Raw genomic sequence first — 51,697 nt, 5'->3', positions numbered from 1 at the left:
GAAGCATCAACCTTGATTGCGAGGGCAAACCACCATGACCACATTGACCGTTACCGCACGGGGACAAGTGACGTTTCGGAAGGACGTACTGCAACACCTCGGCATCAGGCCAGGCGACAAGATCGAGCTGGACTTGTTGCCAGACGGTCGGGGCGTGCTCAAGGCGGCACGGCCCGCAGGGACGATAGCCAGCTTTGTCGGCCTGCTCGCGGGCAAGACGCAGAAGGTTGCCACCATCGAAGAAATCAACGAGGCGGCGGCGCAAGGCTGGGCAGGTAAGCAATGAAGGTCGCAGTCGATACCAACGTCCTTGTGCGTGCGGTTGTGCGTGACGATCCCGCACAAGCGGACGTTGCCGCCGCAGTCTTGACCGACGCCGAGTTGATCGCGGTCGCGCTGCCGTGCCTATGCGAATTTGTTTGGGTGCTGCTGCGTGTCTACGGCTTCCAGCAAGCCGACGCGGCCAGCGCGATCCGGGCACTACTGGCCGCCGCGAATGTGGAAGTGAACCGGCCTGCCGTGGAGGCTGGCTTGCTGGTGCTCGACGCGGGCGGAGACTTTGCCGATGGCGTCATTGCCTACGAAGGCAACTGGCTTGGCGGGGAAACCTTCGTTTCCTTCGATAAGAAGGCGGTGGCACTTCTCACGGCGCAAGGGCAATCAACGCGCCTTTTGTGACGGACATGAGCATGAACGAATTCCGCCGACTGGCCGCGAAGATCGACCAACACATGCAGCAGCTTGCCGCCCAGGGTGTCAGCGAGGCCCATGCCATCATCAATCGCATGATGGGGTACGGGCCTGACCTGCACAGGATTTGGGTCGGCACATCCGATCAGCAGCTCATGGCGCTGTCCCGCGAGTTCCCAGGGTTCTACCGCTACGCCCGCATCATGGAAGAGGCATCCGAAGCCGAGCGCCGCAAGGCTTCGCGGCCCTATGACGGCATGGCCGAGTTCTCCGAACAGCACAAGCAAATGGGCGCGCAACTGCTGACCACGGCGGCCACGCTTGAGCGTGGCTACCAGGCGTTTCGTGCGAGCGGCAGTCTCCAAGACTTCCGGCCTCAGCTCGACGAGCTGGGCCGCCTGCATCGGCAATGGCTGTCCGACCTGGAAGCCTTCAAAGACTCGCTGCGCACGCAGGGCGCAGAACCCAAGGTGCTGGAATACGTGAACGAGGCTTTCGGCCGCCTGGCCGAGCGCATCAAGCAGCTTGCCGGTTGATCGCCGGAATTTTCGGCGGTTCCGGCTTTGTCGCGCCGTGCACAAGAGTTCTGAGCAATTCCGATCTCTCGCGGCGCTTCGTGCATAGAACTTCTGACCGTTCCCGGTCAGAAGTTCTATGCACACACGGCGGCCAGCCCAGTGAACTGGTGCAGTCGCCTTCTGAAAACGACAAAACCGGGGTTTCGTGATGGTGTTCACAAAACGACCGTTTTGCGGACGGTCTATACGCGGTTGAATGGGTCGAGGGTCGCCAGCTCGTCGGCGCTCGCGATCGGCGCGTCGGTCAACACGTCGATGGCCCATTGCAGATGACAGGCGGCCGTGCTCGCGCCGGCCTGGTCGAGGATCGTCAAGGCTTGCTGCATGAGGGTCAGCGCGGCGCGCGTGGCGGGCGATAGCTCGGGGCAGGGTAGGGGCATTCAATCGGTCTAGCGGCTCTGCTGGCCGGCCGCTTGGACAATCCGATCCATTCCGGTGCTTGTTCGTGCTGCGGCGGGCCGCAGAGGCGCTACAGAGGGCAGGGACGGCCAGAACGACCGAACGGCGTCAAGGACGCTTCGCGCCGCGTAGCGGTGCCCGTTGGGCCTCCCTGACCCCGCCCGGCCGTCCCGGCTGACCTGGGGGTGTCGGGACGAGGGGCGTCCCAACAAAAAAACGACCCCTCCGGGAGGGGTCGAACAAGGGGCTATGGTTGATTTGATCTACTTCTCGGCCGGTTCGTATCTGCCACCAACAGGCGGGGGAGCTACAAGCCTCGCGATGTTGTCGCCAGTCACGGCCGATTTGCTGTCCACTGCAATCAAACCGATAACTTCGCCGTCTTCGGTCAAGGCCCATGCCGCGACCGGATGCACGATCTTTTTCCCGCTTTCCGTGGGGTGGTCGTGGGTATAGTTCCAACCGCTGCAAGGGATGATCTGCTGGTAGCTCATGCGTGGCCTTCTAGTTCAAGATGATCGGTTCCGGCGCGAGACGCAGCAACAGCGTGTCGTAGAGCCAGGTCAACAGGAAAGCGCCGAAACCGACGCCGGCAATGGTCGCCATCATGGCGGCTTTATGGGGCGCGGTCAGGCCAAGCCACATGATAGGCAGGGCGATCAGCGCCGGGACCGCGACCAGCATCAGAACAAAGCGGATCGGCTTACGAATCCACAACATCAGCAGAAACGCGATGTAGCGGAGCATCCGCAGGAAGCCCACGCCCGTAGCGCGCAGCGCAGCGCGGGCGTGCTGCGTAGCGGCGGCCCTGCTCTCGCGGGCCTTTGCATCGTCGGGGCGGCTCGCGCCTCGGCGGAAGGGGATAACGGTTCCCATTTCCTTTGCCTCCTGCGGACTTTCGCTATGTCCGCAATTGTCTTAAGATTTCAAATCGTCAAGTTTGATACCTTTTTCAAGTGCCTGCCGCACCCACTCGGGTTTTCGGCCGCGCCCGCTCCACACGTTGAACTGGTTGTCGGGGTCACGGTATTTGACGCTGGTATCGGCAAGGCTGCCAAGGTCAATGCCGTGCTGCTCGGCCAGTTCGACTATCTGCTTCCTTGCCTCGCGCTTCTGGCGAGACTCACGTTTTCTTACCTCTGCTTCGACGTGGCCCCGCAGCTCTTGCAGCTCTTGGTCGCTCAACTTCGCGAAATCGTGAGTGGAGAGGGCGGTAGACGTGCTCTTGGTTGTGCTTGACATAGGTTATACCCTGCGAGATATTACGTCAAAATTGCATTTTTGACGTGTTTTGCAACTGACGAAGGAGGTGGTTTTATGAAGCTAGCTATAGCATCATTAAGCGCAATTGTCCTGGCCGCAACGCTCTCGGGTCAAGCACGCGCTGAGAACCAAGACGCTTGCGGGGCCGTGATGTGCCTGTACGGCGAAGCGACGGGCAGCGGCGGCGGCGGGGCCTGCAAGCCCTATCTTGCGAAGTATTTCTCGATCGTCGTTTTCCATCATGGCTTCTCTGGCTCGCGCACGGCGAGCGCGCGCCGCGACTTCCTCAATCAATGCTCATCCTCCGATCCAGCGGCCAAAAGCCTCGTTAGTTCGCGATATGGTTCCCAGCGGACAGGCCCTTGAGGGGTGTCCGCCATGCGTAATCTTCTATCCGTCATCGTGGCCGGCCTTTGCGTCGGCCCGATCTGCGCCCTTGCTGCTGGCTCGACCGGGACCAGCGCGCAAGCCTCTCCCACACCGATTGCCATAGCGCCGAACGCTGCGGCTGTCGTTAACCCTGATGCGCCCGTGCCCGCTGCGCCGACATTCGCCGCGCTCGCGGCGCAATGCGCGCCCTCGATCCACGTTCGCACGCTTTCGTCGTTGGTGCGCCAAGAATCGCGGCTCAACCCCTACGCCATCAACATAAATGGCGGGAAAAAGCTGGCCCGTCAGCCGGTCAACGCTGCGGAAGCCGTCGCGACAGCGCAAAGCCTTCTCGATCAGGGCTACAACATTGATGTTGGTCTAGGGCAGATTAACTCGAACAATTTCCGCGCTCTCGGCGTCTCGCTCTCCGACCTGTTCGAGCCGTGCCCGAACCTACAGGCGGCAGCTCGCGTGTTGCAGGACTGCTACGAGCGCGGAGTAACGGCCGTAGGTGAGGCCGGGCAGGGCGCGCTGCACGCGGCGCTGTCCTGCTACAACACCGGGTCGCTTAGCAACGGCATCCGAAATGGATACGTGCGTGCCGTCTTGGCACAAGCTAAGCTGCCGGTGCCGGAGCTTCTACCTGTCACCAGTGGGGGTGATTTGAATGCTCCGGTGCCGCTACGCGCTAACCGCGCCAATGGGGCATCACCAGTGCATGACGCGGCTACGTCAGAGACGGCCGAGAACGTACAAAGATCGGGGGAACCCGACGTGTTCTCGGCTTCCGCTGACGATGACGCCTTTTCGGCTAAACCCGAGAAGTGAGAGGGAGCAACATTAACATCAAAATTGATGATTTGATTGCTAACGCCCGGTCAAGTCGCTACCATGCAGGGGTTGGTGGTTCTGTTGGGGGGGTCTGCAAGTTAGGCCCGATTAACCAAGCTCGCAGAACGGGAACCGACTACATGAAGAAAGACCCTGCGCCAATTGCTGTCCCTCTTGCCGGAGTGGACGCGGCGTTTTCGGAAGGGAAGTTATCGAATCTAACGATTGTCAGGCTCTCGGATCGGGAATGGATTTTCAGCTTTCAAGCTGCCGATCCGACTACCGGGCAGATGATGCCTTACACACTCAAAACCCAACGTGGAAAGGTGCGCGTATGGTCTGATCCGAGAAAACTATTGCAGTGGCTACACGAACGCTACGGCGTGAAAAAAGGCTCTTTTATTCTTGTCTGCGAGGAATCTCCGAATGAAAAACCACGTAAGTAACAAGGCCGCCAATTTCATCATTGCGGCCATGCTGGCGATGATTGCGACCAGCCCCGCCCATGCGGCCGGCCTGTCCCAGGCGACGACGGTTCTCAACACGCTGAAAGAGAACCTGACGACGATCATCCCGGTTGCTGCGACCGTGGCGCTGATGCTCTGCGGCCTGCTGTACGCCATGCGGATGATGCACAAGGACACGTTCGTCCATTGGTTCATCGGCATCCTGATCGTGGGTTCGGCGGCTGAAATCACGTCGATGATCGTCAGCTAATCCGGGGCCGCTGGCATGGATGACGATGACATCAAGCCGTTCCCCCTGTTCAAGGGGGCCACCCGCGTTCCGACGTTCTTCGGCGTGCCGACTATGCCGCTTCTGGCGGCTGTCAGCGCGGTAGCCATCATCGCAATGTGGGTCAGCTTGTGGTGCTGGCTTCTCCTGATCCCGGTCGTCGTCATCATGCGTCTAATCACGCGGCACGACGATCGGGCTTTCTCGATCTGGTGGATTTGGTTCGAGACGAAGGCCAGGAACAAGAACAAGAAATTTTGGGGCGGTTCGACGTATTCGCCGACCGACTACCGGCGACGTAGGAGGCTCAAATAATGGGTAGCAGTGCAGCGTTGAAGGTGATGGAGGCGGAAGTCGGGATGGGCGAATTCGTCCCGTTTTCGCATCACGTCACGGAGCATATTATCTCCACGGAAAACGCGGACTACATGACGACTTGGAAGCTCTCGGGCCGGTCGCATGAGTGCGCCGACATTCAAGACGTTTTCCAGTGGACGCGCGACCTCAACAATTTTGTTCGCGGCGTCGGCTCCGCGAACATTTCCTTTTGGGCGCATATCCACCGTCGCCGCGTGGTCGAGTATCCCGAAAGCGAGTTCCAGAACGTGTTTTGCCGCGAGCTGGACGACAAATACCGCGAGTCCTTTTCCGACTATAACCTGATGGTCAATGACCTGTATTTCACGGTCGTTTTCCGCGAGGCGTCGGAGGACGTGCTGCGGTTTTTCGCCAAGCGCGAAAAGCTGTCTTACGACGAAAAGACGCTTCGCCAGCGCGACGCTATCAAGACGCTAGATGACATTAACCGGCAGCTCGCGACGGTCCTGAAAAAGCGGTACGGCGGCGAACTGCTCGGCATCTACGATCGCGAGGGCATGGCCTACTCGTCGGCGCTGGAATGGTATGGCTTCCTCGTCAACGGCGAGCATCAGTCGGTGCCTGTGTGCCGCGAGCGGATCAGCGAATATCTCCCGACGAACCGGCCGATCTTCGCCAATTGGGGCGAGGTTGGCGAGCAAAGGTTGATCGACAAGACCCGCAATTTCGGGATGCTCGAAATCAAGGATTTCGATGCCGATACCGAACCGGGCCAGCTTAATGTGCTGCTCGAAAGCGATTATGAGTTCGTCTTTACGCAATCGTTTTCGTGCCTGTCGCTGCACGCGGCCAAGGGCTTTCTACAGCGGCACAAGCAAAACCTGATCGACGCGGAGGACGTGGCGGTCACGCAGATTGCCGAGATTGACGACGCCCTGGACGCTCTTGTCTCGCGGCGTTTCATCATGGGTGAGCATCACGCTACGCTGCTGGTGTTCGCCGATTCGGCGGCCGAGCTGCGCGGCTATCTCGCCAAGGCCAAGGGTGCGCTGCTGGACTGCGGTGTAGTCCCGAACGCGCTGGACCTTGCCCTAGAGGCTGGCTATTGGGCGCAGCTCCCGGCGAACTGGCGTTGGCGGCCTCGGCCGATGGCGATTACCTCGCTCAACTTCCTGTCGTTCAGCCCCTTCCACAACTTCCTGAGCGGCAAGCCGAACGGCAACCCTTGGGGGCCTGCGGTGACGATCCTCAAGACGTTGAGCGGCACGCCGCTCTATCTGAATTTCCACGTCTCCGGTCTGGATGAGGACGCCTACGAAAAGCGCCTGCTCGGGCATACCTTCATCGGCGGCCAGTCGAGCGCCGGCAAGACAACGACGCTCGGTTTCCTGTTGGCGCAGGCGCAGAAATTCAGCCCGACGTGCGTTGTCTTTGACAAGGATCGCGGGATGCAAATCGCGATCGCGGCGATGGGCGGCAAGTATTTGCCGCTGCGGAACGGCGAACGCTCGGGGTTCAACCCGTTCCACCTAGAGCCGACCAAGGCCAATCTGCTGTTCCTCAAGGCGCTGGTGAAGCAGCTCGTCGGCAGCTCGGGCGACCCGATCACGCACAACGACGAACGGGAGATTGACCAGGCGCTCGATACGGTGATGACCCATATCGACCGCCCGTTGCGCCGCCTGGGGATGCTGCTGCAATCCCTGCCGAACCCGATCAGCGACGACTACGATGCGCGGCCTACGGTCCATGCCCGGCTGCAAAAGTGGTGTGAGGGCGGGGAATTCGGGTGGCTGTTCGATAACGCGACCGACGAACTCGATCTGACGACGCACCGGCTCTACGGCTTCGACGTGACGGATTTTCTCGATAATCCGGCCACGCGCACGCCGACGATTATGTACCTGCTCTATCGCACGGAAAGCATGATCGACGGCCGGCGCTTCATGTATATCTTCGAGGAATTTTGGAAGATCCTCGATGACCCGCAGTTCGAGGATTTCGTCAAGAACAAGCTCAAGACGATCCGAAAGCAAAACGGCATTTGCGTGTTCTCCACGCAGGAGCCGGGCGACGCTCTGGAAAGCGGCATCGCCAAAACCATCGTCCAGCAAATTGCAACGCTCATTCTGCTGGAAAACCCGCGTGCGGACGCTTCCGACTACATCGAAGGCTTCAAGCTCACGCGGCCCGAATTCGAGGCACTAAAGGCGATCCCCTCGGGCTCGCGGCGCTTCCTCGTCAAACAGGGCGAGCAAGCGGCCGTCGCGTCCCTGAACCTCGCCGGCTTCGATGACGCCCTGCTGGTTCTGTCGGGCACGCCCGACAACGCGGACATTGCCGAAGCGGTGATCGCGGATAGGGGCGATGACCCGGCCGTCTGGATTCCGGCCTTCCTGCAACAAGTCCGTTCTTCGATGGGAGTAAAGCAAGCATGAAAACCAAGCTCACTCGCGCCGCTTTCGCGGCTGTGGCGTTCGTCGGGGTCGCCGCCTCGTCGGGCGCTTTCGCGCAAATCCCGGTCACTGTCACGTCGGACGTTCCCGGCACGGCGTTCCACATCGAGGACATTGCCAAGTACGTCGAGCAAATCGAACAGATGAAGATGCAGGTTCAGCAGCTTCAACAGACGTATAGCTCGATGACGGGCACGCGCGGGATCGGCCAGCTTTTCCAGAACCCGCAGCTCGCCAACATGCTGCCGTCCGACTGGCAGAACGTCTACAACTCGGTGTCGAACGGCGGCTATTCCGGCATCTCCGGGAGCGTCCAGCAAATCATCCAGCAGGAGCAAAGCCGGATGGGCGGCACGGTCGCGAGCGGCCGGCAGGCTGTGACGGATCGGCAGGCCCAAGTGGCGGCCTATGACAAGGCGATGGGCCAGCAAGCCTACACGGCCTCTATCAAGCGTCTGGACAACATTCAGGGCCTCATGGGGCAGATCAACAGCTCCACGGACCCCAAGGCCATTGCGGACCTGCAAGCACGCATCCAGGGCGAGCAGGCGGCCATCCAGAACGAACAGACGAAGGTGCAGCTCATGGCGCAGCTACAGGCCAGCGAGGACCGTCTGACGGAGGCGCAGCGCGACACCATCGGACAGCGTGCGCTCAATTCAAGCAACACGGCGATTCCGTCGATCGGGAATTGATTATGAAAGGCCGTCTCGCGGTCCTTGCCCTGCTCGCCGTCGCCGCTCTCTCGGGCTGCGACGGCGAAAAGACGCATGACGTTGATTGGTACAAAACCCATGACGCGGAGCGCAAAGCGAAGATCGCTCAATGCGAAAACAATCCGGGCGAGTTGAAGCTGGCCCCTAACTGTGAAAACGCCAAGAAGGCTGCGGGTGAGCTGACGTTCAGCAATAAGAACACCAAGATTCCGCAGTTCTAACGGAGGCCCGTATGGACTTTAACCTGTTCCAACAGCTCTTTACCCGGATCGACACGGCAACCGCGACTTTTGCCAACGACGTATCCGGGCGCGCTATTACCGCAGCGACGCCCGTAGTCACGGCGGGCCTGACGCTGATGTTCATCTTCTATGGGTTGCTCGTGGCGCGGGGTGGAGTCGATGCCTCCATCAAGGACTTCGTGTTCAAGTGCTTCAAGATCGGCATCATCGTGTCGATCGCGACCTCGGGCGGCCTGTATCAGTCGAACATCGCCGATGCGATCCAGAAGACGCCCGACGAATTCGCCGTGGCGCTGCTCCCGACGCAGGCCGGCCAGACGCAGGGGAGCGCGGCGGCCGACCTCGTAGACAAGGCGGCCGGCGCGGGCTTCGCCAAGGCCAATGAGGCGTTCGAGAACTCCGGCGTGTTCACTAAGCAGGGCCTCGCCTATGTCGCCTTCGCGGTCCTGTGCGTGCTGGCTACGGCGCTCCTGACGGCAATCGGGGGAGCCTTCATTCTGCTGGCAAAGGTGGCCTTGGCGCTTCTCGCGGCGCTCGGGCCGATCTTCATCTTGGCGCTGCTGTTCAAGTCCACCACGCGGTTTTTCGAGGCGTGGTGCGCCCAGGTCGCAACCTACGGCCTGCTGGTCGTGATGGTGTCCAGCGTGTTCGGCCTGATGATGCAGATTTTCACCACCTACATGAGCAACGTCACCTTTGACGGCAATCTCAACTTCGCCGGCACGCTCGGCGGCTGCTTGATCCTTGCCGCTGCCTGCGTGCTGATCGTCATCCAGATTCCGACCATTGCCGGCGGCCTGGCTAACGGTGTCGGCGTCGGCCTGTGGCATGAGCTGCGCGTGGCCTCGGGCATTGGCTCGGGCACGGCCGGCGCGGTGCGCGGCGCTGCCAGCGGAGGCGTTGCGGCGGGCCGTGCCGGCGTTTCCGGCGCTCAAGCGGCCGGCCGTGCTGCGAGCCGCGCCTTGGGGCGGTTCCGTGGCTCCAACAGGGCCGCTGCTTAGCGGCTCCCTGCATCCTTCCCGCCTAAACCCTAGACCCTTTTTGCTTGGTGTTTTTTGAAGGCGGTATGCCCTTGCGGCTACCGCCTTTTTCAATCAAAATTGCAATATTGACGTGTAAGTAGTAGGATGCTTTTATCCGCCCGATTGGAGGATTAATCCCGTGAAAAAAGTAGCTGTGTTGCTCCTGTGTGCGCTGCTCGGCGCGTGCGCCGGAGTGCCGAAACCTCGGACCCCGGACGATTCGGCTAGGGTGCCCATCAACCGCACTGTCCCGCCAGAAGTGCAAAACGGAGTGGTCAACTGATGAACATCGCCGATAGATTTCGGCGCTCTAGTGGCGTCAAAACCGCAGAAATGACCGAGTATCTTACGGAGGTCAAAGGTCTAGAACGGAACTTCATTCGGGAGGTTCTTCGGTCGCGCAAGAATGCGTGGTTGGTCGCCGGGTTGGCGGCCTTTCTTGCGTTCGTGGCGCTCATGGTGCTGGCCGTCCACATGAAGGAATCGAGCCGGCCGGTTCCGCCATTCATCCTTCGCGTGGATAACGCGACGGGTGCCGTCGATGCCGTCTCGGTGATGAAAGAGCATCAGGATTCCTACGGCGAAGTGGTCGATCAGTATTGGCTCAACCAATACGTCCTGCACCGCGAAAGCTACGACTATCAGACCATCCAGACGGACTACGACGCGACGGGCCTCATGAGCACGTCGGACGTGGCGGCCGACTATCACAAGGTCTTTGAGGGCGATCAGGCCCGCGACAAGGTTCTTGCCGACAAGGCCCGCGTGCTCGTCAAGATGGAAAGCGCGCCGGTCATCAACACGACGAACAGCACGGCGGTTGCCCGCTTCACGACGGTCGTTCACTGGCGGAACAACCGCCCGGATGAAGTGCGCCATTGGATCGCGACGATTGCCTATGCCTACGTCGATGCGCCCATGAAGCCGCAAGATCGGCTCGTTAATCCGCTCGGGTTCCAAGTCACAAGCTATCGCGTGGACCCCGAACTTGGCGCAGCGCAGTAGGGGAGCGGACCATGAAAAAGCAAATCATCGGCGTTGCCCTGGCCGTGGCGCTGGCCGGTTCCGGCCTGAGTGCCCCGGCTCTCGCGGTCGAAAACCCGGTTGGGTCGCCGGCCGATTACCGGATCAAGCATGTCGCCTATAACGATCAAGACGTGGTGCGGCTTGACGCAGTAATCGGCATCGCGACCCACATCATTGTCGGGTCGGATGAGGAATACGTGACCCATGCTTTCGGTGATCCGCAGGGATGGGAATTCGCCCACAAGGAAAATCACTACTTCGTCAAGGCGAAGGCGCAGAACAGCGATACGAACCTCGTCATCGTCACCAACAAGCATAGCTATAACTTGGTGCTGCACTTCATCGGCAACTACGCCACGCGCGACAGCGCCGGCAAGGTGGTGAAGCACGAAATCGGCTCCCCTTGGACGCTCCGGGATGCCACCCTGCAGGTGGCCTTCTCCTACCCGCGTGAAGAAGCTGCGGCCGCTGCGGAGCAGCGCGCCAAGGATCGCGCGAACGCGCTTTTCAACGGGCGCGGCGGGGCGAACAACCTCAACTACACGATGAGCGCGACGGAGCGGGACAAGGAAATCGCGCCCATCAACGTGTGGGATGACGGCCGGTTCACCTATTTCAAGTTCCCGCCGAACGTGGACCTTCCCAACATCTACACCGTCAGCACTGACGGAAGCGAGGCGATCGTGAACCGCCACATGCTGGCCGAAAACGGCTCGCGCGTGATCGTCGCCGAAAAGGTCGCTCCGAAATTCCGCCTTCGCCTCGGTGACGATGTGGTCGGCGTCTACAACGAGAGTTTCGACCCTGCCGGCATCCAGAACGTCACCGGAACATCAACCCCTGCGGTTCACCGCGTCATCAAAGGAGGGGAATAACAATGGCGCGCAACGATGAAATCGACGTGGCCCAGGAACTGGAAAACAACCAGGTGGAGGGCGCACGCGGCGGGATCGGCGACGACGGCGGACGGCGGCGCACGCCGGGCGTTCGCATCTTCATGTACGTGATTATCGTCATCGCCTTGGTGATCGGCGGCTTGCTGACGTGGAAGGCATGGGAGCGGGCGGCGGCTGAAAAGGAAGCGGACAAGAAGCCGGCGAAGGTCGAAAACACCTTGCCGCCTCTGAAACCCTACGTCCCGACGCCCGACGTGGCCGCGACGCAGCCCGCGCCGGTCCCTGTCGTGCCTGCCGTGCAGCCGAACGCGACCGTGGCCGGCGCTGGCCCGAATCCGACCGTGAACAACGGCCCGCCGCAGCCAAGTCCGGAGGAAGTGCTACGCAACCGCCGTCTTGGCGGCGGCTTCACCGGGAACGGCGTGGATGCCGGCGACAACGGTTCGGCCGCAGCTCGCCAGCTCGCCGCGCTCGGCCAGGGCAACGGCGCGACCGGCGATAGCCCGCTCGAAAGCCAGCTTAAGCCGCTGGCCCTCAAGCCGTCGAAGGCCGGCATGTTGGGCGACCGCAATTTCCTCATCACGCGCGGCGCGATGATCGACTGCGGCCAGCAATCGAAGCTCGTCACCGATCAGGCCGGCATGGTGGTCTGCTACACCACGTCCGACACCTATTCGGCGAACGGCCATGTCGTGCTGATCGACGCCGGCTCCAAGATCGTCGGCAGCTATCAGACTGGCATCAAGCAAGGCCAAAACCGCGTGTTTGTCGCGTGGCAGCGGATCGAGACGCCGCAGGGCGTGATTGTCGATCTGGACAGCCCCGGCACGGATTCGCTCGGCGCGGCCGGCGAGCCGGGCTACGTCGATACGCATTTCTGGCAGCGGTTCGGCGGCGCGATCATGTTGAGCGTGCTCGGCGATGCCGGCGAGGCGGCGATTGCCTACGCCCAAAACTCGGGCGGCGGCGGGAACACCAATATCGGCCTCGGCAACACGCAGAACACGACGAATGAAATGGCAACGGAGGCGTTGCGGAACACCATCAATATTCCGCCGACTCTTTACAAAAACCAAGGCGACCGCGTGAGCATCTTCGTCGCCCGCGATCTGGATTTCAGCAGTGTCTACAGCATCCGCTAAACCGGCTCCGGCCAAGTCGGGCGACGACTACCGGGCGCAGACGATCCTACAGCTTATGCGCCCGCTGGCGCCGTATCTCGACAATCCAGCGGTCACGGAGCTGCGTGTGCGTCCCGGCCAGGTCGTCACCGACGCTTTCAAGGAAAAGGGCTACGAGGACGCTCCCGAACTCTCGTTGCCCTATCTCCGGTCGCTGGCAACGGCGATGATCGCCTATGCCGGCTTGTCCGTCCGCAGCGTCAATTACGTGACGCTGCCGGGCGGCGAGCGCGGCACGATCCTGATGCCGCCCGTCGTGCTGGAAGGCACGCTCACGATCGTCATTCGGAAACACTCGGCCGTCGTGAAGTCGGCTCACCAGCTCGATGAGGAAGGCGCGTTCGCGGAATGCCGCGACGTGTCGTTCAACCAGCCCACGGAAGCCGAAGCGAAGGCCGAAGCGGAGCGCACGGACTTTCGCCGGCTGGAACCCTTCGAGCTGGAATTGCTGGACCTGAAACGGCAGGGGCGCATCCGCGATTTCCTGCTGCGGTGCGTGGCGCTGAAACGCAACATCGTCGTGACGGGCAAGACCTCATCGGGCAAGACGACGCTAACGCGCTCACTTATCGAGGCGGTCCCGCGCGACGAACACATTGCCACGATCGAGGACGTTCACGAACTTTTCCTGCCGAACCACAAGGAGGTTACGCACCTGTTCTATGGCGACGGCGGCGGGCGCATTTCAGCGCTCGCCTGCCTTGCCGCGTGTATGCGTATCACGCCCGAACGCATCTTCCTCGCGGAGCTGCGCGGCGGCGAGGCGTGGGAATACACGAACGCCCTCAACACCGACCACGGCGGCGGCATCACGACGACGCACGCGAACGGCGCGGTTGAGGCTTTCGACCGTATCGCGACCCTCATCAAGAATTCGGACGTGGGCCGCACGCTCGAAATGGAGTCGATCAAGCATGTGCTCTACACCACGGTTGACGTGGTGCTCTACATGCGCGCGCGGAAAGTCTTGCAGGTCTTTTACGACCCGATTTTCAAGCGGAGCAAAATGTCATGAGCCGCACTACTCGAATCTTCGTCGGGCTGGCCGGGGCGATTGTCGTCCTGTTCTTCGTGGCGCGGATCGGCTTCGCGCTGCAACGAATCGACCCGGCTACGGTGGTCGCCGATGGTCCGATCTGCGCGGCGGCCGGCCTCGGCCCGGCCAGTCAACCCTGCACCTTCACGGCGGCGCTGGCTGGCCGCTTCAGCGGCGGCTGGACGATCACGCCGGCCGCGCCGGGCGCGCGCCAGGTCGAGGCCGCGCGCATCACCTACACCTATGAGCGGGCGGCGTGGCGCATGGCAGGCGGCGGCGTGCTCCTGCTGCCGGCGCTGGTCCTGCTCTTGGCGGCGTCCCCGATGCTGCTCCGGATCATCCCGCGTCGGTCGAGGGCAAACCGATGACGGCCGGCCCGGAGCGCGGGCCACCCGTATTGCAAGTTTCCGTGCCATAGCCCCCTCGAACGTAGGTCAAAGCCCTTAACCGCTGTTTGACACCCTCCCCCCTAGGGGGTAGGATGTTTGTCATGCAACATACATCCCATCCCGAAATCATCAAGCGGCTCAAGCAAGCCCAAGGGCAGCTAGGCTCGCTTCTTTCCATGTTTGCTGAGGGGCGCTCGTGCCTGGAACTGGCACAACAGCTCCAGGCAGTAGAGAGCGTTATTCACAACGCAAAACGGACGCTGATCCAAGACCATATGGAGCATTGCATAGGCGATGCGATGGAGGGCGACAGCACAAACACCAATCAAGCACTCCGCGAGTTCAAGTCGCTCGCCAAGTATCTTTGAGGCAGCATATGTTCGAGACAATTAAAGAGTGGCTGGGGTTCGGAGGCCAAGACCAAAGCTTCGGGCATGGACACGGCAAAGGCGGCCATTCGCACGGAAGCGCCGAGGGGCACGGTCATACGCATGGAGTAATTGACCCAAGCCTCTCTTCGTCCGAACGAGGCATTTGGGCCATCAAATGGTCGTTCGTTATCCTTGGCATTACGGCCGCGCTGCAATTGGTGGTGGTATTCACCTCCGGCAGCGTGGCCCTGCTCGCAGACACAATCCACAATATCGGTGATGCTACGACCGCGATCCCCCTCTGGATTGCGTTTGTGCTTGTCCGCCGCAAACCAACTGCCACCTTCAACTATGGCCTTGGCCGGGTCGAGGACCTGGCTGGAATGCTGGTAGTTCTTATCATTCTATTCAGCGCCATCGTCGCCGGTTACGAAGCAATTGACCGTCTAATCCATCCCCAGCCAATTACCCAGCTTGCGGCGGTCGCTGTTGCCGGCGTTATCGGGTTCATAGGCAACGAAGCAGTAGCGATCTTCCGCATCCGTGTGGGGCGCGCCATGAACAGCGCGGCGCTGATCGCGGATGGTTATCACGCTCGCACGGATGGACTGACAAGCCTTGCCGTGGTGCTCGGAGCGGCTGGCGTCTGGGCTGGTTTCCCGCTGGCTGATCCGATCATCGGCCTACTCATCACCATCGCAATTTTCGGCATCGTCTGGCAGTCGGCCAAAGCGGTTATCACGCGCAGCCTTGATGGTGTTGGCCCCGGCGTGGTGGAGGAAATCCGACATGCAGCGGAGCACGTCCCCGGCGTCGCCCGGTTGGTCGAGGTGAAAGCTCGGTGGCTCGGTCACAAGCTCAATACTGATGTGACGATCGCAGTAGACGAGGCGCTGACTGTTGCCCAAGCGAACCGGATTGCGGTCACCTTGAAGGATGAATTGCGCGAGCATCTACCGCCGCTTGGCCTCGCGACCGTCCAATTCGATTCAACTGGCGTCGTTGGCACGGCAGGAGCGGCGCATGGGCATCATCATGCGCCCGAGCCGTTCAAGGTCGATTCGGAATTGGCAAGGGGGTTGCTCGCAATCGTGGACACTGCGGACGGCGAGCGAATGAGGCTAACGTTGTCGAGGCCGGCAGACACACTTTCGGCGATCGTTAGTATCCATCGGGAAAATGGGAACATCGAGCGTCTAACACTGCGAGCCTCGCAGGATCGGACAGTTTTTCAAAGTGAGGACGCGCCGGCCGAGCCGCACGAGTTCGATGCTGAGCTTCAACTATCTGACGGGTCAAAGCAGCAGCGGTTGCCCTTCCGTATGGAAGAACCCGAGGGGCACCATCACTAGCCCCTTTGCAGGAGCAGAAACGGTCGTCCGGGTGTCTGTCGCCCGTTCCCTGTCCCAAGGCGCTGTCGCGCCCCTGCGGCGCTCCTGACGGCCCGCAGGGGGCCTTCCCTGCCCTTCCCTTCCCTGCCCTCTCCGGCGCTGTGAGGGGCGCTATCCGCGCCCTGCTTGCCGTTCCTGCCGCAACCGTTGCCGGCCAAGGCCGGGGTGTTGCAGGTCTGCCCCTCGATCGCGACCTTGACGCTCACGCTCGCGGGCAAGGTCCAGCGCCGCGTGCTTCTGGTTCTCGCGGGCGATGGCGGCCGGCAGCTTCTTCAAGTCGTTGGTATAAATCCGGGCTTCGTGCCGCGCCCGCGATATGGCGACGTAATACACGTCCTTGGCCGTGGTGCGGCTGTTCGTCTGCGCCTCGATCAACACGCGGTTGGACGTGAGGCCCTGTGCGCTGTGAACCGTCGTGGCATAGGCCAGGTCAAGGTGCATCGGCTTGTCGGCCGGAAGCTCGATGCGTCGGCCTGCGCCCTCGATCGTGAGTTTGCCCGGCGCAACCTCGGCCACCTTGAAGCGGTCGCCGTTAGCCAGGTCTAGGGCGGCGTCGTTGCGCGTGATGCGGATCGTGTCGCCCTTCGCCAGCTCGGATCGCTCCGGCTGGTAGACCGATAGCTTGGTGTGGGTGAGCGGCGAAAAGGTGATCCGCTGGCCGTCGTCGCCGGCAACCGTCAAGCGATTGCCGGGGCCGGTATCAAGCACGCGATAGAGCTGGCCGCGCTGCAAGCCGGTCTTGTAGTTCTTCTCCGGCTGGATCACGTCGCCGACGTGGTAGTTTTTCGAGAACCGCCGTTCGGCCTGCGTGTTGTCGCGGCGTATCAGCGTGTCGTATTCAAGCCCCTGCCCTGCGGTGCCGATCGCCTCGCGCACGCGGGTATTGATCTCGCGCCGCGCCTCGTTGGTGCCGCTGACGATCAGCGTTGCCTCGCGTTCTGCCGGCGCAAGCGCGATGAAGTCTTTCACCAGCTCGGCGCGGCGCTCGCCGTCATTCTTGATTTCAGCAACGCCCGCGATCTTGGCGAGCGAGCCGCGCGTGTCGCCGTGGGCGGCCAGCTCGACGGCCGCTTTCAACACTGGGTCTTTCTGACGCTGAATCTCGTCCATCTTCGCCGTGCTCATGCCGGCCGCCTGCAATTGGTCGAACGGCCGGCCCGCCTCGATCGCCTTGGTTTGCGCCGTGTCGCCCATCAGCACGACACGCGCGCCGGCCTGCTCGGCGAGGCGCAAGGTCTGCTCCATGAGGCGGGTCGGGACCACGCCGGCCTCGTCAATCACAAGCACGGTGCGGCCGTCGATGTTCTTGTCCTTCGCGCGCAGGAACGAGGCCAGCGTGTTCGCCTCGACGCCAAGCTCCCGCAGGGCTTTGACCTGCATCCCGTAGGGGGCCAGGGCGCGGACCTGATAGCCCTCGCCCTCGATCATGGCCTTGGCCGTGTCCAGCATGTGCGATTTGCCGGTGCCGGCGAAGCCCTGCACGGCAACAACCCGGTTCGCGGTGCTCGCCATCAACTCGGCCGCATGGCGCTGGCCGTCATTGAGGTTGGTTGCCGCCAGACGTTCGCGGGCGGCTTCCTGCGGTAGAACCGGCGCGACCTGGCCGCGCCCGCTGCGCTCGATCTGCAAGATACGTTTCTCGCGCTCGAGCGCGGTCTGTGTGGTGTAGCGCCCCTCGATCGCGACAAGCCCGCCCTCGCCGATTGCGCGATCAACGCGGGCGCGTGCGGCATCCTTGGTCATGCCCTTGTCGACCAGCACGCCTATCCAAGCCTGCCGCGTGAGGTCCGCGCCGGGCCCGGCCTCGCTGGCCGGCCGGTAGATCGGGGCCTCCTTGATGAGATAGCCGCGCTCGGTCTGCCGTTTTACCTCGGCCTGAACGTCGGGCATCCGAACGCTGCCGACGCCGTGGTTCATCGCAACGTCGATCAGCTCGCGCTCATCCATGACGGCTTGCCGCTCGGTCAGATGGTTGACTGCGTAGCGCACGGCGCGCGCGGCGGCTTCCTCGGCCGGCATGAAGGCCGGCGCAGAATTGCGGGAAACCTCGGGACCGCCCTTCTCCAAGCCGGCATAGTCGCGCCGGCCGAAGTCGATACCAAGCTCACTCGCCCGGTCCTGCCAATCGCGATAAACCGCATCGCGGTCGATGACATTCTTTCGGGCGCGCGTCTGCATCGTGGCGCTTTGCTTCTGCTCGGCGCTCGCGCTCTCGCGCGTCAAGCCCTGCTGCGCCAAACGTTCCTCGATCTGCTTTAGGCGCTGGCTGAAGGATTCGAGCTGATCGCGGCTGATGTGGGCCAGCTCGAAATTGCCATCACGCCCGAAGCGCAATTGATAGCCGATCTTTTGCAGCTCGGCGGCCAGCTCGTTGTTGTAGACGGACCCAAGGAAGCGGGTCGCCTTTACGATTTCGTCGTTCTTGAGTGCCCGCCATTCGCCATCGCTGCGGCGCGTGAGGTTCATCACGACAGCATGGGTATGGAGCTGCGGATCGCGCTCACGGCTCGTTTCATGGCGGAATTTCGCGACGATCAGATTTCCGCTGCGCTCGACCTGGGCCTTACCGTCCACCTTGCGGCGAGCCAGCGCCTTTTCCTCGGCGGCTTTAACTGCGGCCTCAACGGCGCGATCGTGGGCCTGCAACACGCGGGCATCGCCGGCGATGAGCGCCTGCATGGATACGCTCTTCGGTGCGGAAAAGGTGAGGTCCAGCCCGATCCGCTCTTTCGCATCGCCTCGCGTCGAACCGCGGCTAACGCGGATTCCGGGCGCGACCTGCCCGGCTAGCAGCTCCTTGAACCGCTCCGCGTCGATTTCGCCCGACAGGCCAAGCTCGGCCGCGCCCTCGCCCTGCCATTCCTTGGCGTTGCCCTCCTTGGCGTAATAGTCGTCCGCGCCGTCCCCGTAGTAGTTCGCGGCCTTGCCTATGTCCTGCCGGGTCAACACCTTCATGCTGAGCATGTCTTATCCTCCGAAGGCCACGGCGCTCCGCTCGACAAAGCCGGGATGCCGGTTCTTGAAGCCCTGATATTCGGTCTGGAACCTGGCTATAGGCCGATCGCCGACAAAGGCGATGTATCCGGCCAGGTCGGGCAACGAGGTCAGTTCGGCGGGCGCGACGACGCGCTCCCGTTCGTGGACGGTCTGCTTGCCGGTGCCGCTGCTGCGCGTGCCGCTGTTACGGCTCTCGCGCTCGCGCTCGACTTCATGTTCGCCAAGCGCCTTGCTGAAATCCTCGGCCGTGGCCGGGTCCGATTTCGAGATACGCAGAACGGCGAGCGAGCTAAAGCAGCTCCGCAGCGTTTGCGCCTTGTCGCGGCCGTAAATGTCATCGAGCTGCGAGGTCGATTGCAGGCCGGCGATAACCCGCAGGCCGTACTTGCGGCCCTTGGTCAACGCATCTTCCAGCGTGGCGAGTTTTTCGAGCGAAGCCAGCTCGTCAATGAAAGCCCAAATGCGGCGTCGTGGATCTTCGGGCATCGACAGGATGGAGACGAAAAGCGCGTCGATCCATGCCGAGATAAGCGGTCGCAGCGCCGGGGCCATGTCCTCGCGCCACGTAATCCAGAGATTGCCGGCCTTCGGGTTTTCGAGCCAGGTCCGCAGCGAGAAAGCGCCCTGCGGCATGGCGACGTGCTCGGGCAGCTTATCGGATAGGACAAACCGCGCGGACGATAGCGCCTTGGTTGCCTCGGACGATCCGACGAACAGAGATTCGGCCAGCGTCCCCGAAAGGAATTCCTGCAATTCCTCGGGCGGCGCGATCGTCGTCCAGCGGAATAGCTCGCGGATAGACGGCTGACCCATCACGGCGAGTTTGCGGGCTGTCTCGCGCAATAGCAGGCGGCCATAACCGGCCCATTCCTCGGCCTCGGCCGTGCGGCCAAGCGGCACGATCGACAGCGCGTAGCGGTGGAAATCGTAGTCCGCGCGTATCTCGTTGAAGAACGACCATCCCTCGGTTCGCTCGTCGTAGGGATTGAGAATAACGTCGCCCTCTTTCCAGAACTTCGCGAGCATATCGCCGTTCGGATCAAGGCAAATCATTCGATCCCGACGCTTGGCCGCGCCTAGAGCGACTTCGCGGAACAAGGTCGATTTACCCGCGCCCGTTCCGCCGCCAATGAGCATGTGCAAATTCTCGATGCTGGTAGGAATGGGAACCTTTGCCAGCGTCACTTGCTGACGCTTCTTTTCCGTCGTTTCCCGCGCGAGTTTTTCGGCCGACACAATGCGCGTTCCGCGAAGAAATTTGCGGAATGGTGCGCCGGCAAACTCGGTTTTTCCGACCGACGCCAGAAGCCAAACGCAGAGGATGCCAAGGACCAATCCGCCGACTAATGCCGCGATCAAATACGGCTTATGCGGCGTCTCAAGTGCGACCTGATAGAGCGCGCGGATTTTGTGCCCCGGCGTCAATGTCTCGGTCTTATTCGCAACCGCGATCCACGCCATAACTGGAAGCGCAATGATGATGCCGGCCGATAATTGCCGGCGCTCGATATCGTTCATTTCTTTCCTCCTTTTTCGCCAGTCCAGACGGGCAAGCCCTGCCGGCGCAATTCGCCATGTGCGACCTGTAATTTATCGGCGCTGACGACACTCCGCAGCAAGATAAGCATCTCGGTCATCATGGCCGCGTCGGCTGGATCACGGCCGGCGCTCGGCATGGCTGCACTGCCCGAATCGCCACGGTCGCGCAGCTCGCCGAACCCCTCGGCGACGATGCGGCGCAGCTCGGCCAGTTGCTCGGCCACCTGGTCGCCCTGCTCAAGACGCTGCCGTAGATAGGTGCCGAGGGGTATTCCTCGGGCGGCTGCATCTTCCTCGTATTGATGCTGCTGCTCGATGCTCAGACGTAGTTTGATCGGTTCGCCAAGAGCCATGTTTTTCCTGTGGTCCCCGTTGTGGTCCTAAAATCCTAGACTATAAAAGGTGTTTGCTCAATATCTGTGGTCCCTAGGGACCACGGCTTAGCCTGGGCGATCATATGAAAGTCATTGATAATCAACGACTTACAACACCCGACAGGGTGCGTAATGTGTATCGCCTAGGTTAAGGATAAAACACCCTCTCTTTTGATGCGAAAACGGTCCCGCAGGCACGATGCCCCCTTAAGGAGGGTATCGAACTGCACCGATTGGCGCAGCCAATCGGAGAACCGGACACCGATAGGACAAATTGCGGACCGATTTCGGACGGCATGGGTTGACAGTGGGACAGAGATAGGACAAACTTCGGACAGTCGCGGAAACGGGAAGGTGGCCAGTGTGGAAAAAGACAAGCTCAAGGAAGCCATAGCCGGCCTGACCGGCTCAACGGCTGCGGCAAAGCTCCGGCAGGTCATGCCGGAGATTGACCGCAAAGTGCAGGACGGCGTGCGCCATGAGGAAATCGTGGCGGCGCTGGCCGAGGCGGGGATTGAGGTCAAGCTCGAAACCCTCCGCAAGAATCTCTATCGCTATCGGGCCAAAAACCGCGCGGTAGGGGTAACGCCCTCGCCATCTAAACCGGCCAGTGTGACGAACGGCAATTCGTCGGCCGTCGAGGATAGCGAGGATCAAACGCCGGCCCCTGTCGCGGAAACCCAATTCGAGGATGCGCTTGATCCCAAAAAGCGCGATGCGATTGGCGAAAAGTACCTCGGCAAAAGTCGGCCTCTGTTCGGCAAAACTAGGAGTGAAAAGAAATGAAAGTAGCTGTCATCAATTTTTCGGGCAATGTCGGCAAGTCCACCGTGGCACGTCACCTGCTGTTCCCGCGCATCAAGGGCGCGGAATATGTGTCGGTCGAATCCATCAACGCGGATGAAGGCGATAGCGAAACCGTGCGCGGCAAGCAGTTCGGCCAGCTCCAAGAGCAACTGATGATGATCGACGCGGCGGTGATCGACGTAGGCGCGTCGAACGTCGAGGATTTCATCAAGCTCATGCGTCAGTATCGCGGCTCGCATGAGGACATGGATTACTTCGTCGTCCCGGCCGTCAAAGAGGACAAGCAAATCAAGGATACGATCGCGACCATTCAGGCGCTCGCGTCGATGGGCGTTTCGCCGAAAAAGGTCCGCGTCGTGTTCAACAAGCTGGAAGCCGACGAAACGGTCGAGGATGCCTTTTATCCGCTGTTCGCTTTCCATGAGGACAGCAAGGCATTCACGCTCAAGCCCAAGGCCGTGATCCAGTTCTCGGAGCTGTATCAGCGGATGCGGCAGAACAAAAAGACGATCCCGGAATTGATCGCGGATCAGACGGACTACAAGGCGCAGCTCCGGGCCGCGACCAAGCCCGAAGAAAAACAGGCGGCGGCATCCATGATTTCCATGAAGCGCCTCGCCGAGTCCGCGCAAGCGAACCTCGATGAGGTTTTCGCCGCGATCACGTCGAAGTAGGGGCGCGACGATGGCCGGCCCCAACACGCACCGGGAAGCCCTCATTGCCGAATTGCTCGGCGACGTGGGCGACCTGTTGGACAGGGCGGAAGCCCTGAAAGCCACCCTCCCCGCTGCCGTCGATACGGCAGTGGCGAAGGTCCGGGGGGCCGGCGAAACGGCGGCCGGTAGCGTCAACGCTGCCGGCGACCGTTTTCTGTCCGAGTTCTCCAAGCGCGCAGCGGGCGCGATGGACGGCATGACTGTAGCCGCCAAGGAAAGCCACAAGGCGGCCCAGGTGGTGGACAAGGCCGCAACCCGCTTCGCCGTCATGGCGGGCGTTGTGGGCCTCGCTGCGGGCCTTCTAGGCGGCATTCTGGCCGCACTGGCGATCAGTCATCACTTTTTCGGCGGGTGAGCCGGGGCGGTCCCTTGCCGGGGGCCGCCCTTTTCACGTCTCTTTCTTCTGGATTGCACAATCCATATAATGGATTGTGCAATCCACTCACTGACGGGGTGCCACGATGGAACGCGAAGCGACAGCCGACGAACGCGCCGGCATTGCATGGTGGAACGCGCTGGACGAACAGGCCCGGCGCTTCTGGATGAGCGAGGCCGGCCAGACGGGCCGCGCCGTCGATGCGTGGGAAGCCTTCAAGCGGGCGCGCGAAGCCGCCCAAGCGCCGGGAGACTGACGCCGATGCAGCCGACACCGGAAGCCTATGCGGAGCTGCAACAGGCGTTCGAGCACTTCAACGCGGCGCTGTTCGGCGGCCAGCTCGCGGACTGCCTGATTACCTTGCAGCGCGAGCGGCGGACCTATGGCTATTTTTCGTCGGCCCGGTTCGTCCATCACTCGGGCCAGCGCACCGATGAAATCGCCATGAACCCTAGCTATTTCGCGATCCGCTCGATCCGCGAAACGCTCTCCACGCTGGCCCATGAAATGGTCCACGCATGGCAGTTCCACCACGGCAAGCCCGGCCGGCGCGGCTACCACAACAAGGAATGGGCGGCGCGCATGGAAGAAATCGGCCTGATGCCAAGCGATACCGGCGAGCCGGGCGGGCACAAGGTCGGCGAGCGGATGACGCATTACATCGTCGCGGGCGGCGCGTTCGATGTGTCCTGCGCGGAGCTGCTGACGCGGGAATTCAAGCTCTCATGGTTTGACCGCTTCCCTCCCGAACGGCCACGGTCCCCCCTGCCCTCGGTTGGCGGCGGCGATGCCGGCGAAGACGGCGAGGACGACAACGAGGGCGTAGACCTGGCCGGGCTGGTCGAGCTGCCGCCAGAGGGCCAGGTCAACCGCTCGAACCGGATCAAATACCGCTGCCCGACGTGCGCGGCGCAGGTATGGGGCAAGCCGAATTTGCGGGTGCTGTGCGGCGGCGAGGAATGCGGCGCTGCCGCGTTCGAGCCGGTCGGCTAGGACAGGAATCGGACGCCGATCGCCGGCCAGTGGGACGAATGTAGGACGCAAACGAAAGGCGCGGCCGGGAAAGCCGCGCCTTTATGTGGATTGTGCAATCCAGTTTAGAAGCCAAAAGCCATCTGCCCGGCCCGGTCCTCGAACACCAGTTCGCCGGCTTCCGGCGCGGCCAGCTCGGCGAGCCACGCGGGCGCGGCCTCGTCCCCCCGGCGCTGGCGATACTCGGGCGCGAGCGGGATGCGCTTTTCGGCCAGCAAGGCGGTAAAGACGCTGATTGCTACCTCGTCCACGGTGCGCCCTCCCCGCGCGGTGTCGAAGTGCGAGCGATAGCCGGTTTCGCTGATAAATGGCTTGTCGGCGTCCACCACATGAAAGCCCATGCTGACGCGGAAGCGTCCGAAGCCGTCGCTCACGCGCACCACGGCGCGCACGCCCTGAACGGTGATGAGAAATTCGCCGGTTTGGTTCCACATGGGAACCGTGCCCGCCTCGGCGCGGCAATGGGCCTCGGCCAGGATGCCGCCTGCCTCGGGATTGCTGCGGTCCATGACGCCAAAGGAAGTCCCGCCGTTCAACTTCCAGACTGCCGCATCGTAGCGGTCGGCCGCGATCTGCGCGGCGTCGTCGTCGCAGGCCAGCACGGCGGCGTGAAACTCGCTCGTCGCCTCGGCCGTCACGGCCAGTAAGCCGGCCCGGTCCTCGGGCATGGAAGCGGCGAGCGCAGCGGCTTTCCGGTCGCGCTCCTTTCCCATGCTCTCCGGCGTGATCCGCTGCGCCTTTGCCATTGGTCAGCCCTCCACGCTATCGAGCGCGGCGCGGACCTGCTTGGCCGCGTAGATGCCGGCATTGGTGAGCTGGCGAACCCATGCGTTACGGGTCGGCGACCATTTGAAGGCGTGGCGCTTCAACAGGGCGCGCGTGTCGGCGTCAGGCTTGCCCGGAAACTCGAACATGACGCGGTTTTCGGTCGTGTCCTCGCGATAGGTGTAGCCGTCGCCGGCCTTCTCCACGTCGCCGCGATCCTTGAGGCGTTCAAGCTGCCTGATCCGCTGCTCGATGCGGCGCGCGTTGGCGCTGTTGTTGTTGAGCGCATAGGACGGAAAGCCGACACGGCGGCAGGCGTCGGGCGTGAAAAGCTCCTCGATCTGCTGGGCGGAAAACCCCAGCTCGGCCAGCTCGGCGCGGTTGTTGCGGCGAATGGCGCGATTGGCGGCCTTCATCTTCTCTTGCGCGGCCTCGATGTCGGCCAGCTCGGCGCGTAGCTTCTCGATCGCGTCGGGGTCGTCGCTGGAAATGCCGCCAGTGCCGACGGCTGCGGCCTTGCTCTCGTAGTGCTTGGCCTTGTCGTGCAGGGCAAACGCCTTGCCGAACGTGTTGTGAATCCGGGCGCGATAGTTCCGGTCGCGCGTCTCGCTGTGGTGGCCGATCAGGATAGGCTGACCGAACGGGATAGCCTCGGCCATCGTGCGGGCCTGCTGATAGGTGGCCTCGCTCGCGGCGGTGGCCTTCTCGGCGCGATCTTCATAGCGTGCGCGGCGTGCCGCCTGCTTCTGCTCGTATGCGTTCATGGTGGTTCACTCCTGCGGGTGATGGAAGCCCGGCGCGGTTGCCGCCGCGTGATCCGGGCTGGTGGGAATGGTCAGATGTGGGCGGCCGTTTTCTCGGCCATGTCGCGGAAGATCGTCGCGTAAAGCTCGTTCGGGAATTCGGCGATGACTTCGCGCCGGTCGATGAAACGGTACTTGGCGCACACGCACCACGCGGTGACTTCGGCGGGGATCTGATGCGGGCGGGCCTGCGGCATTGCCTCGACGGTGAACGCCTCGAACTCGCGCAGCTTTTCGGCCTTGTCGAAATAGAACAGGACCGGGACGGCGGTATCGGTATTTCGGAAGAAATTGACCACGATTTAGGCTCCTTTTCTTGTTGGTGGATCGGACAGAGATAGGACAATTATCGCCATTCGATGAGACAATTATAGGACACCAAAGCCGGCATGTCAATAGCAGTCAATAGAATAATGTGGAAATATAGACTTGCCTCCCCTCGCCTTTCCGGGCCTGCTTGGAGGTCGAGGGAGGGAGCGGGCCTTTCGTCGGCCTAAGGCCGGCGACCTGGTGAAATGCGACGGCCGTAGGCCGTCACGATCCATCGCCCCGGAGCATGGGAGGGCGCTGCGCTGGTGGTCTGCTCGTCGGTGTCGGTCGGTCGCGGTAGGCCCGTCCTGCCTGTAGGGCCGGCGCGGTCAAGGGGACCGTGGAATACCGGAGCCGGCGCAGCCGGTGAGGATATGCCGCGAAAGCCCCTTGACCGTAGAAGCCGGGCCGGAAGGCAGGTTCAAGGGCTGTAGCGGCCGATCGGCGCCGATGAGCTGCCGGCGCTCGATGCGGAGGGGCGGCAAGCCCTGGAAGGGCGCGCAGGGCCGCGTAGACGGCCCGGAGGGGCAAGCGGAGCGCGCAGGCCGGCCAAAGCCGGCCGGAGGCGTGAGAGGCCCGCTAGGGCCGTGGATTGAAGCCCGTAGGGGCGAGACGCGGAACGCGGCTCGATGCGAAGCACGAAAGCCCGACCCGCAGCGCAGCGGAGGGGCACGCCCGCCGCCCTTCCTTGCAACCGCCCTGCCCGATCTGCGATCCTCGGCACGTCCCGAACGTCAGGCGCAAGCCGACAAGTGGGACAGCGCCCGCCCGGCACCCCCGCGCGGGCGTTTTATTTCTCGCGGCCTCGGTCGTACTGCCGCGACTTTTCCGGGCCGTGCTGGCGATCCTGGCCGGCCTCGCGCACAAGCCCGATATTGCCCTGCGGGTAACGAATTTCGACGTTCTGGCCGCGCATCTTCTCGGCGTCGCCGTTCACGCTGCGGCGGTTGTGCAGGATCATCGCGCCGGGGACGCCGCTGCGCTCCTGAACGATGTAGCGTTCCGTCGCCCCGACGACGCGGCCGGCGTAGCTCTGGCCGGATTCGGCGCGCTCGATGCGCGCCAGGTCGCCGGCAACCGATCGGGCCAGCTCGGCGGCGCGGGCGCGGTCGCGATCGGTGAGGTTCGCGCGGATCAGGCCGGCCATGCGGTCGGCCGTGCCGGCGTAAGCCTCGATCGACGCGCGCGTCATTTCCTCGCGCGTGATGTTCGTCCATCCGACGTGATAGCCGGCCGCGTGCGCGATCTGGTTGACGAAAGCGCGCTGCGCGCGCCCGTTGCCTTCCCTGAACGGGTGCAACACGTTCACCTCGCCCAGGTAGTGGCCGGCGCGGGCGCTAAACGCCTCGGGGTCGAGGCCGCGTAGGTTGTTCTCGCGGGCGAGCTGGCGAAAGAGCTGCGCGCCCGCGCTCTCGATCATGCCGGCGTTTGCAAAGCGCGTGTCACCCTTGGATATGTCCACGGTTCGCAGTTCGCCGGCCCAAGGGTAGACGTCGCCGAATAGCGTGCGGTGGACGTGCCGGAGCTGGTCGAGGTCGAAGCGGGCAGGGGCCGGCGCTGTGTCCAGCTCGTAGGCGCGGATCGTGGCAAGCGTGGCCTCGGCGCGTTCCAGCTCGGCCCCTTCGGTGATCCCCAAGCGGTTACGTAGCAAGCCGCTTGCGGGGTCGGCGTAGGGGTCTTTTGCGTCGGCTGGATACTTCGCCATGCCGGCTTTACTTCGCCGGCACGGCGCGGAATTCGCCGGCCGCAATCCGCTCGCGAGCGCGGCGCAGGACTTCCGACACGTCCAGCTCGCCGGCCGCGACCTGCTCAAGCTCGGCGACGGTGCGCGGGTCCGGCTCCAAGCCCTCAAGGCGCTGCGTGGCGACAGCGTTGGCGACGGCTTCGCGGCGTTCGGTCAATTCGCGATCGGTCATTCTGAAACCTCCTGTAGGGCCTTGGCTTTCGCATCCTCGGCCATCTTGCGTACCTGTTGGGCCAGCTCGGGGGGCAGCCAGGTTTCCACCTTCTCCCATCCGGCCGGGATTTCGCGCGCGGCGGCTAGAACGCGGTTCACCATGCCGCTAACGCGCTGCTTGGTGAGGCCGTGGGCCTTGGCGATTTCGATCTGTGTTGCGCCGTCCACCAACACGCGGCGGGCAATATCGACAGTATCGACCGAAAGGCGGCCTAGCTCGGGCCTGAGTGCATCAAATTCGGCGGCGGTCATGCTGGCCTTGGCCATGTTCTCAATCTCACGGGGTAATGGGGCAGGGCCTTCCGGCCCCGCCCCTTGGGTTACTTCTGCCGGCGGCCTCGCGGCGTGCCGGCGCTGCTGTCATTGCCGCTCGGGGCCTCGCTGCGGTTCCGGGGGTTGCCCTGAAACACGTCGGCGATAATCTCGGTCACGGTATGGTCGCCTTTGTCGTCGGACCATTTGCGCGTCTGCAAGCGGCCTTCCACATAGACGTTATCGCCCTTGTGCAGGAAACCCCCTGCATATTGCGCGTTCTGATCGAACAACACGACGCGGTGCCATTCGGTGACTTCCTCGCGCTGCTCGCCTCGGCCGCGATACGACGTGGTTGCAATGCTGATGTTGCAAACGTCTTTGTCGCCGGCCTTTTTCAGTTCGGGGTCAAAGCCAAGGTTGCCGGCGATGATTACTTTGTTCACGTTAAACATTTGCGTCACTCCTGCATTTGGACAGTTGAACCGGGGCGGGTTGCCGCCCGATCCCCGGTAGGATGATTGTGCCATTGACACAACAAAAAGTCAATAGCGGTCAATAGTAATACGGAAAAATATTGACCTTGCGATTACTGCCGCTCGCTGGAAATCCCGTTGAGGATTCGGGCCGCCACGAAAGAGCCGATGAGATAGGCGGCGGACGCGAATAGCAGGGCAAGGGGGAGCGGTATTCCGTCGAGCTGCAAGCCGGCCACGGCCGCGACAATGGGCGAGCTGCCGAAACGCAAAGCCCACGCCATCGCGCCCAGGCCGACAGCGAACGCCAGTAGATGCACCTCGAAAATCATGCCGATCACGCCATCAAGCAAAAGCATGACGCCGATCGCGAGGAAGGCCGGGAATACTGCGACGGTCAAAACAAACTCGATCACTGAAACGAACATACGGACTCCTTTCTGATCCGCGTTGCTGTGGGATGGTCTGGGGGTTGCCCCGGCGCGAGGCCGGGGCAGGGTAGCGGTTAGGCGCGCAGCTTCCGCATTTCGTCGGCGAGAACCCACAAAGCCCGGTTGAGCTTCACGTTCTGGTCAATGCCGTTGACGGCGCGCGTGGTGGTGGTGCGGCCGGTGCGGTTGCGGCCACGGATACCGCCGCGCACCATGTTTTCCTGCACGCGGTTGAACGTCGTCCAGAGGTCGGAGCTGCGATCCTCCCAACGCTTGGGCGTCAAAAGCTGCTCGGGGACGATCGGGGCCGGGGCTTCTTCCTCGTCGTACTTCAAGGCGAGCGCAGCGCGGGCAAACGCGCCCTGCTCGCCATCCGACAAGGTGAGGGCCTTCATACCTTCGCGCTGGTCCTCGATCTTCTCGAAGCTGTCCAGCACGGTAAATGCGCCCTCGATGACGCTGCCGACTACATCGCCCTTGTGCGGCACGCGAATATCGCTCTGCACTTCGCCGCAAACCATGCCGTTCTGGCAAACGAAGCGGAACATGCCCGACAGCATTTGATAGCTGCTGGTCCCGTCGTGGCTGTTTAGGAGGATGATTTCGCTTGCCTCGCTGCCGTTGATCTGGTCGGCATGACGAAGGCGGATCATGTGCTTGGTGTGCTCGCGCTTGTCCTCATTCCGCACGCGGGTCTGAACGACCATGAACGGGGCGAAACCTTCATTGCGGAGGCCGCGCAGCACGTCGATGGTGGGAATGTAGGTGTAGCGGGCCGAACGGCTTTCGTGCGGCTCCACGGCGAAGATGGACGGCGCAACGCCCCTGATTTCGTCGTCGGTCAGCGGACGATTGGAACGCAGGGCGGGGGAGCGATAAGCGAAGCGGGAAGCGAGTTGCATAGTCGAGACTCCTAACGGGTGAAAAAGACACCGGGGGAGCGGTTGCCGCCGCTTTGATCCCCCGACGATCGGACAAATCTAGGACAGTAGTGGGACTGTCTTCGCCATCCGATGAGACAATTATAGGACATAGAGGGGCGTTTGTCTATAGTGGTCAATAGATTTATGCGAATTTATTGACCTTGCATGTTTTGCCCTTGCCGGGCCTGCTTGGAGGTCGAGGGAGGGAGCGGGCCTTTCGTCGGCCGAAGGCCGGCGTTCTGCATTGAATGCGACGGCCGCAGGCCGTCACGATCATTCGACCTGGAGCATGGAAAGGGCTGCGCTGGTGGGTCTGCTCGTCGGTGTCGGTCGGTCGCGGTAAGCCCGTCCTGACGCGCGGGCCGGCGCGATCAAGGGAGAAACCGGAGGCCGCACGCGGAGCGCAGCCGAAGGCGAGCACCGAACGGGTGAGGATTTCAGCGCAGCGGCCCTTGATCGAACAAGCCGGAACGTGTGGCAGGTTCGAGGGCTGTAGCGGCCGATCGGCGCCGATGAGCTGCCGGCGCTCGATGCGGAGGGGAGGGCAAGCCCGAAGGGCGCGCAGGGCCGTGTAGACGGCCCGGAGGGGCAAGCGGAGCGCGCAGGCCGGTCTAGCCGGCCGGAGGCGTGAGAGGCCCGCTAGGGCCGTGGATTGAAGCCCGTAGGGGCGAGACGCGCAGCGGCTCGATGCGGAGCACGAAAGCCCGACCCGCAGCGCAGCGGAGGGGCACGCCCAAGGTTGCTAGGCCACGCGCTGATACGGTGGATTTCGACGGCTGCGCTCTTTGCTCAAAACCTCGATTCTGGCGACGGCCGCGGCCTCGTCCTGAACCACGTCGATCATGCCGCCATGCCGGCGCGAACCCTTGCCGCCCCAGGCCCGCACGACGGTCCACGAACCGAACAAATCGCAGAAGATCTCGGCCTCGTACCAGCGCGTGTTTGTCTCCCATCGTGCGGTCATGGCGCTACCTTTCCCGACCGCCGTAATCCTTCTGCAGGGCCTTCTCCTGCTGGCCCATTTCCCGCGCCTGGCCGGCTTCCTTCACCAGCCCCACGCGACCATGCGGATAGTCGATCTTCACCTCTCGCCCGGCCAGCTCGCCCGACATACCTCTGCCGGTCAACGCCTGCCGGTCGTGCTCGATCACGCGATCGCCGACGTTCTGGAACACGCGATTTTCAGTCACGTCCACGACGCGACCCTCGTAGGAACGGCCCGGCTCGGCGCGTTCGATCTTCGGCTTGCCGTGAACATCCTCGCTATGCGCGAGCTGCTCGGCCACGTCGCGCGCTTGCGCTTGGCGACCTGCGGGAATCTTCATTCCCATCTGCATCACTGGATCGCCCGCGCCCGGATTTGCGAGCTGCCGGGCCTCGATCGACAGCTCGGCGTTCTGCACGGCCCGATTCCACTCCGGCGCACTGACGCCAAGGGGGTTGTCGCGCGCGTTAGCGCGCGCCTCCCCGCCGCGCTCTGCGCGGCCTTCGGCGTTCTCGCGCCCGTTGCGGTCGAGGGCTTCGGCTACCTCGGCCTGACGCTCCCGCAGGTTCGCCCACTCCTTGTTGCCGGCCTGATCCGGCTCGCCGCGCTGTAGCGCGTGCAAGTTCGTCTCACGTTCGGCCAGACCGTCGCGGTAGGCTTCGAGCAAGGCGCGTTCGTGGCGAATTTCAGCGGGCAGGGCGAGGCCATCAATGCCGGCCTGCACGGCATTGCCGTAGGCCGCCTCGCGCGTGGCCTCGTAGGACCGTTCGCTATTGAAGGCCCGGCGAAGCTGGTCATGCTCGAACGGATTGTCGCGGCTCCGATCGGCGACGGCCATCTGTCGCGCAAGGCCCATCGCCGCGAGCTGGTCATGGTCGAGCAAGCGATCGTTGCCGCGCGCTCGGAGCTGGCCGTCGAACGCGCCTTCCGCCGCTTGCGTGAAGCGGTGCCAATCTGCATCGGGAACACGGCCATGCACTTGGTGCGTGCGGGCCTCCACGGTCATATCCTCAATCTCTCGGGCTGTTGCCATGTTTGTTTCCTCCTGTCGTCGTCTGGATTAGCCCGCGCGGAAGCGCGGCTTTTGCAGGCCGGGATAGACAATCGGGCCATTGCACTGCTGCACGTCCATGCGCGAACCGACATGCACGCCAAGGCGCTCGAACGTGCCTTGCCCGACTTCGAGCGCGGCGATAGCCGGCGCGGCGGACCAATGAAAAACATTGGTGTCAGGCTCCATGTTTTGAATCTCTGTCACCGTGCCGTTGCGGTCGAGGAACGCGACCGACAGCGGGACGTGAACGCCATTCATCCATGAGGCGCGGCGCTGCGCTTGCAGCCAGGTGAACATCATTGCCGGCGTGCCCGGCGTCAGCTCGCCCGAAAGGCCGCGTGTCTGTTTCTCAACCGTGTCCGCGATCGGCACGCCGACAAGCTGCGCGTATCCGCCAATCACGCCCGCGTTGTCGAACACAAGATCGCAGCGCACCCAGTTCTGAACGGGGGTAGGGACCGCGATCGTATTGAGCGGGCCGGCTGCGGGCTGGTGGGCGCAACCGGCGACGGCAATCAATGACACTAACGCAAGCAATTTCCGCATGATCTGTTCACCTCGAATGACGATAATCCCAAGGCGGAACGGGGTTCGGGTCCGCCCATAATCCGCGCCGCTCTGCGCGGGCTTCCTGCTCCATTTGGAGCAACTTCGGATCGTGCGAGTAGTGGCGATAAACCCATGCCATTCCACGCCGAACCTGTTCCGCATTTACGTTGAAATTCCCCTCCCATATGGTGCCGATGGCCCGCCCGTATTGGTCGGTGCCTTCTTCATCAATTATCACATTTTGACGGAATACCATGCCAGCGAGCGACTGTCGCGAGGCTTGGCCGAAAGGCTGGCCGGGGTTCCGGGTGCCGTGCCGGATTTCCGGCGCGTCGATCGCGGCCAGGCGCACGCGGACGGTTTGCCGGTTAACCAGCACGTCTACCGTGTCGCCGTCCAGCACGGCGACGACTTCGCCGGCAAAGGTAGCGGCCGAACAAGCCGGCGCGGTCGCGGCCAGGATCGCGGCGGCGATGATGGCATGAAGGGCAGGGCGGATCATTGGCGGCCCCCTGCACGCGGCTTGAGGGTGGCTGTGAGGTCGGCGAGCTGGCCTTTCAGGGCGTCCACCTGTCCCTCAAGGTGGGCGGCGCGATCGAGCGCCGCGCGCTCGCTCTTGCGGGCTTCCATCGCCTCGCTGTCCTTGCGGTTCGCCTTCTCCATCGTCCGGTTGATTTCGTCCCCGCTCTTGCGCTTCACGTCGGCCAGCTCCGCAAGGGTGCGCTCATGTTCTTGGCGCAGCCGGGCCAGCTCGGCCACGTCCGATTTCATGCGGTCGTTTTCCTCGGTGAGGCTGTCGGCGACTTCAACGGCTTCGGCGGCCTGGGCGCGCAGCTCGGCGCGCTCGGCCTCCATCTGCTGGCGTTCGCCGGCAAGTGCCAGGTCGGCGGCGGCGCGGGCAAGGGTCCAGATTTCGGCGGCCATCGAGGCGGCGCGCTCGGCCAGCTCGGGCGGCGCTGGATCAGCGGCCGGCGCGGCGGCCTGCTGCCGGCGCGACTTCCATTCGGTCATCGCCTCCTGAATCGTCGTGTAGCTGCCGCCTCCGACTTTCTTCCGAACGGCGGCAAGGGTCGGCTTGATGCCCTCGGCGTCGAGGGCGTCGGCGACCTGCCAGATTGCATCGCGAGTGATAGCCATAGCTGCGCCTCAAATGTAGTAGGTAGTATGTTGTATGATACTACACGATACTACAAACGCAAGGGCTAGTAGGGCGGGGACTTGGATTCCGAGGGGTTGCGGTCTACAATGCTCGAACAGCTACTGCCCGTTCACTCCTGCATAGTCGGACGGAAAACAGAGGCCCGAAGTGTTGCCGCACTTCGGGCCTTTTTGTTTGCCGTGGAACAAGGGGAGGGATGGCTAGTCGTCGAGGTCGTCGAGGAACCGGGCTTCATAGTCCTGCCCGCCGTAGAACACGCCTACGATCGAGACGGTTTGAGCCGGCACGTCCACTAGGAACGCGATGACGGCGCGGCGGCGGTAGCTGGTGATCCGCAGGCCGGGCATGAGGTCGTCGCGGCGTGTACCGCGCTCGGGGAACGTCTGTAGGCTTTCGCAGTAAGTCACGATCGCATCGACGTAGCCGGCCGCCACGGCGGGCGAGGCGGCGTCGGCAATGAAGGCTTCCAGCTCGTCTAGCTGGTCCTGTGCCTCGGGGCTGAATTGAACCGTGTACGTCACGCTGCGCCGGAGCCTGCGCGCTTCCGCTTGTCGGCCAGGTGCTCGCGAACCTGCCCGATGCTGCGGGCGCGGCTCGGGTCCGCTTTCAGGGCTTGCGCGGCCGGCACGACCTTTTCGCGCAACCACTGCTCAACCGCCTTATCGCGCTCGGCCAGGGCGCGAAGGCCCTCCCGGATGACTTCGCTTTCCGTCGCATACTGGCCGGTGGCGACCTTCGTTTTCACCATGTCGGCCATGTCGTTCGGAAGCGTGATGCTGAACTGCTGTGTCGAGCGCATATGCTGCCCTCCTGTCGATCAATAGGATTCAATCCTACGCCTTGCAGGGGCGGGTATCAAGGCAATCGGGTTTTCGCTTTTGCCTTTCTTCTTTTCAAAAACAAATAAAAAATCTTGTTGGAAAAGCGAGCCTGTGGGCAAAGGCCCGATAGGGCCGGTGCGCGTAGCGCATTGTCCACATGATCGCGTCACGGCCAAAGAATTCGGTGGGTAAACCGCCTGCGGTTTATCCACAATTCTGCCGGCCAATTAGAAGAAGAATTTATATGGGATTCTTAAAAGCAGAACCTTACAGGTTTAGGGGGGGTCCGATCTAACGAGGTCCGGGGGTCCGATCTAACGACTAAACCGGGGGGCTTGGGGGGTCCGATTTAACGAGGTTGGGGGGTCCGATCTAACGTGGATAAGTCCTTGAATTAACAGGGTTATCCACAACCGCGGCAACTTAGCGACCATGCTTCAAGAGGCCGGTGTTCTCGGCCTTCGGCGGGATCGGCGGCGGGGATGACATGAGCATGATGCCGCCCGTCACCTGACGCACGCGGGCCTTTGGGTAGACGGCCAGCACCTTGCGGAGCGCGGGCAGGAATTTCTTTTTGAAATTCTTGTCGGCATCTTCGCCGTGATATTCCTGCCCGAATTGATCGCGCAGGTTTTTCCAATACAGAACAACCGGCCGCCCTTCGATTCGATAAAGTCGATGCGCGAGCCAGGCGTAAATATCGAGAGTCAACGATGATCCGCTTAATGCCAGCAAAGCGCGATTATCGAGCGGCACGCCGCTTTCGATCAGCTCTTTGAAATACCCCTCCGACAAAACCATGATGCCGGGCCAAAGGCTGCGCTGTTTCGAGTCCTGATTACTCATCCATGCGTCGAACTGTTCGACGGGCTGGCCGTTGAACGTGCGACCCTTGAAGCCGAGTTGCAGACGGCAGGCGGCCAGGGCGTGCATTTGGGTCCGCAGGGTCTTGTACCGCGCGCCCTGGGTATCCATGCCGACAAGCCGCAGGAATTGTGCGGCGCTGTCGCCGATCGGCACCTCGCGCGTGTTGTGGCGCTTCGCGTAGGTGGACACCCAAGCAAGCGCGAGCCGTGGCATCACGCCATAGGGAACGGGCTGCGGCACTGGCCCATGCCCTTCGTCCAGATAGCCCGCCTGCACGCTTAGCCACGCATCGCCGCTGCGGCGCATGAACTCGCGTTCGGCGAGCTGCGCGCGCGGCAATCCGACTTGGCAAAGGATCGCGTGCGAGAACGCCATGTCCTCGCCCGATGGCGGCTCGTTGGCGATCGTCACGGCGAAGTCGAGCAACTTCACCTCGGTTTTCTTCATCAGCACGCGCGGGCGCTTCGCCTCGGTGATCGGCTCGATCTTTCCGGCGACACGCGCCGTTTCCGCCTTCGGTTTCGCAGGCGGGTAGGTGACGGCCGTTGCGGGCGCGTGGATCGACTGTGCGCCCGGCGCTGGCTTCGGCTCGATCAGCGGCGGCAGGTCCGGGGGGCCGGGTTTCTTCACGCCCTTTGCGCCTACTAGGTCGAGCAACTTCTTGTCGAGAAGATCCCCGATCGCGACAGGGCCGTGACGGCGTGGCCCGCGATTAGGCGGCTGTGCCATGCTGCACCCCCGGAACGTGTTTGTAGATCGTTGTGCGGCTCACCTGATAGCGGGCGGCCACGTCGCTGACGGTCATCTTCGGATCGGCGAGCAGGATGCCGATTTCGCGGATTTCCTTCGCGCCGAGTTTGGGCTTGCGGCCCCCCTTGCGGCCTCGCGCGCGGGCGGCCTTCAATCCGCCTAGCGTGCGCTCGCGGATGAGCTGCCGCTCGAACTGCGCCAAGCTGGCGAAGATATGAAACACCAGCTCGCCGGCTGCGCTGTTCGTCTCGATCCGTTCGGCCAGACTCTCGAAGGCAACCCCTCGGGCCTTCAAGCCGGTCACGACTTTCACCAGGTCGGGCAGGGACCGGCCGAGACGGTCGAGCCGCTGCACGACAAGGGTGTCTCCCGGCCGCAGCGCCTTGAGCGCGTGTTCCAGCTCGGGCCGGCTCGATCTGCCGGCGCTGATCTTTTCCTCGTAGACCTGAGTGCAGCCGGCCGCGTGCAACACGTCGCGCTGCTGGTCGAGATTTTGATCGTCGGTGCTGACGCGGGCATAACCGATTTTGAGGCCGCCCGTCATGAGGTCCAACGTCTTGCTGTCGGTGTCGTCGCGCACTGCCCCTCCCGTCGAATCGCGAACACGTAATCTGAACACTGAAAAGTGTACGCATTTATGAACAGATTGGGAAGCCCTGCGGGGCACTAAACCTGTCATTTTCAGAAGACGACTGCACGGAATATCAGGAGTCGGCTGCACTGGTGGATTGCAGCGCGGTGTACAGGGCCGTCTTGCTCACCTTGAGCCGTGTAGCGGCCTCTCGGACATTAAGCCCGTTGGCGATGTGCTCCCGCGCTCGCTGCAACTTGTCGGCGGTGACAACCGGCTTTCGCCCGCCCTTCCTCCCACGAGCGGCGGCGGCAGTCAACCCGGCCTTGGTGCGCTCGCGGATCAAGTCGCGCTCGAACTGGCCCAGCGCGCCGAACACGTGGAAGATGAGCCGCCCGCCTGGCGTGGTGGTGTCGATGGCTTCCGTCAGAGAACGGAAGCCGACGCCTCGCGCTTCCAGCGCGCCTATCGTTTCGATTAGGTGCGGCATAGAGCGCCCGAGCCGATCCAGCCGCCAGACGGCCAGCACGTCGCCGTCGCGCAGGTAGGCCAGCGCATCAGCCAAGCCGGGGCGGTCGGCCTTGGCCCCGGAAGCCGTGTCCTCGAAAACGCGCTCGCAGCCTGCCTTGCGTAGCGCATCCGTCTGCAAGGCGGTGTCCTGTTCCGCCGTCGATACCCGCGCATAGCCGATCAGTGCCATTTGCCGCCTCTCTTGTCCGTCATTCCGTCCGCCTATCTTAATGTCCGACAACCCGTTGTGCAATAACTTTGCTGGACAGTGTCCGGCATGGCCGACTAATGATCGTTTGACGGACATTGACGGTAAGGCATTTTTGCATTACTATGTGAAGCATCAACCTTGATTGCGAGGGCAAACCACCATGACCACATTGACCGTTACCGCACGGGGACAAGTGACGTTTCGGAAGGACGTACTGCAACACCTCGGCATCAGGCCAGGCGACAAGATCGAGCTGGACTTGTTGCCAGACGGTCGGGGCGTGCTCAAGGCGGCACGGCCCGCAGGGACGATAGCCAGCTTTGTCGGCCTGCTCGCGGGCAAGACGCAGAAGGTTGCCACCATCGAAGAAATCAACGAGGCGGCGGCGCAAGGCTGGGCAGGTAAGCAATGAAGGTCGCAGTCGATACCAACGTCCTTGTGCGTGCGGTTGTGCGTGACGATCCCGCACAAGCGGACGTTGCCGCCGCAGTCTTGACCGACGCCGAGTTGATCGCGGTCGCGCTGCCGTGCCTATGCGAATTTGTTTGGGTGCTGCTGCGTGTCTACGGCTTCCAGCAAGCCGACGCGGCCAGCGCGATCCGGGCACTACTGGCCGCCGCGAATGTGGAAGTGAACCGGCCTGCCGTGGAGGCTGGCTTGCTGGTGCTCGACGCGGGCGGAGACTTTGCCGATGGCGTCATTGCCTACGAAGGCAACTGGCTTGGCGGGGAAACCTTCGTTTCCTTCGATAAGAAGGCGGTGGCACTTCTCACGGCGCAAGGGCAATCAACGCGCCTTTTGTGACGGACATGAGCATGAACGAATTCCGCCGACTGGCCGCGAAGATCGACCAACACATGCAGCAGCTTGCCGCCCAGGGTGTCAGCGAGGCCCATGCCATCATCAATCGCATGATGGGGTACGGGCCTGACCTGCACAGGATTTGGGTCGGCACATCCGATCAGCAGCTCATGGCGCTGTCCCGCGAGTTCCCAGGGTTCTACCGCTACGCCCGCATCATGGAAGAGGCATCCGAAGCCGAGCGCCGCAAGGCTTCGCGGCCCTATGACGGCATGGCCGAGTTCTCCGAACAGCACAAGCAAATGGGCGCGCAACTGCTGACCACGGCGGCCACGCTTGAGCGTGGCTACCAGGCGTTTCGTGCGAGCGGCAGTCTCCAAGACTTCCGGCCTCAGCTCGACGAGCTGGGCCGCCTGCATCGGCAATGGCTGTCCGACCTGGAAGCCTTCAAAGACTCGCTGCGCACGCAGGGCGCAGAACCCAAGGTGCTGGAATACGTGAACGAGGCTTTCGGCCGCCTGGCCGAGCGCATCAAGCAGCTTGCCGGTTGATCGCCGGAATTTTCGGCGGTTCCGGCTTTGTCGCGCCGTGCACAAGAGTTCTGAGCAATTCCGATCTCTCGCGGCGCTTCGTGCATAGAACTTCTGACCGTTCCCGGTCAGAAGTTCTATGCACACACGGCGGCCAGCCCAGTGAACTGGTGCAGTCGCCTTCTGAAAACGACAAAACCGGGGTTTCGTGATGGTGTTCACAAAACGACCGTTTTGCGGACGGTCTATACGCGGTTGAATGGGTCGAGGGTCGCCAGCTCGTCGGCGCTCGCGATCGGCGCGTCGGTCAACACGTCGATGGCCCATTGCAGATGACAGGCGGCCGTGCTCGCGCCGGCCTGGTCGAGGATCGTCAAGGCTTGCTGCATGAGGGTCAGCGCGGCGCGCGTGGCGGGCGATAGCTCGGGGCAGGGTAGGGGCATTCAATCGGTCTAGCGGCTCTGCTGGCCGGCCGCTTGGACAATCCGATCCATTCCGGTGCTTGTTCGTGCTGCGGCGGGCCGCAGAGGCGCTACAGAGGGCAGGGACGGCCAGAACGACCGAACGGCGTCAAGGACGCTTCGCGCCGCGTAGCGGTGCCCGTTGGGCCTCCCTGACCCCGCCCGGCCGTCCCGGCTGACCTGGGGGTGTCGGGACGAGGGGCGTCCCAACAAAAAAACGACCCCTCCGGGAGGGGTCGAACAAGGGGCTATGGTTGATTTGATCTACTTCTCGGCCGGTTCGTATCTGCCACCAACAGGCGGGGGAGCTACAAGCCTCGCGATGTTGTCGCCAGTCACGGCCGATTTGCTGTCCACTGCAATCAAACCGATAACTTCGCCGTCTTCGGTCAAGGCCCATGCCGCGACCGGATGCACGATCTTTTTCCCGCTTTCCGTGGGGTGGTCGTGGGTATAGTTCCAACCGCTGCAAGGGATGATCTGCTGGTAGCTCATGCGTGGCCTTCTAGTTCAAGATGATCGGTTCCGGCGCGAGACGCAGCAACAGCGTGTCGTAGAGCCAGGTCAACAGGAAAGCGCCGAAACCGACGCCGGCAATGGTCGCCATCATGGCGGCTTTATGGGGCGCGGTCAGGCCAAGCCACATGATAGGCAGGGCGATCAGCGCCGGGACCGCGACCAGCATCAGAACAAAGCGGATCGGCTTACGAATCCACAACATCAGCAGAAACGCGATGTAGCGGAGCATCCGCAGGAAGCCCACGCCCGTAGCGCGCAGCGCAGCGCGGGCGTGCTGCGTAGCGGCGGCCCTGCTCTCGCGGGCCTTTGCATCGTCGGGGCGGCTCGCGCCTCGGCGGAAGGGGATAACGGTTCCCATTTCCTTTGCCTCCTGCGGACTTTCGCTATGTCCGCAATTGTCTTAAGATTTCAAATCGTCAAGTTTGATACCTTTTTCAAGTGCCTGCCGCACCCACTCGGGTTTTCGGCCGCGCCCGCTCCACACGTTGAACTGGTTGTCGGGGTCACGGTATTTGACGCTGGTATCGGCAAGGCTGCCAAGGTCAATGCCGTGCTGCTCGGCCAGTTCGACTATCTGCTTCCTTGCCTCGCGCTTCTGGCGAGACTCACGTTTTCTTACCTCTGCTTCGACGTGGCCCCGCAGCTCTTGCAGCTCTTGGTCGCTCAACTTCGCGAAATCGTGAGTGGAGAGGGCGGTAGACGTGCTCTTGGTTGTGCTTGACATAGGTTATACCCTGCGAGATATTACGTCAAAATTGCATTTTTGACGTGTTTTGCAACTGACGAAGGAGGTGGTTTTATGAAGCTAGCTATAGCATCATTAAGCGCAATTGTCCTGGCCGCAACGCTCTCGGGTCAAGCACGCGCTGAGAACCAAGACGCTTGCGGGGCCGTGATGTGCCTGTACGGCGAAGCGACGGGCAGCGGCGGCGGCGGGGCCTGCAAGCCCTATCTTGCGAAGTATTTCTCGATCGTCGTTTTCCATCATGGCTTCTCTGGCTCGCGCACGGCGAGCGCGCGCCGCGACTTCCTCAATCAATGCTCATCCTCCGATCCAGCGGCCAAAAGCCTCGTTAGTTCGCGATATGGTTCCCAGCGGACAGGCCCTTGAGGGGTGTCCGCCATGCGTAATCTTCTATCCGTCATCGTGGCCGGCCTTTGCGTCGGCCCGATCTGCGCCCTTGCTGCTGGCTCGACCGGGACCAGCGCGCAAGCCTCTCCCACACCGATTGCCATAGCGCCGAACGCTGCGGCTGTCGTTAACCCTGATGCGCCCGTGCCCGCTGCGCCGACATTCGCCGCGCTCGCGGCGCAATGCGCGCCCTCGATCCACGTTCGCACGCTTTCGTCGTTGGTGCGCCAAGAATCGCGGCTCAACCCCTACGCCATCAACATAAATGGCGGGAAAAAGCTGGCCCGTCAGCCGGTCAACGCTGCGGAAGCCGTCGCGACAGCGCAAAGCCTTCTCGATCAGGGCTACAACATTGATGTTGGTCTAGGGCAGATTAACTCGAACAATTTCCGCGCTCTCGGCGTCTCGCTCTCCGACCTGTTCGAGCCGTGCCCGAACCTACAGGCGGCAGCTCGCGTGTTGCAGGACTGCTACGAGCGCGGAGTAACGGCCGTAGGTGAGGCCGGGCAGGGCGCGCTGCACGCGGCGCTGTCCTGCTACAACACCGGGTCGCTTAGCAACGGCATCCGAAATGGATACGTGCGTGCCGTCTTGGCACAAGCTAAGCTGCCGGTGCCGGAGCTTCTACCTGTCACCAGTGGGGGTGATTTGAATGCTCCGGTGCCGCTACGCGCTAACCGCGCCAATGGGGCATCACCAGTGCATGACGCGGCTACGTCAGAGACGGCCGAGAACGTACAAAGATCGGGGGAACCCGACGTGTTCTCGGCTTCCGCTGACGATGACGCCTTTTCGGCTAAACCCGAGAAGTGAGAGGGAGCAACATTAACATCAAAATTGATGATTTGATTGCTAACGCCCGGTCAAGTCGCTACCATGCAGGGGTTGGTGGTTCTGTTGGGGGGGTCTGCAAGTTAGGCCCGATTAACCAAGCTCGCAGAACGGGAACCGACTACATGAAGAAAGACCCTGCGCCAATTGCTGTCCCTCTTGCCGGAGTGGACGCGGCGTTTTCGGAAGGGAAGTTATCGAATCTAACGATTGTCAGGCTCTCGGATCGGGAATGGATTTTCAGCTTTCAAGCTGCCGATCCGACTACCGGGCAGATGATGCCTTACACACTCAAAACCCAACGTGGAAAGGTGCGCGTATGGTCTGATCCGAGAAAACTATTGCAGTGGCTACACGAACGCTACGGCGTGAAAAAAGGCTCTTTTATTCTTGTCTGCGAGGAATCTCCGAATGAAAAACCACGTAAGTAACAAGGCCGCCAATTTCATCATTGCGGCCATGCTGGCGATGATTGCGACCAGCCCCGCCCATGCGGCCGGCCTGTCCCAGGCGACGACGGTTCTCAACACGCTGAAAGAGAACCTGACGACGATCATCCCGGTTGCTGCGACCGTGGCGCTGATGCTCTGCGGCCTGCTGTACGCCATGCGGATGATGCACAAGGACACGTTCGTCCATTGGTTCATCGGCATCCTGATCGTGGGTTCGGCGGCTGAAATCACGTCGATGATCGTCAGCTAATCCGGGGCCGCTGGCATGGATGACGATGACATCAAGCCGTTCCCCCTGTTCAAGGGGGCCACCCGCGTTCCGACGTTCTTCGGCGTGCCGACTATGCCGCTTCTGGCGGCTGTCAGCGCGGTAGCCATCATCGCAATGTGGGTCAGCTTGTGGTGCTGGCTTCTCCTGATCCCGGTCGTCGTCATCATGCGTCTAATCACGCGGCACGACGATCGGGCTTTCTCGATCTGGTGGATTTGGTTCGAGACGAAGGCCAGGAACAAGAACAAGAAATTTTGGGGCGGTTCGACGTATTCGCCGACCGACTACCGGCGACGTAGGAGGCTCAAATAATGGGTAGCAGTGCAGCGTTGAAGGTGATGGAGGCGGAAGTCGGGATGGGCGAATTCGTCCCGTTTTCGCATCACGTCACGGAGCATATTATCTCCACGGAAAACGCGGACTACATGACGACTTGGAAGCTCTCGGGCCGGTCGCATGAGTGCGCCGACATTCAAGACGTTTTCCAGTGGACGCGCGACCTCAACAATTTTGTTCGCGGCGTCGGCTCCGCGAACATTTCCTTTTGGGCGCATATCCACCGTCGCCGCGTGGTCGAGTATCCCGAAAGCGAGTTCCAGAACGTGTTTTGCCGCGAGCTGGACGACAAATACCGCGAGTCCTTTTCCGACTATAACCTGATGGTCAATGACCTGTATTTCACGGTCGTTTTCCGCGAGGCGTCGGAGGACGTGCTGCGGTTTTTCGCCAAGCGCGAAAAGCTGTCTTACGACGAAAAGACGCTTCGCCAGCGCGACGCTATCAAGACGCTAGATGACATTAACCGGCAGCTCGCGACGGTCCTGAAAAAGCGGTACGGCGGCGAACTGCTCGGCATCTACGATCGCGAGGGCATGGCCTACTCGTCGGCGCTGGAATGGTATGGCTTCCTCGTCAACGGCGAGCATCAGTCGGTGCCTGTGTGCCGCGAGCGGATCAGCGAATATCTCCCGACGAACCGGCCGATCTTCGCCAATTGGGGCGAGGTTGGCGAGCAAAGGTTGATCGACAAGACCCGCAATTTCGGGATGCTCGAAATCAAGGATTTCGATGCCGATACCGAACCGGGCCAGCTTAATGTGCTGCTCGAAAGCGATTATGAGTTCGTCTTTACGCAATCGTTTTCGTGCCTGTCGCTGCACGCGGCCAAGGGCTTTCTACAGCGGCACAAGCAAAACCTGATCGACGCGGAGGACGTGGCGGTCACGCAGATTGCCGAGATTGACGACGCCCTGGACGCTCTTGTCTCGCGGCGTTTCATCATGGGTGAGCATCACGCTACGCTGCTGGTGTTCGCCGATTCGGCGGCCGAGCTGCGCGGCTATCTCGCCAAGGCCAAGGGTGCGCTGCTGGACTGCGGTGTAGTCCCGAACGCGCTGGACCTTGCCCTAGAGGCTGGCTATTGGGCGCAGCTCCCGGCGAACTGGCGTTGGCGGCCTCGGCCGATGGCGATTACCTCGCTCAACTTCCTGTCGTTCAGCCCCTTCCACAACTTCCTGAGCGGCAAGCCGAACGGCAACCCTTGGGGGCCTGCGGTGACGATCCTCAAGACGTTGAGCGGCACGCCGCTCTATCTGAATTTCCACGTCTCCGGTCTGGATGAGGACGCCTACGAAAAGCGCCTGCTCGGGCATACCTTCATCGGCGGCCAGTCGAGCGCCGGCAAGACAACGACGCTCGGTTTCCTGTTGGCGCAGGCGCAGAAATTCAGCCCGACGTGCGTTGTCTTTGACAAGGATCGCGGGATGCAAATCGCGATCGCGGCGATGGGCGGCAAGTATTTGCCGCTGCGGAACGGCGAACGCTCGGGGTTCAACCCGTTCCACCTAGAGCCGACCAAGGCCAATCTGCTGTTCCTCAAGGCGCTGGTGAAGCAGCTCGTCGGCAGCTCGGGCGACCCGATCACGCACAACGACGAACGGGAGATTGACCAGGCGCTCGATACGGTGATGACCCATATCGACCGCCCGTTGCGCCGCCTGGGGATGCTGCTGCAATCCCTGCCGAACCCGATCAGCGACGACTACGATGCGCGGCCTACGGTCCATGCCCGGCTGCAAAAGTGGTGTGAGGGCGGGGAATTCGGGTGGCTGTTCGATAACGCGACCGACGAACTCGATCTGACGACGCACCGGCTCTACGGCTTCGACGTGACGGATTTTCTCGATAATCCGGCCACGCGCACGCCGACGATTATGTACCTGCTCTATCGCACGGAAAGCATGATCGACGGCCGGCGCTTCATGTATATCTTCGAGGAATTTTGGAAGATCCTCGATGACCCGCAGTTCGAGGATTTCGTCAAGAACAAGCTCAAGACGATCCGAAAGCAAAACGGCATTTGCGTGTTCTCCACGCAGGAGCCGGGCGACGCTCTGGAAAGCGGCATCGCCAAAACCATCGTCCAGCAAATTGCAACGCTCATTCTGCTGGAAAACCCGCGTGCGGACGCTTCCGACTACATCGAAGGCTTCAAGCTCACGCGGCCCGAATTCGAGGCACTAAAGGCGATCCCCTCGGGCTCGCGGCGCTTCCTCGTCAAACAGGGCGAGCAAGCGGCCGTCGCGTCCCTGAACCTCGCCGGCTTCGATGACGCCCTGCTGGTTCTGTCGGGCACGCCCGACAACGCGGACATTGCCGAAGCGGTGATCGCGGATAGGGGCGATGACCCGGCCGTCTGGATTCCGGCCTTCCTGCAACAAGTCCGTTCTTCGATGGGAGTAAAGCAAGCATGAAAACCAAGCTCACTCGCGCCGCTTTCGCGGCTGTGGCGTTCGTCGGGGTCGCCGCCTCGTCGGGCGCTTTCGCGCAAATCCCGGTCACTGTCACGTCGGACGTTCCCGGCACGGCGTTCCACATCGAGGACATTGCCAAGTACGTCGAGCAAATCGAACAGATGAAGATGCAGGTTCAGCAGCTTCAACAGACGTATAGCTCGATGACGGGCACGCGCGGGATCGGCCAGCTTTTCCAGAACCCGCAGCTCGCCAACATGCTGCCGTCCGACTGGCAGAACGTCTACAACTCGGTGTCGAACGGCGGCTATTCCGGCATCTCCGGGAGCGTCCAGCAAATCATCCAGCAGGAGCAAAGCCGGATGGGCGGCACGGTCGCGAGCGGCCGGCAGGCTGTGACGGATCGGCAGGCCCAAGTGGCGGCCTATGACAAGGCGATGGGCCAGCAAGCCTACACGGCCTCTATCAAGCGTCTGGACAACATTCAGGGCCTCATGGGGCAGATCAACAGCTCCACGGACCCCAAGGCCATTGCGGACCTGCAAGCACGCATCCAGGGCGAGCAGGCGGCCATCCAGAACGAACAGACGAAGGTGCAGCTCATGGCGCAGCTACAGGCCAGCGAGGACCGTCTGACGGAGGCGCAGCGCGACACCATCGGACAGCGTGCGCTCAATTCAAGCAACACGGCGATTCCGTCGATCGGGAATTGATTATGAAAGGCCGTCTCGCGGTCCTTGCCCTGCTCGCCGTCGCCGCTCTCTCGGGCTGCGACGGCGAAAAGACGCATGACGTTGATTGGTACAAAACCCATGACGCGGAGCGCAAAGCGAAGATCGCTCAATGCGAAAACAATCCGGGCGAGTTGAAGCTGGCCCCTAACTGTGAAAACGCCAAGAAGGCTGCGGGTGAGCTGACGTTCAGCAATAAGAACACCAAGATTCCGCAGTTCTAACGGAGGCCCGTATGGACTTTAACCTGTTCCAACAGCTCTTTACCCGGATCGACACGGCAACCGCGACTTTTGCCAACGACGTATCCGGGCGCGCTATTACCGCAGCGACGCCCGTAGTCACGGCGGGCCTGACGCTGATGTTCATCTTCTATGGGTTGCTCGTGGCGCGGGGTGGAGTCGATGCCTCCATCAAGGACTTCGTGTTCAAGTGCTTCAAGATCGGCATCATCGTGTCGATCGCGACCTCGGGCGGCCTGTATCAGTCGAACATCGCCGATGCGATCCAGAAGACGCCCGACGAATTCGCCGTGGCGCTGCTCCCGACGCAGGCCGGCCAGACGCAGGGGAGCGCGGCGGCCGACCTCGTAGACAAGGCGGCCGGCGCGGGCTTCGCCAAGGCCAATGAGGCGTTCGAGAACTCCGGCGTGTTCACTAAGCAGGGCCTCGCCTATGTCGCCTTCGCGGTCCTGTGCGTGCTGGCTACGGCGCTCCTGACGGCAATCGGGGGAGCCTTCATTCTGCTGGCAAAGGTGGCCTTGGCGCTTCTCGCGGCGCTCGGGCCGATCTTCATCTTGGCGCTGCTGTTCAAGTCCACCACGCGGTTTTTCGAGGCGTGGTGCGCCCAGGTCGCAACCTACGGCCTGCTGGTCGTGATGGTGTCCAGCGTGTTCGGCCTGATGATGCAGATTTTCACCACCTACATGAGCAACGTCACCTTTGACGGCAATCTCAACTTCGCCGGCACGCTCGGCGGCTGCTTGATCCTTGCCGCTGCCTGCGTGCTGATCGTCATCCAGATTCCGACCATTGCCGGCGGCCTGGCTAACGGTGTCGGCGTCGGCCTGTGGCATGAGCTGCGCGTGGCCTCGGGCATTGGCTCGGGCACGGCCGGCGCGGTGCGCGGCGCTGCCAGCGGAGGCGTTGCGGCGGGCCGTGCCGGCGTTTCCGGCGCTCAAGCGGCCGGCCGTGCTGCGAGCCGCGCCTTGGGGCGGTTCCGTGGCTCCAACAGGGCCGCTGCTTAGCGGCTCCCTGCATCCTTCCCGCCTAAACCCTAGACCCTTTTTGCTTGGTGTTTTTTGAAGGCGGTATGCCCTTGCGGCTACCGCCTTTTTCAATCAAAATTGCAATATTGACGTGTAAGTAGTAGGATGCTTTTATCCGCCCGATTGGAGGATTAATCCCGTGAAAAAAGTAGCTGTGTTGCTCCTGTGTGCGCTGCTCGGCGCGTGCGCCGGAGTGCCGAAACCTCGGACCCCGGACGATTCGGCTAGGGTGCCCATCAACCGCACTGTCCCGCCAGAAGTGCAAAACGGAGTGGTCAACTGATGAACATCGCCGATAGATTTCGGCGCTCTAGTGGCGTCAAAACCGCAGAAATGACCGAGTATCTTACGGAGGTCAAAGGTCTAGAACGGAACTTCATTCGGGAGGTTCTTCGGTCGCGCAAGAATGCGTGGTTGGTCGCCGGGTTGGCGGCCTTTCTTGCGTTCGTGGCGCTCATGGTGCTGGCCGTCCACATGAAGGAATCGAGCCGGCCGGTTCCGCCATTCATCCTTCGCGTGGATAACGCGACGGGTGCCGTCGATGCCGTCTCGGTGATGAAAGAGCATCAGGATTCCTACGGCGAAGTGGTCGATCAGTATTGGCTCAACCAATACGTCCTGCACCGCGAAAGCTACGACTATCAGACCATCCAGACGGACTACGACGCGACGGGCCTCATGAGCACGTCGGACGTGGCGGCCGACTATCACAAGGTCTTTGAGGGCGATCAGGCCCGCGACAAGGTTCTTGCCGACAAGGCCCGCGTGCTCGTCAAGATGGAAAGCGCGCCGGTCATCAACACGACGAACAGCACGGCGGTTGCCCGCTTCACGACGGTCGTTCACTGGCGGAACAACCGCCCGGATGAAGTGCGCCATTGGATCGCGACGATTGCCTATGCCTACGTCGATGCGCCCATGAAGCCGCAAGATCGGCTCGTTAATCCGCTCGGGTTCCAAGTCACAAGCTATCGCGTGGACCCCGAACTTGGCGCAGCGCAGTAGGGGAGCGGACCATGAAAAAGCAAATCATCGGCGTTGCCCTGGCCGTGGCGCTGGCCGGTTCCGGCCTGAGTGCCCCGGCTCTCGCGGTCGAAAACCCGGTTGGGTCGCCGGCCGATTACCGGATCAAGCATGTCGCCTATAACGATCAAGACGTGGTGCGGCTTGACGCAGTAATCGGCATCGCGACCCACATCATTGTCGGGTCGGATGAGGAATACGTGACCCATGCTTTCGGTGATCCGCAGGGATGGGAATTCGCCCACAAGGAAAATCACTACTTCGTCAAGGCGAAGGCGCAGAACAGCGATACGAACCTCGTCATCGTCACCAACAAGCATAGCTATAACTTGGTGCTGCACTTCATCGGCAACTACGCCACGCGCGACAGCGCCGGCAAGGTGGTGAAGCACGAAATCGGCTCCCCTTGGACGCTCCGGGATGCCACCCTGCAGGTGGCCTTCTCCTACCCGCGTGAAGAAGCTGCGGCCGCTGCGGAGCAGCGCGCCAAGGATCGCGCGAACGCGCTTTTCAACGGGCGCGGCGGGGCGAACAACCTCAACTACACGATGAGCGCGACGGAGCGGGACAAGGAAATCGCGCCCATCAACGTGTGGGATGACGGCCGGTTCACCTATTTCAAGTTCCCGCCGAACGTGGACCTTCCCAACATCTACACCGTCAGCACTGACGGAAGCGAGGCGATCGTGAACCGCCACATGCTGGCCGAAAACGGCTCGCGCGTGATCGTCGCCGAAAAGGTCGCTCCGAAATTCCGCCTTCGCCTCGGTGACGATGTGGTCGGCGTCTACAACGAGAGTTTCGACCCTGCCGGCATCCAGAACGTCACCGGAACATCAACCCCTGCGGTTCACCGCGTCATCAAAGGAGGGGAATAACAATGGCGCGCAACGATGAAATCGACGTGGCCCAGGAACTGGAAAACAACCAGGTGGAGGGCGCACGCGGCGGGATCGGCGACGACGGCGGACGGCGGCGCACGCCGGGCGTTCGCATCTTCATGTACGTGATTATCGTCATCGCCTTGGTGATCGGCGGCTTGCTGACGTGGAAGGCATGGGAGCGGGCGGCGGCTGAAAAGGAAGCGGACAAGAAGCCGGCGAAGGTCGAAAACACCTTGCCGCCTCTGAAACCCTACGTCCCGACGCCCGACGTGGCCGCGACGCAGCCCGCGCCGGTCCCTGTCGTGCCTGCCGTGCAGCCGAACGCGACCGTGGCCGGCGCTGGCCCGAATCCGACCGTGAACAACGGCCCGCCGCAGCCAAGTCCGGAGGAAGTGCTACGCAACCGCCGTCTTGGCGGCGGCTTCACCGGGAACGGCGTGGATGCCGGCGACAACGGTTCGGCCGCAGCTCGCCAGCTCGCCGCGCTCGGCCAGGGCAACGGCGCGACCGGCGATAGCCCGCTCGAAAGCCAGCTTAAGCCGCTGGCCCTCAAGCCGTCGAAGGCCGGCATGTTGGGCGACCGCAATTTCCTCATCACGCGCGGCGCGATGATCGACTGCGGCCAGCAATCGAAGCTCGTCACCGATCAGGCCGGCATGGTGGTCTGCTACACCACGTCCGACACCTATTCGGCGAACGGCCATGTCGTGCTGATCGACGCCGGCTCCAAGATCGTCGGCAGCTATCAGACTGGCATCAAGCAAGGCCAAAACCGCGTGTTTGTCGCGTGGCAGCGGATCGAGACGCCGCAGGGCGTGATTGTCGATCTGGACAGCCCCGGCACGGATTCGCTCGGCGCGGCCGGCGAGCCGGGCTACGTCGATACGCATTTCTGGCAGCGGTTCGGCGGCGCGATCATGTTGAGCGTGCTCGGCGATGCCGGCGAGGCGGCGATTGCCTACGCCCAAAACTCGGGCGGCGGCGGGAACACCAATATCGGCCTCGGCAACACGCAGAACACGACGAATGAAATGGCAACGGAGGCGTTGCGGAACACCATCAATATTCCGCCGACTCTTTACAAAAACCAAGGCGACCGCGTGAGCATCTTCGTCGCCCGCGATCTGGATTTCAGCAGTGTCTACAGCATCCGCTAAACCGGCTCCGGCCAAGTCGGGCGACGACTACCGGGCGCAGACGATCCTACAGCTTATGCGCCCGCTGGCGCCGTATCTCGACAATCCAGCGGTCACGGAGCTGCGTGTGCGTCCCGGCCAGGTCGTCACCGACGCTTTCAAGGAAAAGGGCTACGAGGACGCTCCCGAACTCTCGTTGCCCTATCTCCGGTCGCTGGCAACGGCGATGATCGCCTATGCCGGCTTGTCCGTCCGCAGCGTCAATTACGTGACGCTGCCGGGCGGCGAGCGCGGCACGATCCTGATGCCGCCCGTCGTGCTGGAAGGCACGCTCACGATCGTCATTCGGAAACACTCGGCCGTCGTGAAGTCGGCTCACCAGCTCGATGAGGAAGGCGCGTTCGCGGAATGCCGCGACGTGTCGTTCAACCAGCCCACGGAAGCCGAAGCGAAGGCCGAAGCGGAGCGCACGGACTTTCGCCGGCTGGAACCCTTCGAGCTGGAATTGCTGGACCTGAAACGGCAGGGGCGCATCCGCGATTTCCTGCTGCGGTGCGTGGCGCTGAAACGCAACATCGTCGTGACGGGCAAGACCTCATCGGGCAAGACGACGCTAACGCGCTCACTTATCGAGGCGGTCCCGCGCGACGAACACATTGCCACGATCGAGGACGTTCACGAACTTTTCCTGCCGAACCACAAGGAGGTTACGCACCTGTTCTATGGCGACGGCGGCGGGCGCATTTCAGCGCTCGCCTGCCTTGCCGCGTGTATGCGTATCACGCCCGAACGCATCTTCCTCGCGGAGCTGCGCGGCGGCGAGGCGTGGGAATACACGAACGCCCTCAACACCGACCACGGCGGCGGCATCACGACGACGCACGCGAACGGCGCGGTTGAGGCTTTCGACCGTATCGCGACCCTCATCAAGAATTCGGACGTGGGCCGCACGCTCGAAATGGAGTCGATCAAGCATGTGCTCTACACCACGGTTGACGTGGTGCTCTACATGCGCGCGCGGAAAGTCTTGCAGGTCTTTTACGACCCGATTTTCAAGCGGAGCAAAATGTCATGAGCCGCACTACTCGAATCTTCGTCGGGCTGGCCGGGGCGATTGTCGTCCTGTTCTTCGTGGCGCGGATCGGCTTCGCGCTGCAACGAATCGACCCGGCTACGGTGGTCGCCGATGGTCCGATCTGCGCGGCGGCCGGCCTCGGCCCGGCCAGTCAACCCTGCACCTTCACGGCGGCGCTGGCTGGCCGCTTCAGCGGCGGCTGGACGATCACGCCGGCCGCGCCGGGCGCGCGCCAGGTCGAGGCCGCGCGCATCACCTACACCTATGAGCGGGCGGCGTGGCGCATGGCAGGCGGCGGCGTGCTCCTGCTGCCGGCGCTGGTCCTGCTCTTGGCGGCGTCCCCGATGCTGCTCCGGATCATCCCGCGTCGGTCGAGGGCAAACCGATGACGGCCGGCCCGGAGCGCGGGCCACCGTATTGCAAGTTTCCGTGCCATAGCCCCCTCGAACGTAGGTCAAAGCCTTAACCGCTGTTTGACACCCTCCCCCCTAGGGGGTAGGATGTTTGTCATGCAACATACATCCCATCCCGAAATCATCAAGCGGCTCAAGCAAGCCCAAGGGCAGCTAGGCTCGCTTCTTTCCATGTTTGCTGAGGGGCGCTCGTGCCTGGAACTGGCACAACAGCTCCAGGCAGTAGAGAGCGTTATTCACAACGCAAAACGGACGCTGATCCAAGAGCATAT

Annotated in this window: 73 protein-coding genes; 43 read left to right on the top strand and 30 right to left on the bottom strand. The window is 62.3% G+C overall.

Annotated elements, in window-relative coordinates:
• Positions 1-34 precede the first annotated feature (34 nt).
• The 3 genes from AC1ZQA_RS16375 to AC1ZQA_RS16365 are packed head-to-tail and all read left to right on the top strand — an operon-like array spanning position 35 to position 1,226.
• The gene (locus AC1ZQA_RS16375; protein ID WP_003108276.1) at positions 35-286 is read left to right on the top strand and encodes an AbrB/MazE/SpoVT family DNA-binding domain-containing protein; all 252 of its coding nucleotides are present in this window, start codon (positions 35-37) and stop codon (positions 284-286) included.
• A complete protein-coding gene (locus AC1ZQA_RS16370) occupies positions 283-678 on the top strand; it encodes a type II toxin-antitoxin system VapC family toxin (protein ID WP_003159186.1) in 396 nt (131 codons plus the stop codon). The genes AC1ZQA_RS16375 and AC1ZQA_RS16370 overlap by 4 nt, the downstream gene beginning before the upstream one ends.
• Before the next feature lie 11 nt (positions 679-689).
• Complete coding sequence (locus tag AC1ZQA_RS16365) at positions 690-1,226, top strand: hypothetical protein (RefSeq protein WP_003159187.1); 537 nt, start codon at positions 690-692, stop codon at positions 1,224-1,226.
• A 224-nt stretch (positions 1,227-1,450) separates the two neighbouring features.
• Here AC1ZQA_RS16365 and AC1ZQA_RS16360 read toward each other — a convergent pair whose 3' ends face one another.
• The 4 genes from AC1ZQA_RS16360 to AC1ZQA_RS16345 all read right to left on the bottom strand — a co-directional run bounded on the left by AC1ZQA_RS16360 (position 1,451) and on the right by AC1ZQA_RS16345 (position 2,909).
• Entirely contained in the window at positions 1,451-1,648 is a 198-nt protein-coding gene (locus AC1ZQA_RS16360; protein ID WP_482679390.1) for a hypothetical protein, read from the bottom strand.
• Between the two features lie 282 nt (positions 1,649-1,930).
• The gene (locus AC1ZQA_RS16355; RefSeq protein ID WP_482679389.1) at positions 1,931-2,161 is read right to left on the bottom strand and encodes a hypothetical protein; all 231 of its coding nucleotides are present in this window, start codon (positions 2,159-2,161) and stop codon (positions 1,931-1,933) included.
• A 10-nt stretch (positions 2,162-2,171) separates the two neighbouring features.
• On the bottom strand, positions 2,172-2,543 hold the full coding sequence (locus AC1ZQA_RS16350; protein WP_482679388.1) for a hypothetical protein: 372 nt from the start codon (positions 2,541-2,543) through the stop codon (positions 2,172-2,174).
• 42 nt (positions 2,544-2,585) lie between these two features.
• Positions 2,586-2,909 (bottom strand): H-NS histone family protein, encoded by a 324-nt coding sequence (locus AC1ZQA_RS16345; RefSeq protein ID WP_482679387.1) that lies wholly within the window; start codon positions 2,907-2,909, stop codon positions 2,586-2,588.
• Between the two features lie 75 nt (positions 2,910-2,984).
• Between AC1ZQA_RS16345 and AC1ZQA_RS16340 the strand changes: the two genes are divergently transcribed.
• From AC1ZQA_RS16340 to AC1ZQA_RS16260, 17 genes are all read left to right on the top strand, one after another.
• Entirely contained in the window at positions 2,985-3,296 is a 312-nt protein-coding gene (locus AC1ZQA_RS16340; RefSeq protein ID WP_482679386.1) for a TrbM/KikA/MpfK family conjugal transfer protein, read from the top strand.
• A gap of 12 nt (positions 3,297-3,308) precedes the next feature.
• Entirely contained in the window at positions 3,309-4,130 is an 822-nt protein-coding gene (locus AC1ZQA_RS16335; RefSeq protein ID WP_482679385.1) for a lytic transglycosylase domain-containing protein, read from the top strand.
• A gap of 143 nt (positions 4,131-4,273) precedes the next feature.
• Positions 4,274-4,579 (top strand): KorA family transcriptional regulator, encoded by a 306-nt coding sequence (locus tag AC1ZQA_RS16330; RefSeq protein WP_482679384.1) that lies wholly within the window; start codon positions 4,274-4,276, stop codon positions 4,577-4,579.
• Positions 4,560-4,850, top strand: coding sequence for a TrbC/VirB2 family protein (locus tag AC1ZQA_RS16325; RefSeq protein WP_482679383.1), 291 nt, complete (start codon positions 4,560-4,562; stop codon positions 4,848-4,850). The genes AC1ZQA_RS16330 and AC1ZQA_RS16325 overlap by 20 nt, the downstream gene beginning before the upstream one ends.
• 15 nt (positions 4,851-4,865) lie before the next feature.
• Complete coding sequence (locus AC1ZQA_RS16320; protein ID WP_482679382.1) at positions 4,866-5,183, top strand: VirB3 family type IV secretion system protein; 318 nt, start codon at positions 4,866-4,868, stop codon at positions 5,181-5,183.
• Complete coding sequence (locus AC1ZQA_RS16315; protein WP_482679381.1) at positions 5,183-7,624, top strand: VirB4 family type IV secretion/conjugal transfer ATPase; 2,442 nt, start codon at positions 5,183-5,185, stop codon at positions 7,622-7,624. Before AC1ZQA_RS16320 ends, AC1ZQA_RS16315 begins: the two co-directional genes overlap by 1 nt.
• Positions 7,621-8,337: a P-type DNA transfer protein VirB5 gene (gene virB5 / locus AC1ZQA_RS16310; protein WP_482679380.1), complete on the top strand. Its 717-nt coding sequence runs from the start codon at positions 7,621-7,623 to the stop codon at positions 8,335-8,337. The genes AC1ZQA_RS16315 and virB5 (AC1ZQA_RS16310) overlap by 4 nt, the downstream gene beginning before the upstream one ends.
• 2 nt (positions 8,338-8,339) lie before the next feature.
• Positions 8,340-8,579: an EexN family lipoprotein gene (locus tag AC1ZQA_RS16305; RefSeq protein ID WP_482679379.1), complete on the top strand. Its 240-nt coding sequence runs from the start codon at positions 8,340-8,342 to the stop codon at positions 8,577-8,579.
• Between the two features lie 11 nt (positions 8,580-8,590).
• The gene (locus tag AC1ZQA_RS16300) at positions 8,591-9,601 is read left to right on the top strand and encodes a TrbL/VirB6 family protein (protein ID WP_482679378.1); all 1,011 of its coding nucleotides are present in this window, start codon (positions 8,591-8,593) and stop codon (positions 9,599-9,601) included.
• A gap of 160 nt (positions 9,602-9,761) precedes the next feature.
• Positions 9,762-9,905, top strand: coding sequence for a TrwH protein (locus tag AC1ZQA_RS16295; protein ID WP_482679377.1), 144 nt, complete (start codon positions 9,762-9,764; stop codon positions 9,903-9,905).
• Positions 9,905-10,627: a VirB8 family type IV secretion system protein gene (locus tag AC1ZQA_RS16290; protein WP_482679376.1), complete on the top strand. Its 723-nt coding sequence runs from the start codon at positions 9,905-9,907 to the stop codon at positions 10,625-10,627. Before AC1ZQA_RS16295 ends, AC1ZQA_RS16290 begins: the two co-directional genes overlap by 1 nt.
• An 11-nt stretch (positions 10,628-10,638) precedes the next feature.
• On the top strand, positions 10,639-11,523 hold the full coding sequence (gene virB9 / locus AC1ZQA_RS16285; RefSeq protein ID WP_482679375.1) for a P-type conjugative transfer protein VirB9: 885 nt from the start codon (positions 10,639-10,641) through the stop codon (positions 11,521-11,523).
• 2 nt (positions 11,524-11,525) lie between these two features.
• On the top strand, positions 11,526-12,686 hold the full coding sequence (gene virB10, locus AC1ZQA_RS16280) for a type IV secretion system protein VirB10 (RefSeq protein WP_482679374.1): 1,161 nt from the start codon (positions 11,526-11,528) through the stop codon (positions 12,684-12,686).
• Positions 12,667-13,740 carry an ATPase, T2SS/T4P/T4SS family gene (locus AC1ZQA_RS16275; RefSeq protein ID WP_482679373.1) on the top strand — a complete coding sequence of 358 codons (1,074 nt, stop codon included), beginning with the start codon at positions 12,667-12,669 and terminating at the stop codon, positions 13,738-13,740. The genes virB10 (AC1ZQA_RS16280) and AC1ZQA_RS16275 overlap by 20 nt, the downstream gene beginning before the upstream one ends.
• Entirely contained in the window at positions 13,737-14,129 is a 393-nt protein-coding gene (locus AC1ZQA_RS16270) for a hypothetical protein (RefSeq protein ID WP_482679372.1), read from the top strand. The genes AC1ZQA_RS16275 and AC1ZQA_RS16270 overlap by 4 nt, the downstream gene beginning before the upstream one ends.
• 122 nt (positions 14,130-14,251) lie before the next feature.
• Positions 14,252-14,518, top strand: a complete 267-nt coding sequence (locus AC1ZQA_RS16265) for a metal-sensing transcriptional repressor (RefSeq protein ID WP_482679371.1) — start codon at positions 14,252-14,254, stop codon at positions 14,516-14,518.
• A gap of 8 nt (positions 14,519-14,526) precedes the next feature.
• A complete protein-coding gene (locus AC1ZQA_RS16260) occupies positions 14,527-15,873 on the top strand; it encodes a cation diffusion facilitator family transporter (RefSeq protein WP_482679370.1) in 1,347 nt (448 codons plus the stop codon).
• A 150-nt stretch (positions 15,874-16,023) separates the two neighbouring features.
• Here the strand turns inward: AC1ZQA_RS16260 and mobF are convergent, their stop codons facing one another.
• Genes mobF through AC1ZQA_RS16245 form a run of 3 tightly spaced genes read right to left on the bottom strand, consistent with a single transcriptional unit; the run spans position 16,024 to position 20,801 of the window.
• A complete protein-coding gene (gene mobF / locus AC1ZQA_RS16255) occupies positions 16,024-18,876 on the bottom strand; it encodes a MobF family relaxase (RefSeq protein WP_482679369.1) in 2,853 nt (950 codons plus the stop codon).
• Positions 18,877-18,879: 3 nt separating this feature from the next.
• Positions 18,880-20,427, bottom strand: coding sequence for a type IV secretion system DNA-binding domain-containing protein (locus AC1ZQA_RS16250; protein ID WP_482679368.1), 1,548 nt, complete (start codon positions 20,425-20,427; stop codon positions 18,880-18,882).
• Complete coding sequence (locus AC1ZQA_RS16245) at positions 20,424-20,801, bottom strand: mobilization protein (RefSeq protein WP_482679367.1); 378 nt, start codon at positions 20,799-20,801, stop codon at positions 20,424-20,426. The genes AC1ZQA_RS16250 and AC1ZQA_RS16245 overlap by 4 nt, the downstream gene beginning before the upstream one ends.
• A 384-nt stretch (positions 20,802-21,185) precedes the next feature.
• On the opposite strand from AC1ZQA_RS16245, the gene AC1ZQA_RS16240 reads away from it, so the two are divergent.
• The 5 genes from AC1ZQA_RS16240 (at position 21,186) to AC1ZQA_RS16220 (ending at position 23,714) form a co-directional block, all read left to right on the top strand.
• Positions 21,186-21,608: a hypothetical protein gene (locus AC1ZQA_RS16240; RefSeq protein WP_482679366.1), complete on the top strand. Its 423-nt coding sequence runs from the start codon at positions 21,186-21,188 to the stop codon at positions 21,606-21,608.
• Positions 21,605-22,303, top strand: a complete 699-nt coding sequence (stbB, locus tag AC1ZQA_RS16235; RefSeq protein ID WP_050453522.1) for a StbB family protein — start codon at positions 21,605-21,607, stop codon at positions 22,301-22,303. Before AC1ZQA_RS16240 ends, stbB begins: the two co-directional genes overlap by 4 nt.
• A 10-nt stretch (positions 22,304-22,313) precedes the next feature.
• Positions 22,314-22,700, top strand: a complete 387-nt coding sequence (locus AC1ZQA_RS16230; protein WP_482679365.1) for a hypothetical protein — start codon at positions 22,314-22,316, stop codon at positions 22,698-22,700.
• A gap of 106 nt (positions 22,701-22,806) precedes the next feature.
• A complete protein-coding gene (locus AC1ZQA_RS16225) occupies positions 22,807-22,977 on the top strand; it encodes a hypothetical protein (protein WP_157056033.1) in 171 nt (56 codons plus the stop codon).
• A gap of 5 nt (positions 22,978-22,982) precedes the next feature.
• Positions 22,983-23,714, top strand: coding sequence for a SprT-like domain-containing protein (locus tag AC1ZQA_RS16220; RefSeq protein ID WP_482679364.1), 732 nt, complete (start codon positions 22,983-22,985; stop codon positions 23,712-23,714).
• Positions 23,715-23,818: 104 nt separating this feature from the next.
• On the opposite strand, the gene AC1ZQA_RS16215 is transcribed toward AC1ZQA_RS16220, so the two are convergent.
• The 19 genes from AC1ZQA_RS16215 to AC1ZQA_RS16125 form a co-directional block, all read right to left on the bottom strand.
• Positions 23,819-24,499: a hypothetical protein gene (locus tag AC1ZQA_RS16215; protein ID WP_482679363.1), complete on the bottom strand. Its 681-nt coding sequence runs from the start codon at positions 24,497-24,499 to the stop codon at positions 23,819-23,821.
• 3 nt (positions 24,500-24,502) lie between these two features.
• Complete coding sequence (locus AC1ZQA_RS16210; protein WP_482679405.1) at positions 24,503-25,282, bottom strand: DUF3560 domain-containing protein; 780 nt, start codon at positions 25,280-25,282, stop codon at positions 24,503-24,505.
• Between the two features lie 71 nt (positions 25,283-25,353).
• The gene (locus AC1ZQA_RS16205) at positions 25,354-25,620 is read right to left on the bottom strand and encodes a hypothetical protein (RefSeq protein WP_482679404.1); all 267 of its coding nucleotides are present in this window, start codon (positions 25,618-25,620) and stop codon (positions 25,354-25,356) included.
• A gap of 800 nt (positions 25,621-26,420) precedes the next feature.
• Complete coding sequence (locus AC1ZQA_RS16200; protein WP_482679403.1) at positions 26,421-27,335, bottom strand: Fic/DOC family protein; 915 nt, start codon at positions 27,333-27,335, stop codon at positions 26,421-26,423.
• Positions 27,336-27,342: 7 nt separating this feature from the next.
• A complete protein-coding gene (locus tag AC1ZQA_RS16195; RefSeq protein ID WP_482679402.1) occupies positions 27,343-27,546 on the bottom strand; it encodes an antitoxin VbhA family protein in 204 nt (67 codons plus the stop codon).
• Complete coding sequence (locus AC1ZQA_RS16190; protein ID WP_482679401.1) at positions 27,543-27,854, bottom strand: TrfB-related DNA-binding protein; 312 nt, start codon at positions 27,852-27,854, stop codon at positions 27,543-27,545. The genes AC1ZQA_RS16195 and AC1ZQA_RS16190 overlap by 4 nt, the downstream gene beginning before the upstream one ends.
• 53 nt (positions 27,855-27,907) lie before the next feature.
• Positions 27,908-28,294 carry a single-stranded DNA-binding protein gene (ssb, locus tag AC1ZQA_RS16185; RefSeq protein WP_482679400.1) on the bottom strand — a complete coding sequence of 129 codons (387 nt, stop codon included), beginning with the start codon at positions 28,292-28,294 and terminating at the stop codon, positions 27,908-27,910.
• 134 nt (positions 28,295-28,428) lie between these two features.
• Positions 28,429-28,743 (bottom strand): hypothetical protein, encoded by a 315-nt coding sequence (locus AC1ZQA_RS16180; RefSeq protein ID WP_482679399.1) that lies wholly within the window; start codon positions 28,741-28,743, stop codon positions 28,429-28,431.
• A gap of 77 nt (positions 28,744-28,820) precedes the next feature.
• Positions 28,821-29,648: a DUF932 domain-containing protein gene (locus AC1ZQA_RS16175; protein ID WP_482679398.1), complete on the bottom strand. Its 828-nt coding sequence runs from the start codon at positions 29,646-29,648 to the stop codon at positions 28,821-28,823.
• Positions 29,649-30,411: 763 nt separating this feature from the next.
• Entirely contained in the window at positions 30,412-30,633 is a 222-nt protein-coding gene (locus AC1ZQA_RS16170) for a hypothetical protein (RefSeq protein ID WP_482679397.1), read from the bottom strand.
• Between the two features lie 4 nt (positions 30,634-30,637).
• Positions 30,638-31,687 (bottom strand): KfrB domain-containing protein, encoded by a 1,050-nt coding sequence (locus AC1ZQA_RS16165; RefSeq protein ID WP_482679396.1) that lies wholly within the window; start codon positions 31,685-31,687, stop codon positions 30,638-30,640.
• 27 nt (positions 31,688-31,714) lie between these two features.
• Positions 31,715-32,254 (bottom strand): DUF192 domain-containing protein, encoded by a 540-nt coding sequence (locus tag AC1ZQA_RS16160; protein WP_482679395.1) that lies wholly within the window; start codon positions 32,252-32,254, stop codon positions 31,715-31,717.
• 7 nt (positions 32,255-32,261) lie between these two features.
• Entirely contained in the window at positions 32,262-32,759 is a 498-nt protein-coding gene (locus AC1ZQA_RS16155) for a thermonuclease family protein (protein ID WP_482679394.1), read from the bottom strand.
• Entirely contained in the window at positions 32,756-33,394 is a 639-nt protein-coding gene (locus AC1ZQA_RS16150) for a DNA-binding protein (protein WP_482679393.1), read from the bottom strand. Before AC1ZQA_RS16150 ends, AC1ZQA_RS16155 begins: the two co-directional genes overlap by 4 nt.
• 222 nt (positions 33,395-33,616) lie before the next feature.
• On the bottom strand, positions 33,617-33,937 hold the full coding sequence (locus tag AC1ZQA_RS16145; protein ID WP_482679392.1) for a type II toxin-antitoxin system RelE/ParE family toxin: 321 nt from the start codon (positions 33,935-33,937) through the stop codon (positions 33,617-33,619).
• Positions 33,934-34,215, bottom strand: coding sequence for a type II toxin-antitoxin system ParD family antitoxin (locus AC1ZQA_RS16140; protein ID WP_482679391.1), 282 nt, complete (start codon positions 34,213-34,215; stop codon positions 33,934-33,936). Before AC1ZQA_RS16140 ends, AC1ZQA_RS16145 begins: the two co-directional genes overlap by 4 nt.
• A gap of 445 nt (positions 34,216-34,660) precedes the next feature.
• A complete protein-coding gene (locus tag AC1ZQA_RS16135; protein WP_482679407.1) occupies positions 34,661-35,551 on the bottom strand; it encodes a replication protein RepA in 891 nt (296 codons plus the stop codon).
• 265 nt (positions 35,552-35,816) lie between these two features.
• Positions 35,817-36,398 (bottom strand): recombinase family protein, encoded by a 582-nt coding sequence (locus AC1ZQA_RS16130; RefSeq protein WP_482679406.1) that lies wholly within the window; start codon positions 36,396-36,398, stop codon positions 35,817-35,819.
• Between the two features lie 160 nt (positions 36,399-36,558).
• Entirely contained in the window at positions 36,559-37,125 is a 567-nt protein-coding gene (locus AC1ZQA_RS16125) for a recombinase family protein (RefSeq protein WP_003159185.1), read from the bottom strand.
• A gap of 181 nt (positions 37,126-37,306) precedes the next feature.
• Between AC1ZQA_RS16125 and AC1ZQA_RS16120 the strand changes: the two genes are divergently transcribed.
• Genes AC1ZQA_RS16120 through AC1ZQA_RS16110 form a run of 3 tightly spaced genes read left to right on the top strand, consistent with a single transcriptional unit; the run spans position 37,307 to position 38,498 of the window.
• The gene (locus AC1ZQA_RS16120; protein ID WP_003108276.1) at positions 37,307-37,558 is read left to right on the top strand and encodes an AbrB/MazE/SpoVT family DNA-binding domain-containing protein; all 252 of its coding nucleotides are present in this window, start codon (positions 37,307-37,309) and stop codon (positions 37,556-37,558) included.
• On the top strand, positions 37,555-37,950 hold the full coding sequence (locus AC1ZQA_RS16115; protein ID WP_003159186.1) for a type II toxin-antitoxin system VapC family toxin: 396 nt from the start codon (positions 37,555-37,557) through the stop codon (positions 37,948-37,950). The genes AC1ZQA_RS16120 and AC1ZQA_RS16115 overlap by 4 nt, the downstream gene beginning before the upstream one ends.
• Before the next feature lie 11 nt (positions 37,951-37,961).
• A complete protein-coding gene (locus AC1ZQA_RS16110; protein ID WP_003159187.1) occupies positions 37,962-38,498 on the top strand; it encodes a hypothetical protein in 537 nt (178 codons plus the stop codon).
• A gap of 224 nt (positions 38,499-38,722) precedes the next feature.
• On the opposite strand, the gene AC1ZQA_RS16105 is transcribed toward AC1ZQA_RS16110, so the two are convergent.
• From AC1ZQA_RS16105 to AC1ZQA_RS16090, 4 genes are all read right to left on the bottom strand, one after another.
• On the bottom strand, positions 38,723-38,920 hold the full coding sequence (locus AC1ZQA_RS16105) for a hypothetical protein (protein WP_482679390.1): 198 nt from the start codon (positions 38,918-38,920) through the stop codon (positions 38,723-38,725).
• A 282-nt stretch (positions 38,921-39,202) separates the two neighbouring features.
• Positions 39,203-39,433 (bottom strand): hypothetical protein, encoded by a 231-nt coding sequence (locus tag AC1ZQA_RS16100; protein ID WP_482679389.1) that lies wholly within the window; start codon positions 39,431-39,433, stop codon positions 39,203-39,205.
• Between the two features lie 10 nt (positions 39,434-39,443).
• The gene (locus AC1ZQA_RS16095; protein ID WP_482679388.1) at positions 39,444-39,815 is read right to left on the bottom strand and encodes a hypothetical protein; all 372 of its coding nucleotides are present in this window, start codon (positions 39,813-39,815) and stop codon (positions 39,444-39,446) included.
• 42 nt (positions 39,816-39,857) lie between these two features.
• The gene (locus AC1ZQA_RS16090; RefSeq protein ID WP_482679387.1) at positions 39,858-40,181 is read right to left on the bottom strand and encodes an H-NS histone family protein; all 324 of its coding nucleotides are present in this window, start codon (positions 40,179-40,181) and stop codon (positions 39,858-39,860) included.
• A gap of 75 nt (positions 40,182-40,256) precedes the next feature.
• Between AC1ZQA_RS16090 and AC1ZQA_RS16085 the strand changes: the two genes are divergently transcribed.
• From AC1ZQA_RS16085 to AC1ZQA_RS16015, 15 genes are all read left to right on the top strand, one after another.
• A complete protein-coding gene (locus AC1ZQA_RS16085) occupies positions 40,257-40,568 on the top strand; it encodes a TrbM/KikA/MpfK family conjugal transfer protein (protein WP_482679386.1) in 312 nt (103 codons plus the stop codon).
• Between the two features lie 12 nt (positions 40,569-40,580).
• Complete coding sequence (locus AC1ZQA_RS16080) at positions 40,581-41,402, top strand: lytic transglycosylase domain-containing protein (RefSeq protein ID WP_482679385.1); 822 nt, start codon at positions 40,581-40,583, stop codon at positions 41,400-41,402.
• A 143-nt stretch (positions 41,403-41,545) separates the two neighbouring features.
• A complete protein-coding gene (locus AC1ZQA_RS16075) occupies positions 41,546-41,851 on the top strand; it encodes a KorA family transcriptional regulator (RefSeq protein WP_482679384.1) in 306 nt (101 codons plus the stop codon).
• A complete protein-coding gene (locus tag AC1ZQA_RS16070; protein ID WP_482679383.1) occupies positions 41,832-42,122 on the top strand; it encodes a TrbC/VirB2 family protein in 291 nt (96 codons plus the stop codon). Before AC1ZQA_RS16075 ends, AC1ZQA_RS16070 begins: the two co-directional genes overlap by 20 nt.
• Before the next feature lie 15 nt (positions 42,123-42,137).
• The gene (locus AC1ZQA_RS16065; protein ID WP_482679382.1) at positions 42,138-42,455 is read left to right on the top strand and encodes a VirB3 family type IV secretion system protein; all 318 of its coding nucleotides are present in this window, start codon (positions 42,138-42,140) and stop codon (positions 42,453-42,455) included.
• Positions 42,455-44,896 carry a VirB4 family type IV secretion/conjugal transfer ATPase gene (locus tag AC1ZQA_RS16060; protein ID WP_482679381.1) on the top strand — a complete coding sequence of 814 codons (2,442 nt, stop codon included), beginning with the start codon at positions 42,455-42,457 and terminating at the stop codon, positions 44,894-44,896. The genes AC1ZQA_RS16065 and AC1ZQA_RS16060 overlap by 1 nt, the downstream gene beginning before the upstream one ends.
• The gene (gene virB5 / locus AC1ZQA_RS16055; protein WP_482679380.1) at positions 44,893-45,609 is read left to right on the top strand and encodes a P-type DNA transfer protein VirB5; all 717 of its coding nucleotides are present in this window, start codon (positions 44,893-44,895) and stop codon (positions 45,607-45,609) included. The genes AC1ZQA_RS16060 and virB5 (AC1ZQA_RS16055) overlap by 4 nt, the downstream gene beginning before the upstream one ends.
• A gap of 2 nt (positions 45,610-45,611) precedes the next feature.
• Complete coding sequence (locus AC1ZQA_RS16050) at positions 45,612-45,851, top strand: EexN family lipoprotein (RefSeq protein ID WP_482679379.1); 240 nt, start codon at positions 45,612-45,614, stop codon at positions 45,849-45,851.
• A gap of 11 nt (positions 45,852-45,862) precedes the next feature.
• A complete protein-coding gene (locus AC1ZQA_RS16045; RefSeq protein ID WP_482679378.1) occupies positions 45,863-46,873 on the top strand; it encodes a TrbL/VirB6 family protein in 1,011 nt (336 codons plus the stop codon).
• A gap of 160 nt (positions 46,874-47,033) precedes the next feature.
• Positions 47,034-47,177, top strand: coding sequence for a TrwH protein (locus tag AC1ZQA_RS16040; protein ID WP_482679377.1), 144 nt, complete (start codon positions 47,034-47,036; stop codon positions 47,175-47,177).
• Positions 47,177-47,899 (top strand): VirB8 family type IV secretion system protein, encoded by a 723-nt coding sequence (locus tag AC1ZQA_RS16035; RefSeq protein ID WP_482679376.1) that lies wholly within the window; start codon positions 47,177-47,179, stop codon positions 47,897-47,899. The genes AC1ZQA_RS16040 and AC1ZQA_RS16035 overlap by 1 nt, the downstream gene beginning before the upstream one ends.
• Positions 47,900-47,910: 11 nt before the next feature.
• Positions 47,911-48,795, top strand: coding sequence for a P-type conjugative transfer protein VirB9 (gene virB9, locus AC1ZQA_RS16030; RefSeq protein ID WP_482679375.1), 885 nt, complete (start codon positions 47,911-47,913; stop codon positions 48,793-48,795).
• A gap of 2 nt (positions 48,796-48,797) precedes the next feature.
• Complete coding sequence (virB10, locus tag AC1ZQA_RS16025) at positions 48,798-49,958, top strand: type IV secretion system protein VirB10 (RefSeq protein WP_482679374.1); 1,161 nt, start codon at positions 48,798-48,800, stop codon at positions 49,956-49,958.
• Complete coding sequence (locus AC1ZQA_RS16020; RefSeq protein ID WP_482679373.1) at positions 49,939-51,012, top strand: ATPase, T2SS/T4P/T4SS family; 1,074 nt, start codon at positions 49,939-49,941, stop codon at positions 51,010-51,012. Before virB10 (AC1ZQA_RS16025) ends, AC1ZQA_RS16020 begins: the two co-directional genes overlap by 20 nt.
• Positions 51,009-51,401, top strand: coding sequence for a hypothetical protein (locus tag AC1ZQA_RS16015; protein WP_482679372.1), 393 nt, complete (start codon positions 51,009-51,011; stop codon positions 51,399-51,401). The genes AC1ZQA_RS16020 and AC1ZQA_RS16015 overlap by 4 nt, the downstream gene beginning before the upstream one ends.
• The last annotated feature ends 296 nt before the right edge of the window (positions 51,402-51,697 follow it).

The sequence above is a fragment of the Thiomonas sp. DCM-2 genome, assembly GCF_056820905.1.
Note: the sequence above shows the minus strand (reverse complement) of the source record. Positions and strands in the feature narration are given on the sequence as shown.

Coding starts and splice junctions, on each gene's coding strand:
- AC1ZQA_RS16125 (WP_003159185.1), bottom strand. CDS start 37,125: ATGGCACTGATCGGCTATGCGCGGGTATCGACGGCGGAACAGGACACC.
- AC1ZQA_RS16330 (WP_482679384.1), top strand. CDS start 4,274: ATGAAGAAAGACCCTGCGCCAATTGCTGTCCCTCTTGCCGGAGTGGAC.
- AC1ZQA_RS16070 (WP_482679383.1), top strand. CDS start 41,832: ATGAAAAACCACGTAAGTAACAAGGCCGCCAATTTCATCATTGCGGCC.
- AC1ZQA_RS16365 (WP_003159187.1), top strand. CDS start 690: ATGAACGAATTCCGCCGACTGGCCGCGAAGATCGACCAACACATGCAG.
- AC1ZQA_RS16265 (WP_482679371.1), top strand. CDS start 14,252: ATGCAACATACATCCCATCCCGAAATCATCAAGCGGCTCAAGCAAGCC.
- AC1ZQA_RS16335 (WP_482679385.1), top strand. CDS start 3,309: ATGCGTAATCTTCTATCCGTCATCGTGGCCGGCCTTTGCGTCGGCCCG.
- virB9 (WP_482679375.1), top strand. CDS start 10,639: ATGAAAAAGCAAATCATCGGCGTTGCCCTGGCCGTGGCGCTGGCCGGT.
- AC1ZQA_RS16215 (WP_482679363.1), bottom strand. CDS start 24,499: ATGGCAAAGGCGCAGCGGATCACGCCGGAGAGCATGGGAAAGGAGCGC.
- AC1ZQA_RS16370 (WP_003159186.1), top strand. CDS start 283: ATGAAGGTCGCAGTCGATACCAACGTCCTTGTGCGTGCGGTTGTGCGT.
- AC1ZQA_RS16250 (WP_482679368.1), bottom strand. CDS start 20,427: ATGAACGATATCGAGCGCCGGCAATTATCGGCCGGCATCATCATTGCG.
- virB9 (WP_482679375.1), top strand. CDS start 47,911: ATGAAAAAGCAAATCATCGGCGTTGCCCTGGCCGTGGCGCTGGCCGGT.
- AC1ZQA_RS16090 (WP_482679387.1), bottom strand. CDS start 40,181: ATGTCAAGCACAACCAAGAGCACGTCTACCGCCCTCTCCACTCACGAT.
- AC1ZQA_RS16360 (WP_482679390.1), bottom strand. CDS start 1,648: ATGCCCCTACCCTGCCCCGAGCTATCGCCCGCCACGCGCGCCGCGCTG.
- AC1ZQA_RS16290 (WP_482679376.1), top strand. CDS start 9,905: ATGAACATCGCCGATAGATTTCGGCGCTCTAGTGGCGTCAAAACCGCA.
- AC1ZQA_RS16165 (WP_482679396.1), bottom strand. CDS start 31,687: ATGGCAACAGCCCGAGAGATTGAGGATATGACCGTGGAGGCCCGCACG.
- AC1ZQA_RS16060 (WP_482679381.1), top strand. CDS start 42,455: ATGGGTAGCAGTGCAGCGTTGAAGGTGATGGAGGCGGAAGTCGGGATG.
- AC1ZQA_RS16160 (WP_482679395.1), bottom strand. CDS start 32,254: ATGCGGAAATTGCTTGCGTTAGTGTCATTGATTGCCGTCGCCGGTTGC.
- AC1ZQA_RS16315 (WP_482679381.1), top strand. CDS start 5,183: ATGGGTAGCAGTGCAGCGTTGAAGGTGATGGAGGCGGAAGTCGGGATG.
- AC1ZQA_RS16200 (WP_482679403.1), bottom strand. CDS start 27,335: ATGGCGAAGTATCCAGCCGACGCAAAAGACCCCTACGCCGACCCCGCA.
- AC1ZQA_RS16340 (WP_482679386.1), top strand. CDS start 2,985: ATGAAGCTAGCTATAGCATCATTAAGCGCAATTGTCCTGGCCGCAACG.
- AC1ZQA_RS16035 (WP_482679376.1), top strand. CDS start 47,177: ATGAACATCGCCGATAGATTTCGGCGCTCTAGTGGCGTCAAAACCGCA.
- AC1ZQA_RS16110 (WP_003159187.1), top strand. CDS start 37,962: ATGAACGAATTCCGCCGACTGGCCGCGAAGATCGACCAACACATGCAG.
- AC1ZQA_RS16170 (WP_482679397.1), bottom strand. CDS start 30,633: ATGACCGCACGATGGGAGACAAACACGCGCTGGTACGAGGCCGAGATC.
- AC1ZQA_RS16210 (WP_482679405.1), bottom strand. CDS start 25,282: ATGAACGCATACGAGCAGAAGCAGGCGGCACGCCGCGCACGCTATGAA.
- AC1ZQA_RS16115 (WP_003159186.1), top strand. CDS start 37,555: ATGAAGGTCGCAGTCGATACCAACGTCCTTGTGCGTGCGGTTGTGCGT.
- AC1ZQA_RS16155 (WP_482679394.1), bottom strand. CDS start 32,759: ATGATCCGCCCTGCCCTTCATGCCATCATCGCCGCCGCGATCCTGGCC.
- AC1ZQA_RS16355 (WP_482679389.1), bottom strand. CDS start 2,161: ATGAGCTACCAGCAGATCATCCCTTGCAGCGGTTGGAACTATACCCAC.
- AC1ZQA_RS16075 (WP_482679384.1), top strand. CDS start 41,546: ATGAAGAAAGACCCTGCGCCAATTGCTGTCCCTCTTGCCGGAGTGGAC.
- AC1ZQA_RS16260 (WP_482679370.1), top strand. CDS start 14,527: ATGTTCGAGACAATTAAAGAGTGGCTGGGGTTCGGAGGCCAAGACCAA.
- AC1ZQA_RS16305 (WP_482679379.1), top strand. CDS start 8,340: ATGAAAGGCCGTCTCGCGGTCCTTGCCCTGCTCGCCGTCGCCGCTCTC.
- virB10 (WP_482679374.1), top strand. CDS start 48,798: ATGGCGCGCAACGATGAAATCGACGTGGCCCAGGAACTGGAAAACAAC.
- AC1ZQA_RS16190 (WP_482679401.1), bottom strand. CDS start 27,854: ATGGCCAAGGCCAGCATGACCGCCGCCGAATTTGATGCACTCAGGCCC.
- AC1ZQA_RS16050 (WP_482679379.1), top strand. CDS start 45,612: ATGAAAGGCCGTCTCGCGGTCCTTGCCCTGCTCGCCGTCGCCGCTCTC.
- AC1ZQA_RS16130 (WP_482679406.1), bottom strand. CDS start 36,398: ATGACGGGCGGCCTCAAAATCGGTTATGCCCGCGTCAGCACCGACGAT.
- ssb (WP_482679400.1), bottom strand. CDS start 28,294: ATGTTTAACGTGAACAAAGTAATCATCGCCGGCAACCTTGGCTTTGAC.
- AC1ZQA_RS16375 (WP_003108276.1), top strand. CDS start 35: ATGACCACATTGACCGTTACCGCACGGGGACAAGTGACGTTTCGGAAG.
- AC1ZQA_RS16095 (WP_482679388.1), bottom strand. CDS start 39,815: ATGGGAACCGTTATCCCCTTCCGCCGAGGCGCGAGCCGCCCCGACGAT.
- AC1ZQA_RS16120 (WP_003108276.1), top strand. CDS start 37,307: ATGACCACATTGACCGTTACCGCACGGGGACAAGTGACGTTTCGGAAG.
- AC1ZQA_RS16100 (WP_482679389.1), bottom strand. CDS start 39,433: ATGAGCTACCAGCAGATCATCCCTTGCAGCGGTTGGAACTATACCCAC.
- virB5 (WP_482679380.1), top strand. CDS start 7,621: ATGAAAACCAAGCTCACTCGCGCCGCTTTCGCGGCTGTGGCGTTCGTC.
- AC1ZQA_RS16220 (WP_482679364.1), top strand. CDS start 22,983: ATGCAGCCGACACCGGAAGCCTATGCGGAGCTGCAACAGGCGTTCGAG.
- AC1ZQA_RS16045 (WP_482679378.1), top strand. CDS start 45,863: ATGGACTTTAACCTGTTCCAACAGCTCTTTACCCGGATCGACACGGCA.
- AC1ZQA_RS16180 (WP_482679399.1), bottom strand. CDS start 28,743: ATGTTCGTTTCAGTGATCGAGTTTGTTTTGACCGTCGCAGTATTCCCG.
- virB10 (WP_482679374.1), top strand. CDS start 11,526: ATGGCGCGCAACGATGAAATCGACGTGGCCCAGGAACTGGAAAACAAC.
- AC1ZQA_RS16320 (WP_482679382.1), top strand. CDS start 4,866: ATGGATGACGATGACATCAAGCCGTTCCCCCTGTTCAAGGGGGCCACC.
- AC1ZQA_RS16105 (WP_482679390.1), bottom strand. CDS start 38,920: ATGCCCCTACCCTGCCCCGAGCTATCGCCCGCCACGCGCGCCGCGCTG.
- AC1ZQA_RS16175 (WP_482679398.1), bottom strand. CDS start 29,648: ATGCAACTCGCTTCCCGCTTCGCTTATCGCTCCCCCGCCCTGCGTTCC.
- AC1ZQA_RS16230 (WP_482679365.1), top strand. CDS start 22,314: ATGGCCGGCCCCAACACGCACCGGGAAGCCCTCATTGCCGAATTGCTC.
- AC1ZQA_RS16150 (WP_482679393.1), bottom strand. CDS start 33,394: ATGGCTATCACTCGCGATGCAATCTGGCAGGTCGCCGACGCCCTCGAC.
- virB5 (WP_482679380.1), top strand. CDS start 44,893: ATGAAAACCAAGCTCACTCGCGCCGCTTTCGCGGCTGTGGCGTTCGTC.
- AC1ZQA_RS16140 (WP_482679391.1), bottom strand. CDS start 34,215: ATGCGCTCGACACAGCAGTTCAGCATCACGCTTCCGAACGACATGGCC.
- AC1ZQA_RS16345 (WP_482679387.1), bottom strand. CDS start 2,909: ATGTCAAGCACAACCAAGAGCACGTCTACCGCCCTCTCCACTCACGAT.
- AC1ZQA_RS16195 (WP_482679402.1), bottom strand. CDS start 27,546: ATGACCGATCGCGAATTGACCGAACGCCGCGAAGCCGTCGCCAACGCT.
- stbB (WP_050453522.1), top strand. CDS start 21,605: ATGAAAGTAGCTGTCATCAATTTTTCGGGCAATGTCGGCAAGTCCACC.
- AC1ZQA_RS16085 (WP_482679386.1), top strand. CDS start 40,257: ATGAAGCTAGCTATAGCATCATTAAGCGCAATTGTCCTGGCCGCAACG.
- AC1ZQA_RS16225 (WP_157056033.1), top strand. CDS start 22,807: ATGGAACGCGAAGCGACAGCCGACGAACGCGCCGGCATTGCATGGTGG.
- AC1ZQA_RS16300 (WP_482679378.1), top strand. CDS start 8,591: ATGGACTTTAACCTGTTCCAACAGCTCTTTACCCGGATCGACACGGCA.
- mobF (WP_482679369.1), bottom strand. CDS start 18,876: ATGCTCAGCATGAAGGTGTTGACCCGGCAGGACATAGGCAAGGCCGCG.
- AC1ZQA_RS16135 (WP_482679407.1), bottom strand. CDS start 35,551: ATGAAGAAAACCGAGGTGAAGTTGCTCGACTTCGCCGTGACGATCGCC.
- AC1ZQA_RS16015 (WP_482679372.1), top strand. CDS start 51,009: ATGAGCCGCACTACTCGAATCTTCGTCGGGCTGGCCGGGGCGATTGTC.
- AC1ZQA_RS16270 (WP_482679372.1), top strand. CDS start 13,737: ATGAGCCGCACTACTCGAATCTTCGTCGGGCTGGCCGGGGCGATTGTC.
- AC1ZQA_RS16245 (WP_482679367.1), bottom strand. CDS start 20,801: ATGGCTCTTGGCGAACCGATCAAACTACGTCTGAGCATCGAGCAGCAG.
- AC1ZQA_RS16080 (WP_482679385.1), top strand. CDS start 40,581: ATGCGTAATCTTCTATCCGTCATCGTGGCCGGCCTTTGCGTCGGCCCG.
- AC1ZQA_RS16325 (WP_482679383.1), top strand. CDS start 4,560: ATGAAAAACCACGTAAGTAACAAGGCCGCCAATTTCATCATTGCGGCC.
- AC1ZQA_RS16350 (WP_482679388.1), bottom strand. CDS start 2,543: ATGGGAACCGTTATCCCCTTCCGCCGAGGCGCGAGCCGCCCCGACGAT.
- AC1ZQA_RS16065 (WP_482679382.1), top strand. CDS start 42,138: ATGGATGACGATGACATCAAGCCGTTCCCCCTGTTCAAGGGGGCCACC.